The sequence below is a fragment of the Methanococcoides sp. AM1 genome, from assembly GCF_900774055.1.
Classification (GTDB): Archaea; Halobacteriota; Methanosarcinia; order Methanosarcinales; family Methanosarcinaceae; genus Methanococcoides.
The window spans coordinates 286,309-343,979 of record NZ_CAAGSW010000005.1 but is presented as its reverse complement, the minus strand read 5'-3'; the positions used below and the strand labels follow the sequence as shown (position 1 = coordinate 343,979).

Annotated in this window: 62 protein-coding genes (2 of these 62 only partly in view); 33 read left to right on the top strand and 29 right to left on the bottom strand. The window is 40.6% G+C overall.

Translation table 11 applies throughout. From position 1 onward, the window contains the following. The 9 genes from E7X57_RS10940 to E7X57_RS12985 form a co-directional block, all read right to left on the bottom strand. A protein-coding gene (locus E7X57_RS10940; RefSeq protein ID WP_135612996.1) for a V-type ATP synthase subunit C crosses the window boundary here: on the bottom strand, positions 1-1,071 show its 5' portion. The gene continues 3 nt to the left of window position 1, outside the view; the window shows 1,071 of its 1,074 coding nt (coding positions 1-1,071); the start codon lies at positions 1,069-1,071; its stop codon lies off the left edge, out of view. Between the two features lie 7 nt (positions 1,072-1,078). Then, the gene (locus E7X57_RS10935) at positions 1,079-1,630 is read right to left on the bottom strand and encodes a V-type ATP synthase subunit E (RefSeq protein WP_135612995.1); all 552 of its coding nucleotides are present in this window, start codon (positions 1,628-1,630) and stop codon (positions 1,079-1,081) included. Between the two features lie 52 nt (positions 1,631-1,682). Next, positions 1,683-1,922: a V-type ATP synthase subunit K gene (locus tag E7X57_RS10930; RefSeq protein WP_135612994.1), complete on the bottom strand. Its 240-nt coding sequence runs from the start codon at positions 1,920-1,922 to the stop codon at positions 1,683-1,685. A gap of 4 nt (positions 1,923-1,926) precedes the next feature. Beyond that, positions 1,927-3,867, bottom strand: coding sequence for a V-type ATP synthase subunit I (locus tag E7X57_RS10925; protein WP_135612993.1), 1,941 nt, complete (start codon positions 3,865-3,867; stop codon positions 1,927-1,929). After that, positions 3,860-4,186, bottom strand: coding sequence for an ATP synthase archaeal subunit H (gene ahaH / locus E7X57_RS10920; RefSeq protein WP_135612992.1), 327 nt, complete (start codon positions 4,184-4,186; stop codon positions 3,860-3,862). Before ahaH ends, E7X57_RS10925 begins: the two co-directional genes overlap by 8 nt. 228 nt (positions 4,187-4,414) lie before the next feature. Further along, a complete protein-coding gene (locus E7X57_RS10915) occupies positions 4,415-5,608 on the bottom strand; it encodes a radical SAM protein (RefSeq protein WP_135612991.1) in 1,194 nt (397 codons plus the stop codon). A gap of 28 nt (positions 5,609-5,636) precedes the next feature. Next, positions 5,637-6,494 carry a polyprenyl synthetase family protein gene (locus E7X57_RS10910; protein ID WP_135612990.1) on the bottom strand — a complete coding sequence of 286 codons (858 nt, stop codon included), beginning with the start codon at positions 6,492-6,494 and terminating at the stop codon, positions 5,637-5,639. Positions 6,495-6,541: 47 nt separating this feature from the next. After that, positions 6,542-6,922: a cytochrome c maturation protein CcmE gene (locus tag E7X57_RS10905; RefSeq protein WP_135612989.1), complete on the bottom strand. Its 381-nt coding sequence runs from the start codon at positions 6,920-6,922 to the stop codon at positions 6,542-6,544. Between the two features lie 12 nt (positions 6,923-6,934). Then, a complete protein-coding gene (locus E7X57_RS12985; RefSeq protein WP_135612988.1) occupies positions 6,935-7,063 on the bottom strand; it encodes a CcmD family protein in 129 nt (42 codons plus the stop codon). A 184-nt stretch (positions 7,064-7,247) separates the two neighbouring features. Here E7X57_RS12985 and ahbD point away from each other — a divergent pair, with 184 nt between their 5' ends. The 10 genes from ahbD to E7X57_RS10850 all read left to right on the top strand — a co-directional run bounded on the left by ahbD (position 7,248) and on the right by E7X57_RS10850 (position 18,439). After that, positions 7,248-8,288 (top strand): heme b synthase, encoded by a 1,041-nt coding sequence (gene ahbD, locus E7X57_RS10895; RefSeq protein ID WP_135612987.1) that lies wholly within the window; start codon positions 7,248-7,250, stop codon positions 8,286-8,288. A 517-nt stretch (positions 8,289-8,805) separates the two neighbouring features. Then, positions 8,806-10,761, top strand: coding sequence for a methyl-accepting chemotaxis protein (locus E7X57_RS10890; protein ID WP_135612986.1), 1,956 nt, complete (start codon positions 8,806-8,808; stop codon positions 10,759-10,761). A 61-nt stretch (positions 10,762-10,822) separates the two neighbouring features. After that, positions 10,823-11,284, top strand: a complete 462-nt coding sequence (locus E7X57_RS10885; protein ID WP_244603683.1) for a chemotaxis protein CheW — start codon at positions 10,823-10,825, stop codon at positions 11,282-11,284. After that, the gene (locus E7X57_RS10880) at positions 11,281-12,081 is read left to right on the top strand and encodes a CheF family chemotaxis protein (protein ID WP_135612984.1); all 801 of its coding nucleotides are present in this window, start codon (positions 11,281-11,283) and stop codon (positions 12,079-12,081) included. The genes E7X57_RS10885 and E7X57_RS10880 overlap by 4 nt, the downstream gene beginning before the upstream one ends. Before the next feature lie 17 nt (positions 12,082-12,098). Further along, the gene (locus E7X57_RS10875) at positions 12,099-12,461 is read left to right on the top strand and encodes a response regulator (protein ID WP_135612983.1); all 363 of its coding nucleotides are present in this window, start codon (positions 12,099-12,101) and stop codon (positions 12,459-12,461) included. A gap of 14 nt (positions 12,462-12,475) precedes the next feature. Next, a complete protein-coding gene (locus E7X57_RS10870; protein ID WP_135612982.1) occupies positions 12,476-13,534 on the top strand; it encodes a chemotaxis response regulator protein-glutamate methylesterase in 1,059 nt (352 codons plus the stop codon). Further along, positions 13,524-16,382 carry a chemotaxis protein CheW gene (locus E7X57_RS10865; RefSeq protein WP_135612981.1) on the top strand — a complete coding sequence of 953 codons (2,859 nt, stop codon included), beginning with the start codon at positions 13,524-13,526 and terminating at the stop codon, positions 16,380-16,382. The genes E7X57_RS10870 and E7X57_RS10865 overlap by 11 nt, the downstream gene beginning before the upstream one ends. Further along, positions 16,375-16,977 carry a chemotaxis protein CheC gene (locus E7X57_RS10860; RefSeq protein ID WP_135612980.1) on the top strand — a complete coding sequence of 201 codons (603 nt, stop codon included), beginning with the start codon at positions 16,375-16,377 and terminating at the stop codon, positions 16,975-16,977. The genes E7X57_RS10865 and E7X57_RS10860 overlap by 8 nt, the downstream gene beginning before the upstream one ends. Beyond that, positions 16,974-17,636 (top strand): chemotaxis protein CheD, encoded by a 663-nt coding sequence (locus E7X57_RS10855; RefSeq protein WP_135612979.1) that lies wholly within the window; start codon positions 16,974-16,976, stop codon positions 17,634-17,636. The genes E7X57_RS10860 and E7X57_RS10855 overlap by 4 nt, the downstream gene beginning before the upstream one ends. Continuing rightward, entirely contained in the window at positions 17,627-18,439 is an 813-nt protein-coding gene (locus E7X57_RS10850) for a protein-glutamate O-methyltransferase CheR (RefSeq protein WP_135612978.1), read from the top strand. The genes E7X57_RS10855 and E7X57_RS10850 overlap by 10 nt, the downstream gene beginning before the upstream one ends. Before the next feature lie 268 nt (positions 18,440-18,707). Here the strand turns inward: E7X57_RS10850 and E7X57_RS12580 are convergent, their stop codons facing one another. From E7X57_RS12580 to E7X57_RS10805, 10 genes are all read right to left on the bottom strand, one after another. Continuing rightward, positions 18,708-18,869 carry a hypothetical protein gene (locus E7X57_RS12580; RefSeq protein WP_167880987.1) on the bottom strand — a complete coding sequence of 54 codons (162 nt, stop codon included), beginning with the start codon at positions 18,867-18,869 and terminating at the stop codon, positions 18,708-18,710. A 45-nt stretch (positions 18,870-18,914) separates the two neighbouring features. Next, positions 18,915-19,817: a hypothetical protein gene (locus E7X57_RS10845; protein ID WP_135612977.1), complete on the bottom strand. Its 903-nt coding sequence runs from the start codon at positions 19,815-19,817 to the stop codon at positions 18,915-18,917. 1 nt (position 19,818) lies between these two features. Continuing rightward, the gene (gene flaJ, locus E7X57_RS10840) at positions 19,819-21,438 is read right to left on the bottom strand and encodes an archaellar assembly protein FlaJ (RefSeq protein WP_135612976.1); all 1,620 of its coding nucleotides are present in this window, start codon (positions 21,436-21,438) and stop codon (positions 19,819-19,821) included. 13 nt (positions 21,439-21,451) lie between these two features. Then, positions 21,452-23,284 carry a type II/IV secretion system ATPase subunit gene (locus tag E7X57_RS10835; RefSeq protein ID WP_135612975.1) on the bottom strand — a complete coding sequence of 611 codons (1,833 nt, stop codon included), beginning with the start codon at positions 23,282-23,284 and terminating at the stop codon, positions 21,452-21,454. A gap of 32 nt (positions 23,285-23,316) precedes the next feature. Further along, positions 23,317-24,033, bottom strand: coding sequence for an ATPase domain-containing protein (locus E7X57_RS10830; RefSeq protein ID WP_135612974.1), 717 nt, complete (start codon positions 24,031-24,033; stop codon positions 23,317-23,319). A gap of 1 nt (position 24,034) precedes the next feature. Continuing rightward, the gene (locus tag E7X57_RS10825) at positions 24,035-24,508 is read right to left on the bottom strand and encodes a flagellar protein FlaF (protein WP_135612973.1); all 474 of its coding nucleotides are present in this window, start codon (positions 24,506-24,508) and stop codon (positions 24,035-24,037) included. Between the two features lie 5 nt (positions 24,509-24,513). Beyond that, a complete protein-coding gene (locus E7X57_RS10820) occupies positions 24,514-24,987 on the bottom strand; it encodes a hypothetical protein (protein WP_135612972.1) in 474 nt (157 codons plus the stop codon). Continuing rightward, positions 24,972-25,676, bottom strand: a complete 705-nt coding sequence (locus tag E7X57_RS10815) for a hypothetical protein (protein WP_135612971.1) — start codon at positions 25,674-25,676, stop codon at positions 24,972-24,974. Before E7X57_RS10815 ends, E7X57_RS10820 begins: the two co-directional genes overlap by 16 nt. 123 nt (positions 25,677-25,799) lie before the next feature. Continuing rightward, a complete protein-coding gene (locus tag E7X57_RS10810; protein ID WP_135612970.1) occupies positions 25,800-26,360 on the bottom strand; it encodes an archaellin/type IV pilin N-terminal domain-containing protein in 561 nt (186 codons plus the stop codon). A 14-nt stretch (positions 26,361-26,374) separates the two neighbouring features. Then, the gene (locus E7X57_RS10805; protein ID WP_135612969.1) at positions 26,375-26,935 is read right to left on the bottom strand and encodes an archaellin/type IV pilin N-terminal domain-containing protein; all 561 of its coding nucleotides are present in this window, start codon (positions 26,933-26,935) and stop codon (positions 26,375-26,377) included. 266 nt (positions 26,936-27,201) lie between these two features. Between E7X57_RS10805 and ahbA the strand changes: the two genes are divergently transcribed. The 9 genes from ahbA (at position 27,202) to E7X57_RS10760 (ending at position 35,158) form a co-directional block, all read left to right on the top strand. Then, positions 27,202-27,657, top strand: coding sequence for a siroheme decarboxylase subunit alpha (gene ahbA, locus E7X57_RS10800; protein WP_135612968.1), 456 nt, complete (start codon positions 27,202-27,204; stop codon positions 27,655-27,657). Beyond that, the gene (gene ahbB / locus E7X57_RS10795) at positions 27,647-28,126 is read left to right on the top strand and encodes a siroheme decarboxylase subunit beta (protein WP_244603682.1); all 480 of its coding nucleotides are present in this window, start codon (positions 27,647-27,649) and stop codon (positions 28,124-28,126) included. The genes ahbA and ahbB overlap by 11 nt, the downstream gene beginning before the upstream one ends. Further along, positions 28,127-28,807, top strand: a complete 681-nt coding sequence (locus tag E7X57_RS10790; protein ID WP_135612967.1) for a bifunctional precorrin-2 dehydrogenase/sirohydrochlorin ferrochelatase — start codon at positions 28,127-28,129, stop codon at positions 28,805-28,807. It abuts the gene before it with no gap. Positions 28,808-28,899: 92 nt separating this feature from the next. After that, positions 28,900-30,168 carry a glutamyl-tRNA reductase gene (hemA, locus tag E7X57_RS10785; RefSeq protein WP_135612966.1) on the top strand — a complete coding sequence of 423 codons (1,269 nt, stop codon included), beginning with the start codon at positions 28,900-28,902 and terminating at the stop codon, positions 30,166-30,168. 11 nt (positions 30,169-30,179) lie between these two features. After that, the gene (gene hemB / locus E7X57_RS10780) at positions 30,180-31,154 is read left to right on the top strand and encodes a porphobilinogen synthase (RefSeq protein WP_135612965.1); all 975 of its coding nucleotides are present in this window, start codon (positions 30,180-30,182) and stop codon (positions 31,152-31,154) included. Positions 31,155-31,230: 76 nt separating this feature from the next. Next, the gene (gene hemL / locus E7X57_RS10775) at positions 31,231-32,499 is read left to right on the top strand and encodes a glutamate-1-semialdehyde 2,1-aminomutase (RefSeq protein WP_135612964.1); all 1,269 of its coding nucleotides are present in this window, start codon (positions 31,231-31,233) and stop codon (positions 32,497-32,499) included. 25 nt (positions 32,500-32,524) lie between these two features. Then, the gene (gene hemC / locus E7X57_RS10770; protein WP_135612963.1) at positions 32,525-33,454 is read left to right on the top strand and encodes a hydroxymethylbilane synthase; all 930 of its coding nucleotides are present in this window, start codon (positions 32,525-32,527) and stop codon (positions 33,452-33,454) included. 22 nt (positions 33,455-33,476) lie between these two features. Then, positions 33,477-34,379, top strand: a complete 903-nt coding sequence (locus E7X57_RS10765; RefSeq protein ID WP_135612962.1) for a dihydroorotate dehydrogenase — start codon at positions 33,477-33,479, stop codon at positions 34,377-34,379. Beyond that, entirely contained in the window at positions 34,379-35,158 is a 780-nt protein-coding gene (locus E7X57_RS10760; RefSeq protein ID WP_135612961.1) for a dihydroorotate dehydrogenase electron transfer subunit, read from the top strand. Before E7X57_RS10765 ends, E7X57_RS10760 begins: the two co-directional genes overlap by 1 nt. 36 nt (positions 35,159-35,194) lie before the next feature. Here E7X57_RS10760 and E7X57_RS10755 read toward each other — a convergent pair whose 3' ends face one another. Then, complete coding sequence (locus E7X57_RS10755; protein ID WP_135612960.1) at positions 35,195-35,557, bottom strand: hypothetical protein; 363 nt, start codon at positions 35,555-35,557, stop codon at positions 35,195-35,197. A gap of 209 nt (positions 35,558-35,766) precedes the next feature. Between E7X57_RS10755 and E7X57_RS10750 the strand changes: the two genes are divergently transcribed. From E7X57_RS10750 to E7X57_RS10725, 6 genes are all read left to right on the top strand, one after another. Then, positions 35,767-36,105: a hypothetical protein gene (locus E7X57_RS10750; RefSeq protein WP_135612959.1), complete on the top strand. Its 339-nt coding sequence runs from the start codon at positions 35,767-35,769 to the stop codon at positions 36,103-36,105. A 12-nt stretch (positions 36,106-36,117) separates the two neighbouring features. Continuing rightward, positions 36,118-36,216, top strand: coding sequence for a GyrI-like domain-containing protein (locus E7X57_RS12905; RefSeq protein WP_305791978.1), 99 nt, complete (start codon positions 36,118-36,120; stop codon positions 36,214-36,216). Positions 36,217-36,296: 80 nt separating this feature from the next. Continuing rightward, positions 36,297-37,523 carry a U32 family peptidase gene (locus E7X57_RS10740; protein ID WP_135612958.1) on the top strand — a complete coding sequence of 409 codons (1,227 nt, stop codon included), beginning with the start codon at positions 36,297-36,299 and terminating at the stop codon, positions 37,521-37,523. Positions 37,524-37,580: 57 nt separating this feature from the next. Beyond that, complete coding sequence (locus E7X57_RS10735; protein WP_135612957.1) at positions 37,581-38,012, top strand: nucleoside deaminase; 432 nt, start codon at positions 37,581-37,583, stop codon at positions 38,010-38,012. Between the two features lie 254 nt (positions 38,013-38,266). Continuing rightward, a complete protein-coding gene (locus E7X57_RS10730; protein ID WP_135612956.1) occupies positions 38,267-40,135 on the top strand; it encodes a DNA topoisomerase VI subunit B in 1,869 nt (622 codons plus the stop codon). Position 40,136: 1 nt separating this feature from the next. After that, complete coding sequence (locus tag E7X57_RS10725) at positions 40,137-41,258, top strand: DNA topoisomerase IV subunit A (protein WP_135612955.1); 1,122 nt, start codon at positions 40,137-40,139, stop codon at positions 41,256-41,258. A 118-nt stretch (positions 41,259-41,376) separates the two neighbouring features. Here E7X57_RS10725 and E7X57_RS10720 read toward each other — a convergent pair whose 3' ends face one another. The 4 genes from E7X57_RS10720 to E7X57_RS10705 form a co-directional block, all read right to left on the bottom strand. Further along, positions 41,377-43,311, bottom strand: coding sequence for a HEAT repeat domain-containing protein (locus tag E7X57_RS10720; protein ID WP_135612954.1), 1,935 nt, complete (start codon positions 43,309-43,311; stop codon positions 41,377-41,379). After that, the gene (locus tag E7X57_RS10715) at positions 43,308-44,174 is read right to left on the bottom strand and encodes a hypothetical protein (RefSeq protein ID WP_135612953.1); all 867 of its coding nucleotides are present in this window, start codon (positions 44,172-44,174) and stop codon (positions 43,308-43,310) included. The genes E7X57_RS10720 and E7X57_RS10715 overlap by 4 nt, the downstream gene beginning before the upstream one ends. Beyond that, positions 44,171-44,716, bottom strand: coding sequence for a hypothetical protein (locus E7X57_RS10710; protein WP_135612952.1), 546 nt, complete (start codon positions 44,714-44,716; stop codon positions 44,171-44,173). Before E7X57_RS10710 ends, E7X57_RS10715 begins: the two co-directional genes overlap by 4 nt. 578 nt (positions 44,717-45,294) lie before the next feature. Next, positions 45,295-45,570, bottom strand: coding sequence for a hypothetical protein (locus E7X57_RS10705; protein WP_135612951.1), 276 nt, complete (start codon positions 45,568-45,570; stop codon positions 45,295-45,297). Between the two features lie 114 nt (positions 45,571-45,684). On the opposite strand from E7X57_RS10705, the gene E7X57_RS10700 reads away from it, so the two are divergent. Genes E7X57_RS10700 through E7X57_RS10685 form a run of 4 tightly spaced genes read left to right on the top strand, consistent with a single transcriptional unit; the run spans position 45,685 to position 48,439 of the window. Further along, complete coding sequence (locus E7X57_RS10700) at positions 45,685-46,695, top strand: bifunctional N(6)-L-threonylcarbamoyladenine synthase/serine/threonine protein kinase (RefSeq protein ID WP_135612950.1); 1,011 nt, start codon at positions 45,685-45,687, stop codon at positions 46,693-46,695. Next, entirely contained in the window at positions 46,695-47,267 is a 573-nt protein-coding gene (locus tag E7X57_RS10695) for a Kae1-associated kinase Bud32 (protein ID WP_135612949.1), read from the top strand. The genes E7X57_RS10700 and E7X57_RS10695 overlap by 1 nt, the downstream gene beginning before the upstream one ends. After that, on the top strand, positions 47,260-47,805 hold the full coding sequence (locus E7X57_RS10690; RefSeq protein ID WP_135612948.1) for an XTP/dITP diphosphatase: 546 nt from the start codon (positions 47,260-47,262) through the stop codon (positions 47,803-47,805). Before E7X57_RS10695 ends, E7X57_RS10690 begins: the two co-directional genes overlap by 8 nt. A gap of 46 nt (positions 47,806-47,851) precedes the next feature. Beyond that, entirely contained in the window at positions 47,852-48,439 is a 588-nt protein-coding gene (locus tag E7X57_RS10685; RefSeq protein WP_244603681.1) for a hypothetical protein, read from the top strand. 162 nt (positions 48,440-48,601) lie between these two features. Here the strand turns inward: E7X57_RS10685 and E7X57_RS10680 are convergent, their stop codons facing one another. Next, complete coding sequence (locus E7X57_RS10680; protein WP_135612947.1) at positions 48,602-49,240, bottom strand: histidinol phosphate phosphatase domain-containing protein; 639 nt, start codon at positions 49,238-49,240, stop codon at positions 48,602-48,604. 388 nt (positions 49,241-49,628) lie between these two features. Between E7X57_RS10680 and E7X57_RS10675 the strand changes: the two genes are divergently transcribed. The 4 genes from E7X57_RS10675 (at position 49,629) to E7X57_RS10670 (ending at position 53,213) form a co-directional block, all read left to right on the top strand. Next, positions 49,629-50,567: a tyrosine-type recombinase/integrase gene (locus E7X57_RS10675; RefSeq protein WP_167880986.1), complete on the top strand. Its 939-nt coding sequence runs from the start codon at positions 49,629-49,631 to the stop codon at positions 50,565-50,567. A gap of 350 nt (positions 50,568-50,917) precedes the next feature. After that, on the top strand, positions 50,918-51,064 hold the full coding sequence (locus tag E7X57_RS12575) for a hypothetical protein (RefSeq protein WP_167880985.1): 147 nt from the start codon (positions 50,918-50,920) through the stop codon (positions 51,062-51,064). Beyond that, positions 51,061-51,228: a hypothetical protein gene (locus E7X57_RS12570; RefSeq protein WP_167880984.1), complete on the top strand. Its 168-nt coding sequence runs from the start codon at positions 51,061-51,063 to the stop codon at positions 51,226-51,228. The genes E7X57_RS12575 and E7X57_RS12570 overlap by 4 nt, the downstream gene beginning before the upstream one ends. A gap of 155 nt (positions 51,229-51,383) precedes the next feature. Beyond that, on the top strand, positions 51,384-53,213 hold the full coding sequence (locus E7X57_RS10670; RefSeq protein WP_135612945.1) for a DUF927 domain-containing protein: 1,830 nt from the start codon (positions 51,384-51,386) through the stop codon (positions 53,211-53,213). 739 nt (positions 53,214-53,952) lie between these two features. Here E7X57_RS10670 and E7X57_RS10665 read toward each other — a convergent pair. The 4 genes from E7X57_RS10665 to E7X57_RS10650 all read right to left on the bottom strand — a co-directional run. Further along, positions 53,953-55,026, bottom strand: a complete 1,074-nt coding sequence (locus E7X57_RS10665) for a hypothetical protein (protein ID WP_135612944.1) — start codon at positions 55,024-55,026, stop codon at positions 53,953-53,955. Between the two features lie 778 nt (positions 55,027-55,804). Further along, positions 55,805-56,761, bottom strand: coding sequence for a hypothetical protein (locus E7X57_RS10660; protein WP_135612943.1), 957 nt, complete (start codon positions 56,759-56,761; stop codon positions 55,805-55,807). Between the two features lie 48 nt (positions 56,762-56,809). Continuing rightward, on the bottom strand, positions 56,810-57,280 hold the full coding sequence (locus E7X57_RS10655; protein ID WP_135612942.1) for a hypothetical protein: 471 nt from the start codon (positions 57,278-57,280) through the stop codon (positions 56,810-56,812). 245 nt (positions 57,281-57,525) lie between these two features. Then, a protein-coding gene (locus E7X57_RS10650) for a hypothetical protein (RefSeq protein WP_135612941.1) crosses the window boundary here: on the bottom strand, positions 57,526-57,671 show its end. Its footprint extends 622 nt past the window's final position; 146 of the gene's 768 nt are visible here — the last part of the coding sequence; its start codon lies off the right edge, out of view; the stop codon is at positions 57,526-57,528.

Sequence of the window (57,671 nt, the reverse complement as noted above, 5' to 3'; positions counted from 1 at the left end):
GATCACCAACTGGTTCCTGATAATTTCCTCATCAAGATTCGCTGCTTTCCCACGCAGTATAATGCGCAGGTTGTTCACTTCATTCTTCTTATTCAGGACATAGTCCATGATCGGAACAATGGAAAGTGGGTACATATGTGAAAAGCTTGCAGCGGATTTGATGCTGTGTCTTGTGAGTTGAGTTTCCAGATCGACCAGTGAATCCATTTCCGGGCTCACTATGTCAGAGATGTCTTCCCAATATGGATATTTTTCAAGTGAATTGATAAATTCACTGAAAGGAAGAGGCAATAGTTTTTCGATCTCTTTCATGCTTAAATGAAGACCGCCCTCAATAATGAGGTCTGCAATTTCATCCTCGCTGACACCTGCATTCTTTAATCTAAAGAGTGTACTGAGATTCTTTATATCGATCTCAGTGCGAATGAACTTTGAGAACAGCTTGCGGTCATTAGACCCTGGGTTGCCGATCGCGTAGAACATTCCGGTATAGTACGCTTTGTCAAGCTGGTTTTCAATAGCAGAGAGGTTTGTCCCATCATATCCTTTTAATGTCGGGTAATAATCGGTCCCACTGAGAGCATCAATGACACTTTCGTAGGATTCTTTTTCTGCAAGGCTTGACAAAAATGTATAAGACAGTTGTCCGGCTGCTACGAGACTATCGTTGATCTCTTCTACTGATGCATTACAATACTTTCCACGTAGGATAGTTTTGATGCTCCATATATCGTATTTCTTTAAATATTCAGAGATCAGGTAGTTCAACTCGCCTTCTGATATATTGATGATCTTTGTAAAAGTGACACCCAGATTTCTGTTCAATGCATGCTCGAACAGATCCACGCCGTCATATACTCTTGCCAGTTCGTCGACATCCTGCTTATACTGTGATTCTTCGATGAAACGTGTAATCTCATCAATGCCCATGTTCATAAGTCGGGGATATGTCTCCCTTGGAAGAAGATTGCTCTTCATCGCTCGAACACGTGCTGTCGCATAAGCATAATTGGAGCCACTCCCGCTGTGAGTCGGACTACTTTTCCTTTTAAATTTTTGCAAAAGCCGCATTTGGATATCACCCGAACAAGATATCAGATGTTTGTTTCAATGATTGCTCATTAACATTCTTCAGGATTATGTCATATGTATAATCCAGACGAATTGTCCCATCATTGTTCTCAATGACCACGCCACCAATACAATCAACATTGCCAGCATATTCCAATGAAGAAAGTTTTCGGACAAGTTCTTCAGAGTCTTTGTTAGAATATATTTTGCTGCCGTTGGCTTCATTCTGTTCAACGATGGCCTTCAACAAATCTTCCTGCTTTTCGGCAGGTAGGGTTACAATAGACTCTACTGAATTGTCGTATACTTTATCAAGGACCTCTTTGCGGGCATTAAGCGTTGCACGCTTGACTTCCAGGTTTGCACTGGATGTTTCCTGTTGGCGTAATCTTTTGATATCATCTTCAGCTTTTGCAAGACGGTCTCCCATGATCTTTTTTGCAGACTGCTTTGCATCATCAAGTATCTGAGATACTTCTGCATCAGCTTCTGCGCTGACCATGGTAACATTTGCTTGCGCAGCGTCCATGATATCTTTAATAACTGTTTCGAGTCCCATGCTCTGACACCTTCAGAGAATTTAAGAGCAATATACTTGCTCTCAAATTAACTCAGCTGATAAGCAGTGCGACGACAAGTCCGAAAATGACGATTGTCTCTGGGATAACGGTAAGGATCAAACCTTTACCGAAGAGTGCCTCGTTCTCTGCCATTGCACCTACTGCTGCTGCACCGATGTCTTTCTCTGCGATACCGGATCCAAGTCCTGCGAGTCCGACTGCGAGTCCTGCTCCAATTGCTTTCAATCCTGCTGGGTCCATCATTGTTGCTGCTGTTGCTATGTCTGCCATTTGTTTATTCCTCCGTGTATTTTCTTATGTATCCGAATGGGTTGTATTTTCTTCCGCCACCTTCGTAGAATTTAGTGAAAAACTCTACATACTGCAATCTGAGTGCATGTAATCCGGGGGCTATTATACTCAGGACTGTGTTTAATGCATGTCCGAATATGAATACTATAATTGCACCGACCGCTGCCACGATCCCGCCCTGGGGCAGGATCATATCAAATGCTATGAGGTTGACAGTTGATGCAATATAAATTGACGATAATCCTACTGCGATCAAACGAGTGTATGAAAGAGGGTTACTCAAAAGACTTGGTAATTCAATAGGTCCTTTGATACCTTCTCCCTTGATCAGCATGACCACACCTATCAAGAGAAGGATTGCTCCGATCAGGGTTGTTGGTAAGTATCCGATGTATCCAAGCGCTGCAAGGACAATTCCGATCTCTACTACGAACCAGCTGCCTTTCTCGAACATTGCAGCTGAGAATCCATGTTTCCTGTTCTCATTGATAAATCCAAGGGCATATCCTATGTTTGTGTGAATTACACCGATAAAAGCAGTTACTGCAATAAGGGTCATCACGAGGTGTGTCCTGTGGATAGGATAGGTAATATCTTCTCCGGCGATCGGAGATGTGAATAAATGTATTGTTTCAAATCCAGGTATCAGTCCTGCAACAATGCCATGATCTCCATGGACACTTGCAAGCGGGAAACCAAGGAATTCGGCATAAAGGATACCAAATATAAGTGTCGATATCTGACAATAGATCAGCACGTTCATCAAAGGCTTGATTGCATCAGATTTGACCATTTTCTTGATTCCAACGGCAAGTGCCAGAAGGATCAATGCGTATCCGATATCACCAAGGATCATTCCATAGAAAAGCGGGAATGAAATGAATATCAATGTTGTTGGGTCGATCTCTTTGTATTTTGGACGTGCATAAAGATCCATTATTTCCTGGAACGGGCTTGCTACCTTTGGGTTGTCATATTCAATGGGTATCAGGTCCGTATCCTGTTTGGTGATCTCCTGTACTGATACAAAAGCTCGTCCGTTCGTTGCAGCATCAACAAGACTTTCCAGTCCTGCAACACCATCTTCTGGAACCCATCCATCGATTATGAATGTGTGTTCAGATGTTGCAACTCTGACCGGAGATTCTGCTTTTTCAGATTCGATCGAAAGTAATTCTTCACTGGCAAGTATAAATTCAGAATATTTCTCTTTGATGGATGATATATCTGTTTCCAGTGACTCGATCTTTTTCTGGACGTCTGCTTTTTCGTTTTCAATGTTTACAAGTAAGGTTTGTGGTGTGCCACTAACTTCAGGGATCCGGAGTTCTCTGAACTCAAAGTTTGAAAGGATCTCGGAAACAGTTGCTTCATCATCTTTCTTGACAAACAATGCTATTGTTCCGGTATTCTGGTCATACTCCATCTCGTAGGCTGATGTAACCTTTGAGATAGCAGGACCAACATTTTCCTTGACAGTACCTGCAAAGACTGCTATGTTCTCATAATTACGGTACAATTCTATTTCAATTGGAATTGCTGAGAATGGCGCAAGGTCTTTCGCCAGTGTTTCAAGTTCCTTTAATCGTGATTCCAGTTCTGATCTCTGTTCTGTTTTAGCAGTAACCTCTTCATCCAGTTTATCAAGTTTAGATTCAAGGTCATTTAAAACAGTGCTAACCTTCTGCTTAGGTGCATCTGATTTCTTGACACCAAGGAAGGATGAAATAGATCTTAACTGAATAAGCTTTTTAGAAACATCACCTGCGTTTTCGAAAGGTCTGCCAAGTTTGAATCCGGAACCATCTTCATTGTAATTCTCAAGGTGGAAAAGGTTGCTGCTATGGAGAGCCTCAATCGTTTCTTCCATAATGTCCTTGTGACCTACAATGACGGCACGACTCATCTGTTTTGGCTTAAGCATGAATTGCCCTCTCGAATTCTGTGATTAGATTCTCAACGGCTTTATGAACGTTAGCTTCAGCTTTTTCACTGATGCTTTCTGCTTCAACGTTGCCGTTAGTAATAATTTCTTCAGATTCTTGCTTAATTGTTTCTTCAGCAGACTTAAGTGCACTCTGTGCAGATTTCGCTGCATCAGCTTCTGCCTGTTTGATGATCTCTCTGGCTTCAGCACGAGCATCCATTATACGCTCGCTCTTATTTTTGAGCCCTTCCTCCACCATTTTGGCCGCACTTTGTTCTGCTTCCTTTATTTCGGATAATATTTTGTCTTTGGCCATATAAATCCTCAATATGTCTATAAACTGTTTACTTAGCGCGATTTACTCACCCCTATAGCAAGCATGCATATAAGTTATTCGGTTCAGTCTTTCTGGTTGCGGAAATGTTAATAATTTATCATGGAATATTTGCAAAAAATGCTTTAGTTCTGACTATCTGTAAACCTGATTTTTAGTTTGTCAGAACCTTTTTTGAGATTCCTGCCTTGATATGGGGTAAAATAAGATTCAGTTCTTTTCCTGGAGGTCGATCCTTAAAGGTATATTCGCATCCTTTGGGATCGTATGGATATATTCTTTCCTGAACTCCGGATTTCGCATCATGCAATACTCTGCGGAACCTTTGTATGCACTGTGTTTGCCCATACGCTTCCATATGTCTGCAAGACTATCTTCTCTGATATTTCCAAAGGCAAGTGGGGTGTAAGCACATGGCATTACATCGCCGCCGGATGTCACGTGGATCCATCTTCTGCCGGCAAAACAGCCAAACTGGTCAGGTCCCATGAAATATGGGAATGCTGTAACTCTTGGTCCATCCGGTGCCATATTCTTTTCTTTCTGGAACTTTTCCAGCCTTGAAACATCCTTCTGGCTAATTGTTTCATCTTCGCGTTCAAGCCATCTGCCAACAGCGATGATCTCATAAATGGACATCTCATGCATTCCAAGGCTCTCCGCCATGCCATAGAAATCTTCGAGGTCGTCAATATTGTCAGGGGAAACCACAACGAACATATCTGTCAGGATGCCTGCATCAAGACTATTTTGAATACCATCCATCGCATTTTGGTATGCTCCCTCTCTTCCACGAACGCGGTCATGCTCGCTTTCAAATGGACTGTCAATGCTAATATGTGTTGCAAAAAGACCTGCATTCTTAAGGTCCTGTGCTCTTTCAGGTGTTAACCTGAAGCCGGATGTGAAACACGTTGCAATGGCCTTTGTCTTATCGACATTGGCAACCATGTCTGCAATGTCTCCTCTGAGCATTGTTTCGCCACCATCGAATTGTACAGAATATGTGCCAAGTTCAATAGCCTCTCCTATTGCTCTGCTAATCTCCTCAATGCTAAGTTCAGGATCAGCAACGATGCCTGCAGCGCCACAATGAATGCAATTATAAGGACATTTATCAGTTATCCCGATCGAGAACTGGTCGGGAATTCTTTTTTTCATAACAGCCCCGATCTGTGCACTTATGAGCCTGTTGAATGCAGTGCTTGGTATCGGTGGGGACCATGTGGAAAAAATGATGTTCTCCTCATCTGCTCTGATGGGTTTCTCTTCCTGGAAGATCTTATTGATCCTTTTGATAACAGGGCTTGCGACCGTTGAAAGGGGTCCTTCTATGTCCAGAACGACCTTTCCGTTATCTGTACTTGCATTTACTTTGATTACTGATTTTTCATATACCCGCATATCTTCACCTGGGTTCTTATGATTTATTTTATTTTGGAAGCATTTCAATGGTTATGTAGTCGGTGATATCAAGAAGTTTATTCCTTGAATCCGATGATTCAAAATTAGAAAGTATTCCTTTTGCCATTTTTACATATTCCATTGCAATTTCGGTTGCTTTATTGACAGCCTGCTTTTGGCTCATGTTCTTTTGATATATCTGTAGCAGGGAAATAGATTCATGATCTGATCTTTTATCATCTGCACTCTCTGTATATTCCAGTATATCATCTACGATCTGGTATGCTATTCCCAGCTTCTCTCCGTAGTCTTTAAAGAGTTCTGCTGTAGCTTCATCCGCTCCTGCGATATAGGCACCCATGGTTGCACTTGCAGCAAAAAGGGATGCTGTTTTCTTATCAATGCAGTCAAAATAGTTCTCGTCTTCAAAGGTTCCGGTTGTACTTTTTATATCAATGGTCTCTCCTTCGGCCATTGCCATTCCTGCCCTTCCGAACGCTTTTACTACCGTAGCATCATATGATGAAATGAGTTCGATAGACTTTGAGATCATGTAGTCCCCTGCAAGCATTGCAGCTGCGGGTCCGAATTTCTTGTGTGCGGATTCAACACCTCTCCTGATCACTCCCTCGTCAAGGATATCATCGTGTATAAGGGATGCTGAGTGGATAAGTTCGATGGCGAGGGCAGCATTAATTCCTTCTTCGGAATCACTTCCGCACATTTTGGAACAAAGCATTAGTATAATTGGTCTTACCCTTTTGCCGCCGGATCTGCAAATATGACCTACCACTGATTTCATCTGGGATGAATCGTCCATACTGTTGATCATATCATTCATAGCATCGTTGATATGTTGGTATTCTTCCCATTCTTCGATGTTCATCACATGCCCTCATATATGGAATTTTAATTTTAATTCTGGAATTTTACTTATTCGGAGTACTTTGACGGACATCCCATGACTATCTGTTCTGCATCGATCATTGTTTCAGATACCATGGTTCCTGTCAGGCTGATACTTTTTCCTTCTGCCAGGTTTGCAGGAAGATCTGCAGAGTATTCTATATTTATCTCATAGTTCTCATCTTCTGCATCTACCAGTGTGAATATGGTCATTTCAGGCGAAATGCTAAGGCTATCATTCTTCACAATTCCCATGGTGTTGACCTTCTGACCTAAATGCTCCTGTGGGTCTGCTGTGATATCAGATACCATATAATATCCTTGCTCGACATCTACACCCCAGAGGCCGATCACCATGACTGCTACTATGGCAATTATAGTGAAGATCGTCTTTCGTTTTTTATCCATGTGTAAACACCTTTACCTTTTAAGCTTCCAAATTTTGGATACTAATTGTGAACGGTTGTATCTCAGATAAATAATGTAGGATAATAGCACTATCCATGTAATTACAAAAGCTGCTTGAAATGCCTGTATTCCCACTGCCATGCCCGTTCACCTTGCATCGATCTTAGTCGTTGGAATTATCTGGTTTCCTATGTGTTATACGTGTCTTGACGACACGGTTTAATATGGGTTCTGTTAGTATATTGCCATACTATTTAAGTAAATTGAACGAATGTTCTATTGTACTCTTACATTATATATAGGGCATAAAGGAGAACTGTCTGACATGGTAAAACCTCCACGACTTATTGCATGGGAATTGACATGGGGTTGCAATCTTTCTTGTGTCCACTGTAGGGGCGCATCAACCTCAGAGATACCTGAAGGTGAACTTTCTACAGATGAGGCAAAGCACTTTGTTGATGAGATTGCAGAAATTGGCGATCCGATCCTCATTATAACGGGTGGGGAACCACTTACCCGGAAGGACGTTTATGAGGTTGCTAAATATGCTACTGATAAGGGCCTACGTGTTGCTCTTGCAACCAACGGTACACTTCTTGATGAGAATGTTGTGAAAAAGCTCAAAGATGCCGGTGTCCAGCGAGTAAGCATCAGCATTGACGGATCCACAGCAAAGACACACGATGATTTCCGAGGGGTTCCCGGTGCATTCGAAGGTGCTATGCGTGGGATCGAATATCTCAAAAAAGGTGGTCTCGGGTTCCAGATAAACACCACTATCACAAAAAGGAATATTGACGAGATCCCTGCAATACTTGATCTGGCAACAGGGATCGGTGCAGAAGCTCTTCATATATTCCTTCTTGTTCCCACAGGCAGAGGTAAGAACCTTGAGAAGGAGGAGATCCCTCCGGTAGAATATGAGCGTGTTCTCAACTGGTTCTATGATCAGCAAAAGCACGTCAGTATCCAGCTAAAAGCAACCTGTGCCCCTCATTATTTTAGGATAATGCGCCAGCGTGCCAAAAAGGAAGGCATCGAAGTCTCTGTAAAGACCCATGGGTATGAAGCTATGACACGTGGATGTCTCGGGGGTACAAGTTTCTGTTTTGTTTCAAGTACGGGTGACGTTCAACCATGTGGTTACCTGCCTGTTGTTGCAGGAAACATAAAGGAGCAGAGTTTCAGAGAGGTCTGGGAAAATTCCAGATTGTTCAATGATCTCAGGGATTTTGACAGTCTGGGTGGTAAGTGTGGAAAATGCGGCTATAAAGGCGTATGTGGGGGATGTCGTGCCCGGGCTTATGCTGCTACAGGTGACTACATGGCCGAAGAGCCGTACTGTATATATGTGCCCCGATAAAGCTTTGTGTTTACTGAAAACATTGTAATTGAGGTTCTGGGTAATAAATGCCAAAATAAAATGAAGAATGAAGTTAATTTCGGATCGACAATATCTCTTTTACTATTTTTCAGATTGGGCATATTTATGTTAAATTGTGCTAAAAAAGATTAAATGGGTGTGTTTTTCAGGGTTAATTGATTTATTGATCTTGAATTTCTTTTTCTCGTTTTAGCACATTGTTTTTTCCTTCCAGTTAGCTGGCAGGAAACTTTCTTGATTGGTGTGTCTTGAAATTTTATATGTCTGAGACGAATCTTCATTTTTATATTATTATTAAATTCTACTGAATATAGCTAGTGGTTTTTTATGGGTAGTTCGTAACTTCCAAATTTATATTAAATATAAATGAGGATAATCTGCCAATCTTTTAACCTCTACATATATATATTTCCTCTGCTATACATATACTCAGATTTCAAATCATTATAATTATAATAATAATGAAAATGTCGAAAATATAACCGGAGGAGTACTTATGGGAAATAAAGAAGCAATTACAGAAAACATCACAATTGTAGGTCCCGACAATAAAGACGCAAAACAAAAGGAAGAAGAGATCAGTTGGCTGATAGACAACCTTCCAGTTACTATTTTCAGATGTGACATAAAAGCATCATGGGACATATACTACATCAGCAAAAATGTATATGAGCTTACAGGTTACCCAAAGACAGATTACCTTGATAAAAAACTGACATGGTCGGATATTGTTTTTCCCGAGGATGTGCCTAAAATTGACGAAGCTATTGACATAGCAATGAAGAACAACACATCATACAAAGTTAACTATAGAATAAAAAATATAACAGGAGAAGTTGTTTACATCCGGGAAGAAGGTAACCTGGTAAACGATGATGAAGGAAATGCAGCTTATTTGGATGGTGTATTCCTGAATATTACAGAAAATGTCCTGGCAAAAGCAGAGTCCCAGAAAACAATTGTAAAAAGCATACCAGAACCTGCACTTGCACTTTTCATAGATCCTGAAGGCAAGGTTAAGCACATTAACGATCATTTTGTAAAACTAAGTCAATTCCAATCAGATGAAGAAATTATAGGATTAGCTCATTCTGATATTATTGCAAAAACCACACTGATTGGAGAGGATGCAGAAAGGAAATTTGGAACCAACCAGTCGATTATTGAGATTGCACTGGATACTCGCAAAAGTGTGGATTCGATAGAAGCAATTGTAAGGTTAAATGGGTTGGACCGTGAGCTCTACACAATAAGTTCTGTTTCACCTATATATGACGAGGAAGGTAATTTTGAAGGAATACTGGAAGTGCTTACAGACCTGACTGATATCAAGCAGAAAGAACAAGAAGTAGAAGAATTGCTTGATTACACCAATAAATGCCTTGCAGACCTTGGAACTGGAATCAAAATGGTTGGCGAGGGTGATCTTGATTCTAAGCTTGAGAAGATCAAAGATGATGATTTCGGCAAGACCTTCGACGAATTCAATAACTTTGTAAAGAACCTAAGAGATATGGTTCAAGCTACGATAAGCGACATGAATGCTACGTTGGATGAGGTGAATCAGTCCCGTGAAGCTGTCAACCAGATGAATACAGGCATGGAGCAAATATCAACTGCTGCAGAACAGATCGCAACAGGATCTGAAAACCTTTCAAGACATGCTAATACTGCAGCATTGGATGCAAAAGCTTCTGAACAGATATTCAAGGAACTGAGTGAAGCAGCTACACAATCTGCCAGTTTCTCTGCTAAAGCAGTAGAAATGAGTGACGGAAGTCAAAAGCTCGCAAACAATGCACTCGAAGACCTCGAAGTAATCATGAATGAGATCGAGCAACTCGCAGGTATAGTTACGTCCCTTGATGGTGCTGTTGATAATATCGATAAGGTCACCGATAAAATAAAATCCATTGCAGACCAGACAAATCTCCTGGCATTGAATGCAGCAATAGAAGCGGCAAGAGCAGGAGAACACGGGAGAGGCTTTGCTGTTGTGGCAGATGAGGTAAGGAAACTTGCCGAAGAGTCAAGAAGCAGCACAGCCGAGATCAATGGAATTGTGGTTAATGTCCAGAAAGAGACCAAAAAGGTCACCGAGGCAATTGAAAGAGCCAAAGAACAAGTAATTAGTGGTAACAGAGATATTGGAGGGGCTCTGGGCAAGTCTGGCGAAATCACAGAGATGGTAGACAAGATCAATTCGATGCTTGGTGAACTGAATCAGAAGGCAGAAGAGGGCATGGAGAAGATCGAGAGTATTAATGAGAACATAGGGGAAGTGGCTTCGACGGCAGAAGAAAATGCTGCAAACAGCGAGGAAACTTCGGCAGCAATCGAAGAACAGACTGCAGCATCAGAACAGGTTAGTGGTTCTATAAAGAATGTTACTGACCTCGCTCAGAAGACAACGGATATGCTCTCGAAAAACTTCAAATTTTCAGAGAACTAAGGAGATGTAACCTCCTTATGCTATCTTTTTATAGGTGATTTAAATGAATCCTCATAACCAAATGATGGATGTTGACCAGACAGTACAGGTTATTGTATTTGCTCTGGGTGATGAAAGATATGGTGTTGATATTTCCCAGGTAAAAGAAATAATCAGGCCAACTAAGATTACAAGAATTCCGAATGCACCTGAGTTCATAGAGGGGGTTGTAAATCTCAGGGGCCAGATTACAACTATAATAAATTTAAGAACTCGTTTTGGCAAGGAAACAAAAGAGACGGACAGTGAAACAAGGATTATTGTAGTCGAATATGAAAATGCAGTCATAGGAATGATTGTGGATACCGTGAATGAAGTCAAGTACCTATCGTCAAAGAATATAGATGAGTTACCAAGCATTATAACTTCAAGAAACGATTCAAAATTCCTGACTGGGGTAGGGAAACTCGATGATGGTCTCTTGACTTTGATGGATCTGGACAAAGTGTTTAGTGAAGAGGAAATCGAAGGTATGCAAAGATGAACGATAAAGTTCACCTCCAGACACCTGCAAAATGGTATAATGGCAAATGGGTTGATGCGGAGCTAATTGTTACCGAACAAACCCTATGCATCGGGAATACCAAAATTCAGGTAAACGAAATTGAAGATATTGGTAATGTTGATGTAGATGGTGTAGAGGCAATTAGGATCAAGAATGACGGGGAGATTATCATCAAGCCACCGGAGAATCTCATGCCACAGGTTTTCCGGTTTCTTGCATTTAACTTGAAAGCCGACAGGTTTGCGGTTTATTACCTGGATTCAGCAACAGTTGGAGGTGTAGTTTCATCTGGAGCTCAGTGGGAGAAAGGTTATTTCAGTGTGACAGATGAAGGTTTCTGGTTCATTTCACCAAAAAAGCAGCAGAAGATGCTGTTTGATAGTCTGGGCACTGTGGTGAAAGATGTAAGAAATGTTGGAGGTAAACAGAGAAAAGTGCTTGTCCTGTCCAAAGTTGAGAGCGGACAGGTCGCTACAAGCTTGCTAATGTGCCCTGAAACTACATTGGAGATGCTTGAAAATTATCTTAACCGCCTTATTGAAACACATAAACCCGGGATAGAATTTTCAGATATGGAAAAACAGATTTTGACACTTGTATATTCTGGATTGGATTTTGTTTCAATAGAGAATATGGTCGGAATCTCGACAGACGAACTTAATGAGTACTATGATAAGTTAGTCGATTCCGGTTTGGCAAAAGTTGTGAAAATAAGAAAGGAAGTGGAATTAACTCCCCGTGGAGTAACCATGGTTGGAGACATACCGAATTTATAATTAAAAGGTGAAATTACATGCCAAAAGTATTAATTGTCGATGACACAGCGTTTATGAGAAAACTTTTGAAGAACATCCTCTTTGGAGCAGGATTCGATATAGCCGGGGAAGCTGAAAATGGGAATCAGGCTGTAGAAATGTACAGGGAACTAAATCCGGATGTAGTAACAATGGATATTGTTATGCCGGATATGAATGGAATTGATGCTTTAAAACAGATAAAAAGTTTGGACAATGGTGCAAAAGTTGTAATGTGTACCGCTATTGGCCAGGAAAAAATCGTAAAGACGGCCATCAAGCTTGGTGCAAAAGGATACATAATAAAGCCTTTCCAGGCGCCAAAAGTTCTTGAAGAAATTAAGAAAGTTACTGGCGCATAAAGGCCGGATAAAATATGATCAAAACCCTTGTTGTTGATGATTCTGCCTTAATGAGAAGGGCAGCAAGAGACATGCTTGAGAGTGCTAGCGATATAGAAGTTATCGGGATTGCAAAAAATGGCAAAGAAGCTGTAGAAAAAGCGAATAAGCTAAAGCCGGAAGTTATAGTAATGGATGTTAATATGCCCATCATGGATGGGCTGGCAGCCGTTGAAGCTATAATGGATACAACTCCGATACCGATTATAATGTTTAGCTCTCTCACTAAAAAGGGTTCTAGAGAAGCTCTGGAAGCTTTGAGACTTGGTGCGATCGATTTTATAACAAAGCCCAGTGGCTTACAAGAAGTAGCTGAGATCGAAAGCGAGCTAATATCAAAAGTTCGTAGCATCCACAATTCAAATCCAAATATTATAAGACTACTTAACCTGAAAAAATTCAAAGGTGAGGTAATAAATGGAAACTGGAATTGCCCGGAGATGCAAAATATAGGAGTACTTATTGGTTCTTCAACAGGCGGTCCTTCTTCTCTTGAGCAAATAATTCCAAGATTGCCAGGTAATCTCCCTGCATCGGTTTTTGTAGTCCAGCATATGCCAGAAGGAAATTTTTGCAGTCAGCTAGCTGCGAGATTGAATACCTTATCAGAACTTGAAGTAAAAGAAGCTGAAAATAATGAGAAAGTGGAAAATGGAGTTGCTTACATCGCCCCTGGCGGCTATCACATGCAAATTCGAAAAGCTTTGAATGTAACCAGAATAAAGATCATAAAAGGTGAACCGATGCATGCTGTAATGCCTTCTGTCGATGTAACGATTGAAAGCTTTGTAAATGTGTATGGGAAAAATTCAATCGCCACAATACTTACGGGAATGGGGATCGATGGAGCATCCGGATTCAAAAAAATAAAAGAATCAAATGGATCTACCATAGCATGCAGCGAAGACACCTGCGTTATTTTTGGGATGCCAAAAGCTGCAATCGAAGCCGGAGCAATTGACGTTGTAAAACCTATTTTTGAAATACCTGAAGAAATTGTTAGGATGTTAGAGGTGAAATGCAATGGAAACTGATATGGACGCTTACAAGGATGATTTCCTTCAGGAAGTTAATGAGTATCTTGAGATATTCAATCAGGCTTTTGTAGATCTGGAAAATGGTGATAATAACGCTTTGGATGAAATATTCAGGGTAGCACACACAATTAAAGGGATGGCAGGATTTCTTGGGTATGCATCGCTCGAAAAACTCTGTCACAGCATGGAAGAAGTTTTAAGTGGCATAAAATGTGGCGATATCGTAATTGATAGCGATCTTATAGACATAATGCTTTCAACTGTAGACCGAATCAATGAAATGGTGGAGAAAATAGAAAGCGAAGGCAATGATGAGATTAAAATTGACAACTTGCTGAATGCTTTTGAGCTGTATAAAAATCAAAAACATGAGGATGCTGAAAATTGCATTCCAGAAGAAAGCACCTCCGCAATAATAGATACACAGGAAGCTGAAGATGCGGGATTAAATCTTCTGGAAGAAGCCGTCTTCGAAATAACAGGATCTCTGGAAAAAGCTGATCTGAATTGCGAAAAGGAGATTGCAGGCCATAATCTCATAGTCAATGTGAAAATAGCTCCTGATTCTGATGTAAAGGAATTGAAAGCTATACTGGTTATTGAATCTCTGAAAGAAGCGGGATCGGTTATAAGAACAGAACCCACAGAAGAAGAGATAGATAGCACTTTTAAGGGTTCACTTAAAGCATTCCTCAGGGGAGATGCAGGTAAAGTGGAAGAGATAATGAACAAAATTTCTGAAATTGATTATTTTGAAATTATCTCCTGTGATCAAAAAGAAAATGGGGAAAATATGGATTCATTTCCTCTGGAAGAAGCCGTCTCCGAAATAACAGGATCTCTGGAAACAGAAGATGTGAATCGCGAAAAGGAGATCGCAGACCATAATCTCATAGTCAATGTGAAAATAGCTCCTGATTCTGATATAAAGGAATTGAAGGCTATACTGGTTATTGAATCTCTGAAAGAAGCGGGATCGGTTATAAGAACAGAACCCACAGAAGAAGATATCGATAGCACTTTTAAGGGCTCACTTAAAGCATTCATCAGGGGGGATGCAGGTAAAGTGGAAGAGGTAATGGACAAAATTTCTGAAATTGATAATTTTGAAGTTATCTCCTGTGAACAAGAAGAAGTCACTGAGGAAATACAATCCCCAATTCAGGATGAAATGGAAAATATTGCTCCAGAAGATACTCCCAATAATGAAGGAAGTAAAGGGGAGCAGGAAATAACCGAATCTACTATTCAAACAAATGAAAGTCTGATGTTTACATTTAAGGAAATAACCAGGAATGAAGAATATTCTCTTCAGGAAAAGTTAAGGAAATTGATATACGCACTTTTCGGGAATAATTATTCCAGTGTAATAACGGCAGGTGAAGGTATTCAGGAAGATGAACCTCCATTAATGGTTGAAGATGGCATTCCGGAAGATGAAGCCTCGTTAATGTCTGAAGAACACATTCAGGAAGATACATCTTTATTAATGTCTGAAGAATGCATTCCGGAAGATGAAACCCCGTTAATGGTAGATGAAGGTGTCCAGAAAGAAGGAGCACCTTTAATGGTAGAAGAAAATATTCGGAAAGAAGCAGTTAGCATCAGAAAAATAGAATCAAATCAAGATAATTGCACTGCCACACAGGATAATACTAAAAAAGGATCTGTTGGAAATAAAAGGCAGGATACAATACGGGTTCGAGTTTCCAATATTGATAGCATAATGAACCTTGTTGGAGAACTTGTAATTAACAAAGGCTGTCTTCTTCAAATTTCCCAGGAACATAGGATACCCGAACTGGAAGAAGCTACTGCAATTTTGGATAAATCTATCACAAGTTTACAAGATGAAGTTATGATGATGAGGATGGTCAAAATCGAAAAGGTATTCAAAAAATTCCCAAGAATGGTGAGGGACCTAAGTAGAAAGTTTGAAAAAGAAATCGATTTTGAAATTGAGGGTCAGGAAACTGAGCTCGATAGGACTATCCTTGACGAAATTAGTGATCCTTTGGTTCATCTTGTAAGGAACTGTGTCGATCATGGGATCGAAACTCCGGAAGAAAGAGCAAAAGCTGGAAAAAGTCAAACTGGACACATAAAACTCTCGGCAAAAAGGGAGAAGAGCAACGTCATAATTGAAATTGAAGACGACGGGAATGGCCTGGATTTGGAAAAGATCAAAAATAAGGCTTTAGAAAAGGGAATAATTTCATCAACTGATTTGGATAAACTTGGTGAAGACGAAATTAGGATGCTCATTTTTACTTCAGGACTATCTACAAAAGACAGTGCTACTGAGATTTCAGGGCGGGGAGTCGGAATGGATGCCGTGAAGACGACTGTCGAGAAACTGGGGGGTAAAATAAAAATATACTCCAAAAAGGGAAAAGGTACCAAGATGAGGATCAATCTCCCTCCCACAGTTGCAATTATAAAGTCACTTGTTGTTGAATCCGGGAATGAGACTTATGCTATTCCAATTTCCAATGTTGTTGAAGCGCTCGATGTTAACAAAGATAATTTCAAACTTATACGTGATCAGCCATTGCTTTATGTAAGAGAAAAGCTGCTACCCGCAATAAGATTGAAAGAATTTTTTGATATTGGAGAGTATGGCAAACAATTGGAAAAAGAAGTTGGTATTATTGTAGAGAGGGAAAGTGAAGAAGTTGCATTACTTGTTGATTCAATAATCGATCAACAGGAAATAGTGATAAAACCACTGGGAAGTGTTTTGTCAAAAGTTAAAGGATTTATCGGGGTTACAATTCTAGGGGATGGGAGGGTCATACCGATCCTGGATGTATCAGCGCTAGTAGGAGGAGATATAGATGCCTGAATTAGAATGTCTTAGTGAAATGGAAGTAGAAGTTTTAAAAGAACTTGGTAATATAGGTACTGGACATGCAGCCACTTCACTTTCAAAATTGTTAGACAAATATATTGAAATAACTGTTCCGGAAGTAAAGATAGTAAGTATTGCAGATTTACATGGTGAATTATATAACGAAGTTGTAGCAGGTGTCCTTATAGCATTACAGGATCTGGAGGGGAACAACTCTGGTTACCTATACGTCATGGTACCCATGAAATCTGCAGACAAACTTGTAGCAGAAATGTATGGGACAGAAGATGTTGATGATGAGATGTATGCTTCTGCAGTAATGGAGGCCGGAAACATACTTTCTTCATCATTTTGTGATGCGTCAGCTGATTTCCTGGACATAATACTGTTACCTTCCCCGCCAAATTATGCAGTTGATATGGCTACTGCAGTTATGGATGGAGTAGTTTCCCAGATGGCACAAAAAAGTGACAATCTAATTATATTTGAAACTAAGCTTAACTCTGAGTCAAATATCGAAATAAATCTGGCATTGCTACCCGAAGATGATCTATTCAGTAACATTATGAATATCTTGGAAGGAATATGAGCAACGATATTGTATTTGTCTCAAAAGCAAACGCGAAAGCGATTGTTTTGAGCAGAAATAATACGGTGGTGGGTTCATACTGTTCTATGGATGGTATGTGTGCATCTGGTTCTTGCCATCCTGATTGTGAATTGATCATAGACGCAAAGAACCACTTAAATGGCAGTTCCCTCGGTTCTAATGTGAAATTATTAGAAGGAGAATTAATTGCCGGCATTGGTGAATACAAAGTGGGATCAGATATCCTATTGAAAGCAATGGGACTTGGTTCCTGTGTAGGGGTGGTACTTTACGACCACAAAAGTCGTATGGCTGGTATTGCACATGTATTGCTCCCTGGATCATCAAACGATGGAAAAACCAAGCATGCTGAAACTGCCATAAAAACAATGCTTGAAGAAATGATCAGCAATGGAGCAAGGCGAAAACATATTTCTGCAAAGGTTGCAGGTGGTGCCCAGATATTTAAGCACATGAATCTGGACATACTTAAGATCGGTGATCGAAATATAAAATCTGTTGAAGAAACCCTGAAAAAAGAGAAAATAGAAATATTGGCCACAGATGTAGGGGGAAGTATGGGGAGAAATGTTATTTTCAATGCAGTTGACGGAAGTCTGATTGTTAAATATAGCAATGGGAAGTTACTATGGATGTAAGTGATATAGATTACTTTAATCTTCTTACAAACAAAATTTCGAAATTATCGGGTATAGTTCTTGATGGTTATAGGGACAAATACCTCAGAAGAAGAATTGATCTGAGAATGAGGGTTGTAGGGATCAGTGACTATAAGGAGTATATGCGATTTCTTGAAAAGAATGAAGGTGAATTGGCTGCACTAATAGATACTCTCACTATAAATGTGACTGAGTTTATGCGAGACAAAACACCGTTCATATTTTTCAAGGATAAATTGATCGCAGATATAATCGGAAGAAAGCAAAAATCACAAAGCAAACTTGTTAGATTTTGGAGTGCTGGATGTTCTAATGGAGAAGAACCTTATTCGATTGGGATCTGTGCAAAAGAGGTATTTCCTGAAGATTGGAACATATCGATATATGCTACTGATATAGATGAAAAGTGCCTGAAAAATGCTTCAGAAGGGGTATACTGTAAGGATAAAATTCAAAACCTTGACCATATACTCAGGCACAAGTATTTTGAAAAATCAGAGGATACTTTTAAAGTAAAAAAGATCCAAAATCTATCATATAGGTTCAAAAGATATGATCTAACAAATGATAGCCCAATTTCAAAGCATTTTGACACTGTTTTCTGTAGGAATGTGATGATATACTTCAATGAAACTCAAAAAATAAAAATGATAAGTAACTTCTATGATTCACTCACAAAAGGTGGCTATCTCATAATTGGTAAATCCGAAACATTACCTACTGAAATGAGAAGTTTATTTGAACCTATAAGTATAAAAGACAAAATCTACATGAAAATTTAAGGCGGATTCAGTACCTGTTCTTCTAAAAACGTCTCTTCATCTTTTTTGTTAATAATATCGGTTTATTGGTCTTATTATAAATTATTGATTTGTAATGATTCAGATAACTCTAAATTCTGATAAGATCTGTTTTTCATTGTAATTTCTTAATAGAATTTCTTGAAAAATATCAGAGGGGCAAATATTAAAATCAATAAAAATGATTGGGCACATTGGTAAAAAAATTAAATGTATGTGTTAAGTTAGTTTATTCTAAACTTCCAAACATTCATTTCTTCAAAAGCATTAAAGAAAACGAAAATATCAAAAGTGCAGCATAAAAAACAACACTGTAGTCAAGTCTATTGTAGAGTGAAAGCCATTGATACACAAGCATTGAACCTGAAAACAATGCTAAGACTATAAGACCTATGTATTTTGCTTCTAACATATTTTGATCACCTTTTTCCTGGTTTAACTGATCTATCAATGTAAATTAGCGGGTGTTGTACCTTTTAATAGTTTCTAAAACTTCTCCAAGTTCAGTTTTAATTTCTTCGATGTCTAAACTTTCTCCTTTCAATTCTGACATGAAATCGATTTTCTCTTTCTCATCAATAATTATGTCATTTTTCAATGACTCTATGAAATTATCGTCGTCATCATCAAAGGAAAAATCATCGACAGCTACAACATTGGTAAAATCGTCATCGTAAGTTTCATCTCCAGACATCTCGAAAGCAAATTCATTGTCTGGCCCATCTCCGCCCTCTCCAAAACCAAATTCAAATTCATCTATATCAATAGATAAATCATTATTATGTGACAAATCCGAATCCGGCTCTTCAACTCCAGTTTGACTGCCCAGACCACCTGCTGTAGCCATCTCATTAATCAGATTGTCATCAAAATCCAATTCACTTTTTTTATTTCTTAGAATTTCATCGACATCAAAATTTAGATTTGATCTTTCTGTGGAAGCAGCATTTTCAGAACTATCCATATCTGCAAATATAGATTCGTTTTTCTGGTCACCTTTTCCGGATAGACTTAACTTAATATATGATATATTTGATCTTAAATTGTTTTTGATAGCAGAATAATTTGACTCTGTATCAACTTCTAACTCTGATGTTTCAGTATCTTTTGAACTAGAATCACTGGTAATCAGTCTCTTGATTTTTTGACCTGATCCAGCAAAAGGATTCGATACTTTAAATCTGGAAAAATCAATGAGTTGACCTAGCATTTCAAATGAATTTGATATGGAGGTATTAGAATCAGTACTATTATTCTCTCTATATTTATCATAAAAAACTGCTAAACTCATTACTATTGTGCTAACAATAATTCCCAGGATAATAGAAGAATCTATTTCTGCTAAAATTGATAAATCCATTTCATATGCCTCCTTCAATAAATGAGTCAAACGAAAAGAACATGTCTACTACAGGAGGAACACTGATCATCATGATTCCCGAAAGAATAAAAAATATTGAAGCATAAAATATAATCAGATATAAGGGCCCTCCCTTCACAACATTTACTACAAGAACATTAGCCAGAGTAAATACGATTATTACTACTACAACGTATTGACCTAAAAGCTCAACCGGAACTCCTCCAAAGATACCCAAATTCATTCCAACACCACCGGAACCACCTGCAATCTCAGATTCAGAGATGTCATATTGTACAAATAGATCTGAAATGATGTTTGTGAATATCGTAAGTATTTGTCCAATGAAAAGAAGAAGGGCCACCATTGCCATATGGAGGGGGACGATCAGGTATGTGAAAGAAGTGGAAATACGATCCCTTTTCATTCTCAAAAGGACAAGCTCAAGGTTTGATGAACTTACAAGTTCTCCAACCTCTTCGGCATCACCTCCCAAATTAATGGAATCAACAAAAACACTTGTAAATTTGTGAATCAAATAACTACCGGATTCCTCTACAAACTGATCCCAGCTTAACTTCGAATCCATACCAATTGTAAGTTTTTTATAGAGTTCACGAGTCACTCCCTTCAATTCACCAAGATTTTTTGGATCGATTTTCATTAGAGCCTTTGGAATTGTCAATCCCGATCCACTCACTATTGACCCAAGACTCCTGATAAATGTAGTATAACTTTCATCTCTTTTGTTAACTTTGACAATATCTCTATGAGCTGTGATCCCAACCGGAAGCATGACCAGGCCCGCTACAATCATTCCGATACCTTTGATATCTACATAGAAATCAATGGGATGCAAAAATGAAGGTATCAATGTCAGTGTTACAACTGAGAGGATAGCCAAAAGTATTGTAATTGGCATCCATTTGTAAATGTAGGTCTGTTCCTTTGATTTCTTATCCAAACAATGGACCATCGAATCTCTGGGGACCCCTTTGTAGAGTAATGCTACACCCCCAAAAGACATACAGGATACAACAAAAGCTGTACCGTAAAGCGTCTTCGCAGGATCTCCTAAATTATACAGAATTACAGAAAGTAATATTATAATGGATACAAGAGATGTCGAGACAAGTAACGCAGTGTAAGCGTTTGACCATTCTTTTGTGGTATCAAGATTTCTCTCGAATTCATCTTTCCTTATTGTTTTAAATAATGTCCACTCTTTCTTGAGAAAATCAATGTCTGGTTCACCTGAAGCAATAGCATTGGAGAACCTATTAAAAAGTTCCTGCAGCCTAGCATGATTTACCTTACTAGATACAAGCTCACATGCATTAGCATAATCATAATGCCAGTCCTGTGATAGATCTTTGACCTTTTCAAAATAAATATATGGACAATATTCTGTTTTCTTCGATATATTCTCGAATATCTTGTCCCTGCTTACATTTGCAGTAGATATGGATGCCATGTAAGTTAAGGAGAAAAGCATATCGTTGCTAATGTAGAGCTCTTTTTTAAAGCGATCTACCCTGCGGGATATTATTCCTGACAAAGATTTTGAAGGATTACCTTCACTTTTTCTCTTGAAAACATTTTTTATCCTGGAGATGTCCATATCAACGCCTCATTTAGAATTTAATCCTCAGCATTCCATGTTTTGTAATTTTAGAGGTGGTATCAAAGAAATCATAGAAATTATTGATACCCTCTTTTTGGAATCGTTCTAATATTTTTGCTCTTTTCTCGATTTCATCATAGACAACATGTTTTCTCTTCGAAGGAATGCCTAGTCTTGTTGCAATTTTCTGTTCAAGAAGATAAGAACTACCATGAGCACTGAAAACATAAGAATCAGTAACCGGATCCCAGGAAAAGGCTTCTACGAAAGAGACACCTTTTTGAGGATCATATCCAAGAACTTCGTTCACACTGATCACTCTTCTCACCATTTTTCCATCAGGTCTTCTGACAGCAGACTGAATGATAACAAAATTCAGATTATCAACATATGTTTTTGGAATGTTTATGGGGTCTGCAGTAATTCTCTGTATTAGTTTTTCAACACTTGCAGCGTGGAATGTTGACATGACCGGGTGCCCGGTCTGCATAGCCTGAAATGCAACATTTCCCTCTACTCCTCTGATTTCACCCACAAGAATATAATTTGGTCTCTGCCTCAAGCCAGCTTTCAGAAGGTCGAACATTGTAACATCCGAACCACTTCCTTCACCAATACCCCCGCCTCTTGTACTACCTCTGGTCATTTCACGTGTCCAGTTTTTGTGAGGGATCTGCAATTCAGGAGTATCTTCTATAGAAACCAGTTTTGCATCAGGGCTAATGAAAGTTGAAAGGGCATTTAATGAAGTCGTTTTACCACTCGCAGTTTCACCGCAGATAAAGCCACTCATTCCTTCAGAAAGAAGAATCCAGAGATAACCTGCAACTCTGTAGTCCATCGTTCCTTTATCGATTACCTGAAGTATGCTGAATGGAATTTCATTAAATTTCCTTATTGTGAAGTTGCTACCATTTTTACTTACATCAGTACCATAAACAATGTTTATCCTCGAACCATCCGGAAGTGAGGCGTCCACAATGGGATCTTTAAAAGTAATGGGTTTTCCTATCCTTTCTGCAAGCTTGATTATAAAGTGGTTGAGGATGTCATGGTCAGTGAACTCCAGGACACTTCTCAGTCCATCAAAGACTTTGTGCTCTAGATATATCGACCCCAATCCGTTGCAGGTAATATCTTCAATATTGCTGTCACATATATACGGATCGAGAAAACCTAATCCTATTTTATCTCTGAGAAGAGAATATTTTAATGCCTTATATTGATCTTGAGATAAATAGATGTGATCGTCTTCGTTTTCCCCTTTATTCGGAAAGAACTTTGAACCAAGGACCTTTTTCAAATTTGCAAAAGAATCCTGATTTACTTCCTTTTGCCCAATCACACAAATATCATCCATAGCTTCGATCAATATCTGTGTCTTTTCCTCAATATTTTCCGGATCGAAGTCAATACCTGTGAGGTAATCCAGCATCTTCATCTCTAAATCTTTTAGTATATTGCCAACACCGACAAGCAGGTTTGGCTCTATCGGAATATAATAATCCCTTACTCCATTTTTGTTTGGATAAATATGTACGTAAACATTGTCACTTGCTTTGTATATTAAATTGGGATGTTCGAGGTCACCATGTTTAGATTCAAGTTTGGACACATATCTTGGAATTCCCATCGTATCAATCGGTAATATGTGCAAGTATTCCAGAAGATGGTGATTTCTCTCTACTTCTTTTTTCATTTCAGGAGGAAGTATCTTATATAAACTACAATTTTTTATGTCAGAATGATCATGTCCCTCATATTTTTTTGGTTTAAATGGAAAGCAAGCTTCTAACCCCTTTTCGAAACCTTCTTTCATAAGTATATCTTCAGATTCAACCATATAACCCTCCTAAAACTAAAAAAATAAAAATTTCACGTTTTGGCGTGAGATATAGGTATAATTTTCAGTCCATATCCAGGTTGAACTTCAAAACTCACAATATTACCTGTGGTTTTCTTTGCACCCCTGAGCTTTGAAACTTCCATAACGCTGATATAGCGATCTGAAAGCTGCTCTTTCCTAAGAAATAGGTGGCAATCACATGCAGATCTGATCCTTACAAGAGTATCTTCCTTGAAAGCATGCTGATGTAGAGTGATGAAAATAGTAAGTCCTCTATCACAAAAATTTTTAAGGCTTGTGAGGAAACCAAGAATATTATCTTCATCAGAATATGTCGTAAACATTGTGAGGGAGTCTATGATTATGACTTTTTCCTTTATGCTCTTGATGTGCTCTGCCATCAGATTAAGAGTTCCTTTCATTTGTTCAGAGGTCCATTCAACACCGGAAAGGTGGACTGGAAATATTCTTAGATACCCCCAACTGTAAAAATCGGATACATCCAGACTTAGACTTTCCATTTGCATAAGTAGACTTTTGATAGTGTTTTCAGTTGAATAATATGCCATCCTGTGCAACTGATTTAATCCTCCAAATACTAGCTGTTGGCATAAAACACTTTTTCCGGTATCGTTTTCGCCTTCTATAAGTACAAGGGAACCCAGAGGTATGCCTTCTCCAAGTTTTTTATCAATTTCATTATTTCCGCTTGAAACAATGTTTTTATTATTGTCATCGTCTTCCATTTCAACCACCAATTGTATACCCTTTGGAGGAAATGATGCCATTTGGAGTTACAACTTTCAAAATAATATCATCTCCATTATTATATTCTTGCAGTATCTCAACTTCCATTTCCTCGAGTGGGTCCAGAATATTAGGATTGAGCTGGTCATCATAAACATCCTGTGTCCATTTGTTGCCATCCATATAATCGGCAGTACCGTTTTTGATAACAATAATATCCCATAGATTGAAATTGTTCAACTTGGTTTCACCGGTATTTTCCACGATGAAATGAAGATGACTTTCGGTTGAATTAAACCAGATTGTCTTTATCTCAATATCCGTTTGCATTTTATCCATTGTAGTTGTATGTATTACACTATAGCCATCATAAGCCGAATCAATAAGCTCATTCATCCCTATCACAAAGGTGTTTGCCACTACCAGCATGGTCGTGATCACAAAAAATGCAACAATTACTGTATCAAGGCCCATGTCTATCACTTGGAGAATATATCTGATCCAGAGACTCCATTATAAAGTACGAAATTTAACTTATAGGTATCACTGGGTAGATTATCTAATTCGATGATTGTTTTAATAGTTTCACCTGAGTCCCATGTATTTCCATCACCATTTTCAAGTGTGTAATTCCAGGTGGGATTGGATGTGCTTTCAAAATCAGGATGCCAGTAATTAGAAGAGGACGCGATAAATATGTCACTCATCCCAAAATAAGATAAAGGGATCCTGGAGGAACCAACATTTTTGATCCAGATCGAAACGTTGTTTCCCTGACTGGAAACAAAAATGATATCTATATCAGTTCTGACCTCTGTTCCCATTTCATTTGCAACAGAAGTGTAAGATCGTGACAACTCATTCACCGAAGGAACAACAGCACTAATAAAAGCTACAACTGCTACAACACTTGCTATTACAAGTATCGATGTCGTTATCACTTCGTTTGACATGGGTTCTCCGCATCGTTTTCATTCAGAACGAAATCCAGGACCTTGGAGTCAAGGCTTGAATCCTCTGGATTGAGTATATGATAAAGCCTGTAAAGGTCCATTACCGAGTCGTCGAGATTATTATTTTCATAAAGGATATTTGTAATTTTAAGTATGATCTCTTTTATGTTATCAGGGATGTAGCCCAGTAGTGAGAATATCTCAACTAGTTCCTGCATAGTTTCAGAATCATATTTTTCCACCATCTCCCGTCCCCAGATTATTGTCTTATGAAATGAAAGAGGGTCGACAAGCTTAAAGTCGGGAGGAAAGCTTACTTCTTTAGCATGATCGTTGCTGTTTGTAACATTATCTCCTATATTCTGGGAAGTATTAGCTGATGTATCCTGTGGTACTGTTTCAACTTCAACTACATCAGGTACTTCATCGATTGGTGGTTTATTCAAAGGAGTAGAAGGTGCTTGATTATTTGCTGGAGCAGTAAGATTGGATATTGCCTGAATGTTCTGAAATGGATTCTCAAGAACGCTCATTGTTTCTCTGATATCCAGAAGGAGGTTTTTAACAGAACCTTTAATTTCAGCTACCTCGTTTTCCAAGTCAGCAACTTTGGATTCAATGGTGTCTCCTTCAGCACTCGTCATCAGATCATCAATCATTGACTGGTCGAAACCTTCTGCATCACCCATTTTTTCTCACCTGGAATCTGTTCATACATATAATTATTTCAATAACGATCTCAATAATTGTAACAGTTATCAAAAGGCAATAATTTTTATCTCATCTAAAAATAAAAAAAGATGAGACACTCATTAATAGAGTGTCATTATTGCATCGATCTGAGCAGGTGCCTGCCTTTCCAGAGTGTAGGTAGCTCCCTCAGGTGGCTTAATCTCAATCTGGAACTCTTCGTTTGGTCCTATATCATAAGCACTAATATCAACAAGCACTTCAAATTTCTCGAATTTCTCCAGAAGAGTGTCATTGTCTGCACCACCGTGCTTTGCAGTTATATTCATCTGTGAATCAGTTAACTTAAAAGACGCATGGTTGCTCATATCAGTGTATGTGACTATGGTTTTGTTGATGTCAACTGGGGATCCTCCTGCAGTAAGCTGCAGAAAAACGGTCACATTTGAAATTTCATTGTTAGTTGTATCTCCGGTTGCAATAACGTCGCCACTTATCTCAACGCTGCTGCTTGCCTGTGCTACACCTGTATGTACTACTTCCTGGCTTTTCTGGGTTGTATAGAACCCAGCTCCAAGCATGACATAACTGAAAACAGCTGCCACGACTACAAATGCTACCAGAACGATTGCTGCTTCCAATCCAGTAAACGCTTTATCATCATTAAAGAATCTTTTGAACATTTTTGATCACCTCATCAATAAACGGTGTAGTAACTACCTGCAGTGATTTCTGGAGGCATGGTTCTCTGTATTACAAGTACGGCTCCATCTGGTGGTTTGAGCTCGAACTTTATTTGTTCATTCACAGGAGGGAGGCTGGTTAATGATGAATTTCCCAGATTGGCAGTGACCTTATATTTTTCACCTCTTTCAACCAGAGAGTCAGAATCTCCAATTATACTTGTTGAAGTCCATGTACAGTTAGCTTTAAAATCATCTGAGTCCGTGTAAGTCAGCATTGATTTGCTGAGATCTACGGCTGATCCTCCAGCTGTATTTGTAACATAGAAAATAAGCTCGGTTGCACTTCCGTCTGATGTGTGTCCTTTAATAATAACATCTCCAGCTACTGCAACACTGCTACTTGCCTGCGCTACACCTGTATGTACTACTTCCTGGCTCTTCTGGGTTGTATAGAAACCCGCCCCTAGCATGACATAACTGAAAACAGCTGCCACGACTACAAAGGCAATCAGGACAATTGCTGCTTCAAGTCCTGTAAATGCTTTGTCATCTTTTGAAATTTTGTTCCACATATTTATTCACCTCATAGGCGCAATTTCATTGTTTTTTATAGCTTATATATTTTTCTAATAATTAGTATAATTATAATGAGATATTTTATTTCCTTCTGACATGAAAGGAAACAAATATAAACACATACATCAAGAAGAGAGAAAGATTACAGCGGTCGGAGATCGGTAGTGTATTTCTCATTCATCTATATTGATGCATTTCTTACGTTGTATAATGTGGAACAGGCTTGCTGCCTAAACAAAATAGAAGATTTGGTGTTCATTTAATGATACAACTTGACGATATTGATAAGAATATCCTTAATCTGATCCAGCTGGACTTTCCACTTGATGTTCATCCATTCGAAAAAATGAGCTTTCAACTGGGTATATCTGAAGAGGAACTGCTGGAGCGCATGTGCCGTCTGAAAGAAGAAGGTGCAGTGCGCCGAATTGGTCCTGTTATTAACACAAAAAGAGTAGGTGGGATAAGTACTCTTGTTGCATTAAAAGCTCCGGAATCAAAGATAGATGAGATCGCAGAGCTTATCAATCAACATCAGGAAGTTTCCCATAATTATTTGCGCCAGGCGGATTATAATATATGGTTCACAGTGTCTGCTGCTAACAAGGAACGTCTGGAGCAGATCATAAATGATCTTCAGGAAGAGACCGGCTGTCCGTTGATCAACCTGCCTACAAAACGACTTTTTAAGATAGGAGTGAAATTCGATGTCAAATGATAATATTGTCATGGATGAGGTCGACATTCGTCTTCTCAAGCTGATCCAGGATGGCATACCATTTGTACATTCGCCGTTTGCCATGATCTCAGAAGAACTTGGGATCACTGAGGTGGAGGTTGTCCACAGGATAGAACAACTTCAGAAAAATGGCTTTATTCGCAGATTTGGTGCATCCATCGGTCATCGTGCTATCGGGATCACTGCAAATGCAATGTGTACCTGGAATGTTCCTGACGAGCGTGTTGAAGAAGTAGGTGCTGTTATGGCAGGCTTTACTGAGGTAACTCACTGTTATGAAAGGCCACGTTATCCGGATTGGCCTTACAATCTTTTCACCATGGTACATTCCTATACAAAAGAAGATTGTGAATACGTTGCACAGGAGATATCCAGGGCCACAGGCATAACTGATTACAATCTCTTATACAGTATCCGCGAGTTTAAAAAGACCGGTGTGAGGTTGTGAATGGCAGAACAGATCGATAGTCACAGGTATCTGCCTCTTTTCATTGATCTGAGTGACAGGAAAGTGGTCATCTTTGGCGGAGGCTCTGTTGGACTTCGCAAAGCATCCCTGTTTTCGGACTATGCGCATACAATTGTTATTAGTGCGGACTTCGTTCCTGAGCTTAGGGACCTTTCATCCTCATCTTCTGTGGAGCTGGTTTCCATGGACCTTTTATCCGTGTCAGACGAAAAGATTGAAGAGCTTGTCATGGATGCATTCCTCGTTATTCCTGCAACCAATATGGTTGGATTGAACGATAGAATAAATGAATTTGCCCGAAGGTCAGGTGCATTGGTCAATCGTGTTGATATGGCAGATGATGTGGTAATTCCTTCTGTGATCAATAGGGGCGGTCTGACCATTGGGATATCCACACTTGGCTCGAGTCCGGCAGTATCCAAATACACTCGCAAGAAAATAGAAACTTTTATCACTCCTCAGTATGGGGATATGATCAAACTGCAGGATGAGATCCGAAATCTGCTAAAAGGCAAAGTTGCAGAGCAAAAGACAAGAAAGGCTATTCTCTGGGAGATCCTTGAAGATAGGTCCGTATGGGAAGCTCTTGAAGTTTCATATGAAAAAGGGTATAATATAGCATCTGATATAGTTCAGGAGCACATAAGCAAGAAAGGTTGATATTATATGGGACATTACATTAAATTTAAGTCCGATGTTCGTGTTCATGAAGGTATGCTACATCTAATGCGCGTTCATTGTGGAGGTTCACTGTGACAGAGATATCCAGTATGGTCATTACACATGCCAAGGCTACTGTTGAGGAAATGGAGGATTCCTGGCATGGGGACCTTGATCTCGTTCTGAATCAGCTATACTCAAATGAACTTGTCTATGAATGTGCGGTCCTCAAGACATGTAACCGCGTAGAAATATATGTTGTTTCTTCAAAGGGTAGCAGTGTTCTGTTCCATTATGCCAAGGAGATGGGCGTGTCAGCAAATATCGTGGAGTTCTATGACCACGATGAATCTTTAAGGCACCTTCTCAGACTTGCTTCCGGGCTTGAGTCCATGATAATCGGTGAAGCTCAGATCCTGGGTCAGATGAAAGATCTGTTCCTGTTAGCAAAAGATGCCGGTACTGTAGGAAAGGTACTGGATACGGCTTTCAGCAAGGCTATCCAGGTCGGAAAAAGAGTTCGTACCGAGACCTTCATTAACAGGGGGGCAGTTTCCATTGCTTCTGCAGCTGTTGATCTTGCTGATGATATCCTGCATGGTCTCAATGACAAGAATATCCTTGTCGTTGGTACCGGGGAGATGGGTACTCTGGTCACAAGAGCTCTTGCACACAGGGATATGAATGTGATCTATATTGCAAATCGTACCTACGAGAAAGCAAAGGATCTTGCAGGAGAACTTGGTGGGGAAGCTGTCATGTTCGACCAGCTTGAAAAATATGTTTCCGCAGCTGATGTGGTAATAAGTGCTACTTCTGCTCCACATTATGTCCTGAAGAAGGATATTGTGGAAAAGGTAATGGATGGTCGTACGAACGAACTTCTGCTTATTGATATTGCAAGTCCGAGGGATATTGATCCTTCAGTAGAAGGGATCCCGCATGTAATTCTTCGCAATATTGACGGTCTGCGTGTTATCAATGAGAAGAATCTTCAGATGAGGATGGTAGAGGCCAAGAAGGCAGAGCTCATAGTTGGGCAGGAGCTCGAACTTCTTCAGGCCCAGTATAAGCGTCAGAAAGCAGATGTTATCATTTCAGAGCTTTACAGTAATTCCTATGGTTTAAGAGAAACCGAGATGGAACACGCTATTAACAAGTTGAGTGCCTATCATACGATGGGTGACTTTGAGCGCAAGGTGCTTGTGGACCTTACACGTGCTATTACAAACAAGATCCTGGCAGAGCCGACCAAGAAATTACGTAATGCTGCCGAATATGACGATGAGGAATTCTTAGATTCCGTATCCCGTTTATTTGATATCAGTCCGATCAAGAAGAGCAATGAAGCTACAGAATAAGAGTTGATACTATGTTCCCACACGTTAGAATGCGAAGGTTAAGAAGTGGTAAGATACGTGATCTGGTTCGGGAGACCGACCTTAGCGCGAACGACTTGATATATCCTATGTTCGTGGATGAGACCACTGATTCTATTGTGGATATATCATCTATGCCCGGTGTCCAGCGCTTGCCTCTGGATAAGGTTGTTGATGATGCAAAGGATGCAGCAGATCTTGGAATTCCTGCACTGGTCCTTTTCGGCATCCCGGAACACAAGGATGAGACTGGGACCTCTTCTTATGGTGAAGAGGATATTGTCCAGCAGGCTGTCCGTGCTATCAAGGAAGACCTTGGAAAGGACATGGTTGTCATCACTGATGTCTGCATGTGTGAATACACAAGCCATGGTCATTGTGGTATTGTGGATTTTGATACTGAGGATGTTCTCAATGACCCGACCCTTGACATTCTGGGTAAGATCGCTGTAAGTCATGCAAAGGCAGGTGCTGATATTGTGGCACCTTCAGGTATGATGGATGGAATGATCGGTGCTATCCGTACAGCACTGGATGAGGAAAACTTCAAGAACACTCCTATAATGTCCTACGCAGCAAAATATTCTTCAGCATTCTATGGTCCTTTCAGGGATGCAGCAGACTCCGGTTTCCAGTTTGGTGATCGCTCAACTTACCAGATGGACCCTGCTAATTCCGATGAGGCTATCCGTGAAGTTGAACTGGACATACTCGAAGGCGCTGATATAGTAATGGTCAAGCCGGCACTGCCTTATCTTGATATTATCTATCGTATCAAGCACGAGTTCAAAATGCCTACGGCGGCATACAATGTCAGTGGTGAGTACTCAATGCTCAAGGCAGCATCGGAAAAAGGCTGGCTGGACGAGAAGAAAGTGATGTATGAATCATTAATGTCCATCAAGCGTGCAGGTGCTGATATGATACTGACATATTTTGCAAAGGACCTTGCAAGAATGTTGAAGTAAGGCAAAAGAAAACGATCACTAATTCAGTTATTCAGCTTAGCATTAATCTACATATCAAATTTCAAATGGTGTTATCATGGTTACTTTAGACAAATCCAAGGAACTATTCGACAAGGCAAAAATGATTCTCCCCGGTGGCGTTAGCAGTCCGGTACGTGCTATCAAGCCTTACCCCTTCTACACAGAGTCAGCTAATGGCTCCCATATCACTGATGTTGATGGTAATGAGTACATTGATTACTGTCTTGCATACGGTCCCAAGATCCTGGGACATGCAAATCCTGTTATCAGGCAGGCGATCATTGACCAGCTCGACAAAGGCTGGCTCTATGGGACCCCAACTCAGCTTGAGGTGACCCTTGCAGAGAAGATCGCTTCTCTTTATCCAAGTATCGATATGTTGAGATTTATCTCAACAGGTACTGAAGCTACCATGAGTGCTCTCAGGGCTGCCCGTGGATTTACAGGAAAGAACAAGTTCATCAAGATCGAGGGTGGCTTCCACGGTGCTCATGATGCTGTGCTTGTAAAGGCAGGTTCTGGAGCTACCACACATGGAGAGCCGGATTCCCTTGGAATTCCTGCCGATTTTACAAAGAACACTCTTCAGGTCGCTTACAATGATATCGAGGCAATGACCGAGGTAATCGAGTCCAACCAGGACGATATGGCTGCGGTAATTATGGAGCCAGTACTGGGTAACATAGGTCCGATACTTCCGCAGGGCGATTACCTGAAGGAGGTCCGAAAGGTCACAGAAGAGAACGATGTTGTTCTTATCTTTGATGAGGTCATCACAGGTTTCAGGCTTGCTATGGGTGGTGCACAGGAGTACTTTGGTGTTACACCTGATATGACAACCCTTGGAAAGATCGTAGGTGGCGGACTTCCGATTGGTGTTTTCGGTGGTAAGCGCGAGATAATAGACATGATATCTCCATCAGGTCCTGTTTACCAGGCAGGTACCTTCAGTGGCAGTCCTGCATCAGTTGCAGCTGGTATTGCAGCCCTTGATGTACTGGAGAAGGAAAAGGTACAAGAAAAGCTTGCAGCAACCGGTGACATGATGCGCTCCAACCTTTCAGATATCATTGCTGATAAGGGTCTTGATTATAATGTCGGTGGTATTGGTTCAATGTTCAAGGTATTCTTCGGTGATATGCCTCTGAACTATCAGGATGTTCTCAAATGTGACAAGGAAGGTTACTTGCAGTTCTTCCACAACATGCTTGACAGCGGAGTGTTCCTGCCACCATCCCAGTTCGAGACGAACTTCCTTTCAATGGCACACACAGATGCTGACATTGAGAAGACCCTCGATGCATATGCAGCTAACCTGAAATAATTCCAGTAATTGAGGAGCAATAATTATGATACTAGGAACCCGTGGAAGTGCTCTTGCTCTTGCCCAGGCAAACCTTGTGACCAAAATGCTTGAAGAACGTGGGCATGAACTGGAAAGAGAGATCATTAAGACATCAGGGGATGTTTTCACAGATCGCCCGCTCCATGAGGTTGCTGGTGTGGGTGCTTTTGTCCGTGAACTTGACGACAGGATGATCGAGGGTGAAGTGGACATCGCAGTTCATTCCATGAAAGACCTTCCAACAATAAGACCTCCTGAGCTTGCTATTGCAGCAGTTCTGAAGCGCGATTCTCCTTATGATGTACTTCTTACTCAGGATGGTTCAACACTGGATGAACTTCCGGATGGGGCTATAATCGGCACAAGCTCAATGCGCAGGCGTGCACAGCTTTTGCGTTTTCGTCCTGATCTCAATGTACAGGACCTTCGAGGCAATATCAATACACGCATAAAGAAACTTGAAGATGGCTTATATGACGGAATATTGCTTGCCGAGGCAGGCTTGCAGCGCATGGGATGGGAAATGGATGTCTATCGCCTTCCTCCGGAGGCATTTTGCCCTTCTGCAAACCAAGGGACTATCGTTGTTGTCACAAGGACCGGGGGAGAAGCTGAAAATGCATGTTCTGTCCTGAACCATGAGATCTCAAGAATCGAAACCGAAGTTGAACGTATATTGATAACTGATGTAGAAGGCGGTTGTGTTGTTCCTATCGGTTCGTTCGCACGTGTGAGTGAAGATGGCGATGAGATCCATGTGCTTGTGGAAGTGTTATCACTCGATGGCACAAATGAAGTGCGTATCGACGAGATGATCCCTATGAAGAACTACCGTGAACATGCTGCCAGTATCGGAAGATTGCTGGTGGAAATGGGCGGTAAGGAACTCGTCCGTGATGCTGTGTGTCAGCTGTCCGGCTGTGACGATGAGTGATTCTGATCGGAAGTGAAATGTTATGGTAAAGATCACAGGAATTGAATTCAGGAATCCCACAATACTTGCATCAGGCATCATGGGAACCACAGGTGCTTCCCTTGTACGTATGGCTAATTCCGGTGCAGGTGCGGTGGTGACAAAATCCATCGGTCCGGAACCCAAGATCGGACATCCAAATCCCAGTATGGTCAAGCTGGACTGTGGCTTTTTGAACGCAATGGGTCTTCCAAATCCTTCCTATGCAGATTTCGATAATGAGATTAAGATCGCAAAAGAAGGTGCTGATGTTTCTGTGATCGCAAGCATCTTTGGTGGCAACGCTGAGGAATTTGTAAAGGTTGCAGAAGGTCTGGCAGATTCCAAACCTGATGCTTTTGAACTTAACGTCAGCTGTCCCCATGCGGAAGGTTACGGTGCAACCATCGGGACCGATTCCTGCATGGTGGAAGCGATAACTGCTGCGGTATGTGATGCAGTGGATGTCCCTGTTTGGGTAAAGCTGACCCCTAATGTAACTGATATTAAGTCAATAGGTAAGGCTGCCGAGAACGGCGGTGCTGCTGCTGTTGTTGCTATCAATACCCTGCGTGGAATGGCAATTGACATCAATTCCGGCTATCCTATACTCGGCAACAGGTTCGGCGGACTTTCCGGTTCCGCGGTCAAGCCGGTTGCTATCAAATGCGTTTATGATCTTTATGAAGCACTGGAGATACCCGTCATAGGCGTGGGTGGAGTATCCACATGGGAAGATGCAGTGGAAATGATAATGGCAGGCGCAAGTGCTGTCCAGATCGGTTCTGCTGTCCATGAAGGTGTAGAGGTCTTTGCAGACATTGCGACAGGAATCGATCATTTCCTGCAGGACAAAGGATATGCCGGTGTCGAAGATATTACAGGTCTTGCCCATGAGGTGATCTGATGCGTCCAATCAATTCAAAGATAACAAAGATCGTAGAGGAAACTCCTTCCATCAGGACATTCCGTTTTGACACGTCTCTCGATGATGCCCAGCCGGGCCAGTTCGTAATGGTGTGGGTACGCGGCGTGGACGAGGTCCCTATGGGCTGCTCTTTCAAGAACGGTATCACTGTACAGAAAGTAGGCGATGCCACCTCCCGCCTTTTTGAGATGAAAGAAGGGGATTCGGTAGGTCTTCGTGGTCCTTTCGGAAAAGGCTTCACATTACCTGCAAAGGATGAGAATATCCTGATAATCGCCGGTGGCGTGGGCGTTGCCCCACTTGGCCCGCTTGCCGATGAGGCTGCTTCTGTAGGTGCAAAGGTAACAACGATACTCGGTGCAAGGACTGCATCAGAGCTTGTTTTTGATAAGAGGTTCTCTGAGGCCGGGGATCTAAATGTGACAACAGATGACGGCTCTGCCGGAACATGCGGCTTTGTCACAACTGTCCTGGCCGACATGGATGTGTCTGCCTATGATCGCATATGTGTCTGCGGACCCGAGATCATGATGTTCAATGTCCTCAAGATGTTAGAGGAAAAAGGTGCACATGATCGTGCAGAGTTCAGTCTCCACAGGTATTTCAAATGCGCAATTGGTGTGTGTGGTGCCTGCTGTATGGATCATGAAGGTTTGAGGGTATGCAAGGACGGCCCTGTGCTGAACGGTTCCCTATTGCTGGATTCTGAGTTCGGGAACTACAAAAGGAGTTCCAGCAGCCAGAGGGTCAAGGTCTGACCTAGATCGTCTGACCACAAACCCCTTTTATCATTTTTAGTGTGCTACGACCTTCTTTTCAAGATGTTCTTTTGCTTTCGAAAGCACTTCATTGAAAAGTATCAGCAGGTTTCCTTCAAAGACCATCAGGTCGATGTTATACTGTTCTCCTCTGGAAGCGTATAGTGTTGTCAGCTCAAGGTCCTTTTCAGCCTCTGACCTGATCGATTCAAAAGGGTGGTCCCAGTGTGCGGATTTCTTGTATGCAATAATGTTCTCCAGTGTACTCTCATCAAGATAGGTTCCCACCCACTGGAAAAGCTGTGCTCTATACTGTTCAGTAATTTCAACATTCTGCAGGTAAGTTTCCGCATGGGCCTTTGCACTGTCACTAAGTTCGATATCCTCAATATAGGTCATGTTCCCCACCATTCCGAACATATCTGGATATACGTATTTTGAAACTTGAAATCCTGTGTTGCAGTATTTCAATATTTATATATTACCTCGAACAGAGATAAATCCTTTTCTCAGTATAAATATTTGATACTGTTGAATGGGGTATTTATTCTGCTTTTTGATCCCGTTCTCGTATATTACTTATATAAAGATTGACTTTAGAGCAGAACATGAACAATCTCGGAAATAAAAACATATTGAGGGAATTGGCGATCTTTGCAATTGCATTGGTGCTCGCAGTGATGTTCTGGCAAAACAACATTCTCCTTACATCCCTGCTGATCTTTCTTTATGTGGCAAGGCAGTACCAGTGGTCTGCAAAAGGTGACAACATCATCTATATCTCAGGTATAATCCTTGGCTGCACCGCCGAGTTCATAGGTACCCATCTTGGTGTCTGGACCTACTCAGCTCCTCTGTTCCTGAACATCCCTCTCTGGCTCCCATTTGCCTGGGGTCTTGTATCAGTGATCATCATCAGGGTATCCCTTCCGTTCATTGAATCCTGATCCGGGAATGGCTTGACCATCACAGGACCCACAAGGGAAGTTTACTTGAACGACCCTGCAGAGGTTTCGCCTGAGGAGATCCTTACTGAAATTTATGCACCGGTGGATTGATTCTATCGTTTCTTTTTTCATCCTATATTCTTTGTTTTCTAACGACAACTAATTTAAATCATCACTTACGATGCTAAGCCATGGACCAGCCTGAAAAACCCGGCAAGATCCCGGAACTTATGATGGGTGTAAAGAACCGTGCAGCCCTTTCTGCATGTAAGGATTATGCCGATGGCGTTTATTTTTCTGTTGACAGGTTCAGCCTCAGGGCAAGGGCCTGTGATATTACTCTTGATGACCTGAACTCATTTGTCACCGATGTTAAAGAGCAGGGCATGAATGCTTACCTTGCACTGAACACTGTGATCTATCCCGATGATCTTCCTGAGCTTGATGAAGTGATTGATGCAGTGGCATCATCTGATGTTGATGCTGTCATTGCATGGGACCCTGCTGTGATAACAAAAGCTGTGGATGCGGGTCTGCGGGTTCATATTTCCACACAGGCGAACGTGTCCAACTGGCAGACGGTCAATTTCTACGCATCCCTCGGGGCTTCCCGTGTGGTGCTTGCAAGGGAGCTCAGTCTTGAGCAGGTAAAGGATATCCGACAGAATACCGATACTGAACTGGAAGTTTTCGTACATGGTGCCATGTGTCAGGCAATATCAGGCAGATGTTATCTCTCAGCCTATATCCTTGGCAAGTCCGGCAATTGCGGAGAATGTTCCCAGCCGTGTCGCTGGGGCTGGAAGCTGGTCGGTGAGGATGGAAGTGAAGTTGATATTGATGGTAAGTACCTGCTTAGTGCAAGGGATCTTTGCATGATAGAACATATTCCTGAACTCATCAATGCAGGTGTGGATGCTTTCAAGGTTGAAGGCAGGTTAAGGGATACAAGATATACTTCAACAGTTTCCCGATGTTATCGTGAAGCACTTGATGCATACAGGGATGGAACGTATAGTCGGGAGAAAGCCGCTGGCTGGAAGGAAGAGATGTCATCCGTTTTTAACCGGGGCTTTTCCACAGGGTTCTATTTCGGTATTCCCGGTCCTGACGGTATGGCTATAGAGCGGGATATGAATATCTCTGTTATTAAAAGACAGGCTGTAGGAGTTGTGACCAACTACTACAGGAAACAGGGTGCTGCAGAAGTAAAGCTTTTGGAGACCAGTCTTGAGGTAGGTGATGATATCATCATTGAAGGCAAGAATACCTATCTTGAGCAGAAGGTCAAAGAGATAAGGAATGATGATGGTCCTGTCCAAAAGGCGGAATCAGGGGATGTGGTAGGTCTTGCTATTGAGGGCAAGGTACGTGAGAATGACCGGGTTTACAAACTGGAAGTCCCTGATCGATCCTGAGCAGTAATTTATTTCTAGCATTAATATATTTTACTTTAATTATTAGGGTGTGAAGCTATGGATAAATTTATGCAAGTAGCAATAGATGAAGCAAGATCGGGACTTAATGATGGCGGAATTCCTATTGGTTCAGTTCTTGTCAGGGATGATAGTATTATTGGTCAGGGTCACAACTTACGTGTTCAACAGGATGATCCAATGGCACATGCTGAAATTTCATGTCTCAGGGATGCAGGAAGGATCGGGAATTATCGCGATTCAACTCTTTATTCCACTTTGATGCCATGCTATCTTTGTGCTGGTGCTGTCGTGCAATTTGGAATAAAGAAGGTCATCGTTGGCGAATCCAGGACCTTTCCGGGTGCAAAGGAATTCATGGAATCTCACGGGGTTGAAGTGATTGACCTTGATCTCGATGAATGTGTGGACATGATGGAAGATTTCATTAATAAGAATCCGGAACTCTGGAACGAAGATATTGGTGAATGATCCTATCATATTATGATATGATCAAATGAGGTGATCGATGCAATCGTTATCGATCTGTCCTTCTCTTTTATTTTTGGTGGAAAATTTTCCAGAAATACTGTTGTAGTACTCACACCAAAAGTCGTGATGGCTGCAAACTAATAAATATCTTGTATTCCATTTTTTAATGATTACAGTCAGTAGGTCCTGAAATATCTCAGGATATGTACAGTTGTTATTCCTATCAGTTTTTACCAGCTAAGGATGAATATTTTATGGCAGCCCCAATTGCAGAAGAACTTGCAAAAAAGCAACAAGCGATAAGTGTTGCAGAATTTTTTGAAAAGAACAGGCAGATCCTTGGTTTTGATTCAGCCCCTCGCAGTCTGATCACGACCGTAAAAGAAGCAGTAGATAACTCCCTTGATGCATGTGAGGAAGCGGAGATCCTACCGGATATCCTGCTTCACATTGAACGTGTGGGAAAAGATAATGTTTCTGTGATCGTGGAGGATAATGGTCCCGGTATTGTTAAAGAGCAGATTCCGAAGGTATTCGCAAAACTGCTTTATGGTTCTCGATTCCATGCACTGAAACAGAGCCGTGGACAGCAGGGTATCGGAATATCTGCTTCTGTTCTTTATGCCCAGCTGACAGCAGGTCATCCTACCAAGATCATATCCAAGATCGGCAGTGGTTCCCCTGCTCACTATTATGAGCTCATGATCAATACCAGTACCAACGATCCTGAGATCCTTCGTGATGAGGTCATCGACTGGGATCGTCCCCATGGTACACGTGTGGAACTGGAAATGGAAGCATCTTATGTCAAAGGACGCAGGCAGTCGATCTATGAGTACCTGAAGGCTACTGCCATTGTTAATCCTCATGCCAGGCTCACATTGATAGAGCCGGATGGCAATGAGGTTGTCTTTGAAAGGGCAACAGACAAACTTCCTGTACCTGCAAAGGAGATCCTGCCACATCCTCATGGCATCGAACTTGGTACGCTTATGAAGATGCTTCGCTACACCGAGCGCCAGAAGCTTGCACCATTTTTGCGATATTCTTTTTCCAAGATCGGTTTACTTACCGCTGAGGAGATCTGCAAAGCAGCCGGACTTGATCCCGAGCTTCCTCCTTCGGAAATATCAAGGGATATGTCTAAGAAACTGCTGGACGCATTCAAGAATGTAAAGATAATGGCTCCTCCTACCGATTGCCTGTCTCCTATCGGTGAAGACCTTATCTACAAAGGTCTTGAAAAAGAGTTTAGTGTTGACTTTATCGCAACAACCACCCGTTCAGCTTCCGTGTTCTCAGGAAATCCTTTCGTTGTGGAAGTTGGCATTGCGTATGGTGGAGATCTCCAGAAGGATGATCGTATCGATATAATGAGGTTTGCTAATCGTGTTCCCCTTCTCTACCAGCAGGGTGGTTGCGTAACAACCCATGCAGTAGAGGGTATTAAGTGGAAACAGTATGGTCTGAACCAGCCCGGTGGCGGAATGCCAACCGGACCTGTGGTACTTCTTGTTCACGTTGCATCAACCAATGTTCCTTTCACTTCCGAATCCAAGGATGCCATTGCTGAGATCCCTGAGATAAGGGATGAGGTGGAGCTTGCTATCAAAGAAGTGTCAAGGAAGCTGAATCGCTACCTGAACCGCCAGGGTACATTGAAGAAGAGGCGTGAGAAAGAGGTCATAATCACCAAAGTGCTGCCAAAGATGGCACAGAAACTTGCCGAGACCCTTGATCGGGAAATTCCTGACATCAATCCTGTGGTTGCAAAGGTCATGGGTAATCTTCTTGTGATGCGAAAGGTTAACCTGAATGGCAATGGCGGAGCGAATGTTTCCGTAACTGTGAAGAACTATGGCAGCAAGCTTGCTGAGTTCAAGTTGCATGACATGCTTCCGTACGAGATCAAAGGGGTAGTGCCTGAACCTAAGATCATCTCAATGGGAAGTGATTTTGATTATGTGTGGACCCTGAAACTTTCTCCTGAGGCTTCCAAAGCAGTGACCTACGATCTGGAAACCATTACCGAAGCTGAGGTAGCAAGGCTTCCGCAATTGATCGTCGAGGGTCTGGAGGAAGAACTGGTTACAGGTGCAAAAGCGATCAAAGGGGTGATCTGAAATGGCAGACGATGTAGAGTCAAAATATTCACAACAGAAAAAACAGCATGATCTGCTGGCAAAGAACCGCTTGCTCGGGCTGACCGAGAATTTATATGACCAGTTCGTGGATGAGATCGTCCCGAATGTCAGTATCTCAAGCCGTACCAAGAACAACATCGAGTATAGTGAGGAAAGCGATGTCTGGGTCTATGGTGATCGTGAGACCCAGAGGACCGCCAAGACCGTCAAAGGTGCTTTCCAGCTTCTCAAGACCGTGCACTCGATCGATTTCCTCGTAAAGAACCACCTGTCGCAGGATCGTGGTTCGACCTTAAGGGAGTTGTATTATATCTCAGAGAACTGGGATATCGCCAAGTTCCGTGAACAGGCGGAGAGTAACAGGCTGATCGAAGACCTTGAGATCATAACAGCACTTCAGAGGGAATATTTCCACATGCGTCCTGAGGAGGATGGTGCTACCATGTTCGGTCCTATCAGGATCAGGGAAGAAACAAAACGTGGTGCACGTGTCATACACTGCCAGGAAGATATTGGTGAAAGTGGCTACCAGATCCCGTTCAATGTTGAGAATATCGAGTTCCTTGACCACGATGCTAAATTCATCATTGCGATCGAGACTGGTGGTATGTACGCGAGGCTCATCGAGAATGGCTTTGATGAGAAGTACAATGCCATCCTTGTGCACCTTAAAGGACAGCCTGCAAGGTCAACACGCCGTCTTATCAAGAGGATGAACGAAGAGCTGGGCATTCCTGTGGTGGTCTTTACTGATGGTGACCCATGGTCCTACAGGATATTCGCATCGGTTGCATACGGTGCTATTAAGAGTGCTCACCTTTCAGAGTTCATGGCAACACCTGCAGCCAAGTTCATCGGTGTACAGCCATCCGATATCGTGGAATACGAACTTTCCACTGACAAGCTGACGGACAAGGATATTGATGCATTGAGAAGTGAACTGACCGATCCGAGGTTTGCGAATGACTACTGGAAAGAACAGATAAGCCTGCAACTTAGCATTAAGAAAAAGGCCGAACAACAAGCCTTTGCAGGAAAAGGTCTTGATTTCGTGACGGATACTTATCTTCCGAACAGGTTGAGTGAGATGGATATTATCTGATCCATTCTCTTTTGGTGTATTGTTGAAAAAAAAGTGCTTGTTCTTAGTTGTTTTTGAATTTTGGCCGATTCAAACACGACTAAGAACGGTTCTATTTACTTTAACTGTTCAGGGCTGCTTACGGAATACTTCCTATTTTTTCAATGGCTTCGTCCGCAGCTGCTCTTAAGGTGGGATGCTCATTCGGATCCTGGGACATCCGGGAAAGTGCATCGATCGCATCATGATCTCCGATCCTCCCAAGCGAATTTGCAGCTTCTATCCTTAGATCAACTGCTTCCGTTTTGTCCAGCATTACCTGAATTAATGGATCCACTGCTTGTTCATTCCCGGCTTTTCTAAGAGATGTTGCTGCGGTTTCCCGAACACCCAGGAATTCGGACTTGTCCTGCAATAGCTGGATTAAGATCTCAACGGCTGATTCATTACCAATGTCTCCCAGAGCTCCTACCATAGCAGTCTTAACATCCTGTTCTTTTTCCACCCCAATCGCCTCAACGAGTGGAGGTACTGCCTGCTGGTTTCCAACGCTGCCAAGTGAACGTGCTGCTGTTTTTCTTACAGCCCAATATTCATCGCTCAGCAGATTGCTAATCGGAATCACGATTTTATCGTCATCAAAATTCTGAAGATACCCAACTGCGGATATTCTCACCCTCCAGTTCTCATCCTCCAGCGACAAGATAAGTGCATCTACTGCGTTTTCATCTCCCATTTCCCCAAGTGCAACCACTGCAGATTTACGGATTTCTGGATCTTCATCAGCCAATCTCTCAATTAGTGGTTGCGTTGCTCTTTCGTCCCCTATCATCCATAGTGCATATATTACGTTCTTCTTCACTGTGGCAGACTCATTTGCATCCTCAAGTACTCTAATAAGGGGTGTAACAGCACCTTCATCTCTAATTTGTCCTAATGAACTTGCAGCAGCTCCCCTGACATTTTCATCTTCATTTTCGCCTTCGAGTAGATCTATCAGAGGGTCTATAGCCCTTTCGTCTCCGATACTGCCTAGGGCAGATGCTGCATTTTTCTGTACCGTTTTGTCCTTATCATCCAACAGATCAATTAATTGGTCAACCCCACTGACATTCAGTTTTTCCAGAGACATGGCAGATTTTACTACAACGTTAACGTCATCATCTCTTAATGCATCATTAAGATAAGGTATCGCTTCACTATTACCCATTTCTCCAAGAGCTACTGCGGCGCTCCTTGGCACCAACCAATCTTCGTCTTTTAACATTTTGGTCAAAGGCTCCAATGAATCGGAATCCCCAATTTGTCCAAGAGCAATTGCAGCATTACTTCGAATCTGCGTAGGTTCACTTGTATTAGTCATAATTTGAATCAGGGGAGGCACAGCTTTCTTGTTACCAATATTTCCGAGACCTTGAACAGCAGAACTTCTGACATTCGCATTATCATCATCAAGTGCATCAATGAGAGCATTTAATGTCCTCTCATCCCCCATCTCAGCAAGAACTATGGCAGTATATCTTCGGACAGATTCATCATCATTGTCTAGGTTTTCAATAAAATATTCAATATCATCAACTGCTATCGATTTAAGTACATATTTCAGGTTAGAACTTAACACGGAATTATCACTAGCAGCAAGTCTATTAATGAGCATTTCTGTCGCAGGATCACCAAATTGTACCAGACTTTCAGATACTTCAGTCACAAGAACAGTATTATTCTCTTCCAAAACTGAAATAAGTGGTGCTATAGATTTTTCATTTCCTGTTTCCCCAATGGCGTTTGCAGCACCTACTCGGATATTTATAGCTTCATTCTTGTCCACTAGTATTCCAATTAGAATATCTATCGATTCTTCATCGCCAATTCTTGCTATATCCTCTGTGGCATTCAGGCGAATTGATTCATTTTCACTTTTAATGTCCTCTAATACATGTTCTTTGTCAGGAGTCTTGTCTGTATCAACACAACCAAGAGAAAATCCGATTACCAGTGTGATTAGTAGACATATTTTGATGAAACCTTTGCAGTTCAACGAACGACCGAATGTAAATTCTAATGCTCTCTTCATAATGAATCCCCCTTTTGTTCATAGCTATTCGGTATGATCAATTCTGATGAAACATTTTGATCATTCCATCTAGCTTCTACAGTTACAAGGTATGCTTCTCCCCTTTTCCCCTTAACAACACTTTCCAGGGGCATGTATGATTTCTCAGAATCGCCTGTGTCCGATAGTTCAATAATTGCTGCAGGCAGGTCCCTCCATTCGCTCAATGAAGTTTTCGTATTTCCACCAACATAATACTGATATTTTTCCGAGGATAGGACTTCTCCGGATTCAAGGTTAGATATTATGATAGTTGCATCGACATCTTCTGCTCTGCCAGGACCTTCATTTAGAATGTAGCCATCTATCATATAGATCAGCATATCATCGGATCGCTTTTCCGTGTACTCCAGTTCCACCGATAATTTAGGTGGCAGAACCTCAATTGATGTCACCTTTTCATCAATGACCTGCTCATTTTGGTAAAGTTTAACTTCCACGTCATAAGTTCCGGTTGCTTCATAGCCAACAAGTACCAGTATTCTGTTCTCTCCCGGAGACAAAGTTACTTTGCCGGATATGGCATCATAGTCATATTTATCCTGGTTTTCACCAGATATACCTGATATCATCATTCTCGAAGTCGACAGGCCTCTTCCGTTCTCATCAACAAAAGCATTTTTCACATCGAGACTTATATCGACCATGTGACTTTCATTGTTCTTGATAACAACCTCTAACTGACCGATCACATCCAAACCCATTGTAGGGGGAGTGTTTAAAGCAACAATACTAACATCATCGCTTTCCCCTTTATGCAGAAAGATTCCTGCAAATATCAGTATGAATATGACCAATGCAATGATTAGAAATTCTTTTCTCATTTCGTTTCACCCCTTATGTCATCAGCCAGTGAGATGCAATTTGTAAGTCCATACTTACTTTTCCTGACAATTCCACGCTTTTCAAGATTGATGAGGATCCTTGATACCTTGGCCTTTGAAAAATCAAGGGAATTTACAAGTTCATTCTGAAGGATACGACCATCGTTATTCAGGATAATTTCAACGGTCTTCCTTTCATCCCCTGTAAGGGCTTTCAATATGATTCCTGAAAAATCCCGTTTCTCTGGTTCTTGAGAGCTCTCCAATGAATTATCCTCCCTGAATTCCGGCTCATGGGAAACGGTTTGAAAGATACTATTGTCTAGGAGTATCAATGCGAGGCAAAATCCACAGAGGAAGGCAGAGAATAGTAGCATGTATGCTTCATTGATCGTATATTTGTAGGGAATATCTACTATTTTGAAAGCATCGCCTTCCACTTGTATGACAACAGGATTGTTTACCAGAAGTACATTGATCACAACTATACTTGATAATATGAAGATTCCTGCTGTAACGATTGTTCTTATTCTGGACATCATCAATTACACCATCTCACTTTCTACAAAATTAGGTATGTGTGAAACAAATGATATAATTTAACTTTGACCGGAAGCTTTGACGTCTCATGCTTGTAAGACCACTGCTTCTTGATGTTGAAAATTAAATTTATTACAATAACTAACTTATCAATGTTATTTTAATATGGTGCTATTTTTTGTGTAATTTTTCATTAATAAATTGGTGATCAGATAAAATCAGAAATGGTTTGAACGTAAAGAAAAGTTCAAAATAATCGGTTTTTGGCTTAAATATCTGGCTTTAAAAGGTCTGATATTTTAAGAGAATATCTTCTCTTTAGTCCAACTTTTGATAATTATTGTCAGAAAATCGATTTGAAAGATCCAAAAAGAGCCATTCAATTTTCCATGCTCTTGTCATTCAGAGGAAGAAAATCTCTATGAATCATTTTTTTCAGTAAAATAGGAGAGCTTGTTTTAATGCCAAACTCTCACTTGACTTCAGGAAGAAAAATAGTTATCTTCCGGTTGTGAAACTGCAAAAGCAGGTTTAATAATGATCACTTTGTTTTGATCATCTTAGTTTAAAGTGTCTGAATTTAGAGTGTTTTACCCTTCAGGATCTTCTCCACAACAGTTTTTTTGTGAATGTTATCGCTGATCCTTGCTTTGTCGATCCACATATCTGCTGGTGACTGTAATCCGGCTGTCTTGTGTGGCATGAACTCAATTCCATCAAGGGCAGGAAGCTCATCACTTAGTGATGGTGGTATGTGTGTTCCAAGATGTGGTTGACCGATGTTTCGCAGGAGCTCCTCGGTAGTGATCTCTGGTTTGCTGTTTGCTTTTATGGTTGTTCTGCTCTTCTCTTCCATGATGGTGGATTGTCTTGCTAACTACTAAAACGTTTCTCAACTGGTAAGTTATATGTAAGGACGCAAGGTTAATACACACAAAAAACGACATTACTTTTCAAGGAGACTTATTTATTGACCACAGTTCTTGGTATAGAAGGCACAGCATGGAACCTGAGTGCAGCAATTGTTGACGAAGACGATGTTATCGCAGAGGTCACGGAAACATATCGTCCGGCGATCGGCGGTATCCATCCCAGGGAAGCTGCCCAGCATCATGCATTGTATGCATCTGCTGTTATCGAAAGGCTCCTGAAGGAATTTAAGGAGAAAGGCCACCATCCAAATGATATTGATGCAATTGCATTCTCACAGGGCCCGGGGCTTGGTGCATGTCTCAGGACCGTTGCCACATCTGCAAGAGCACTTGCAATGTCACTTGATGTTCCTCTGGTGGGTGTGAATCACTGTATTGCACACATCGAGATCGGAAGGTGGAAGACACCGGCAAATGATCCGGTTGTACTGTATGTAAGTGGAGGTAATTCGCAGGTCCTTGCCCACAGGGCTGGAAAATACCGGATATTCGGTGAGACCCTTGATATTGGCATCGGGAATGCACTTGATAAGTTTGCAAGGAGCGCAGGCTTAAGCCACCCTGGGGGTCCAAAGGTAGAGGAATATGCAAAGGGAGCTACAGGCTATGTCAAAATGCCTTATGTTGTCAAAGGCATGGATTTCTCATTTTCCGGACTTTCCACGGCTGCCAAAGATGCGCTGAGTTCTTCTTCACTTGAAGATGTGTGTTACTCTTTCCAGGAGAATGCTTTTGCAATGCTTGTGGAGGTAACAGAGCGTGCACTTGCACATACCGGCAAGAGCGAGGTGCTTCTTGCAGGTGGTGTGGGTGCGAACATGAGGCTCAGGGAGATGCTGGATGTGATGTGTGATGATCGCGAAGCACGTTTCTATGTTCCGGAAAGGAAGTTCATGGGTGACAACGGTGCAATGATCGCATACACCGGCCTGCTGATGTTCAAGTCAGGAACCACCACCCCTATTGAAAACTCACACGTTGATCCAAGCTTCAGGCCCGATACCGTGGATGTCACATGGATCGCTGATAAGCATCAGGAGGTGCTTTGATGTACCTGAGAAGTGGTGCGGAGGCCAATGTAAGCCTTAAAGATGGTTTCGTGGTCAAGGAACGCATACCTAAACGGTACAGGGTTCAGGAGCTGGATGAGAGGATCCGTAAGGAAAGGACGCGAGCAGAAGCACGCCTGATGTCAGAGGCCAGACGGTGTGGTGTTGCAACTCCGATTATTCATGATATCTATGATTATACAATTGAGATGGAGTTCATTGATGGAAAGCCATTGAAATATCTGGTGGATGCTGAGCTGTGTGAAATGGTGGGCGAGGTTATCGGCCGGCTTCACAGCGGTGGGATAATCCATGGAGATCTTACAACTTCCAATATGATCGTAAAGGATGGTCGTATTTACCTGATAGATTTTGGGCTGTCATTCGTCGACGGTTCGGTGGAGTCCAGAGGTGTGGATGTCCATGTGCTTTTCCAGACATTTGAAAGTACACATGCAAATTATGAAGAGCTGATTGAAGCATTCTGTCGTGGTTACAGAAGGAAACTTGACAAAGCAGATGATGTTCTGCTTCGGATAAAAGAGATCGAAAAGAGGGGTCGTTATGCGTAAAATGGTATTTGTTACTGGAAATAAGGGAAAGTTCGGAGAAGCAAAGGAGATACTGGCTGCAAAGGACATTGAGCTGATGCAGAATGCGGATGGCTATCCCGAACTTCAGGAAGATGATCTTGAGCCTATTGCTTCATACGGTGCAAAATGGGCTGCTGAAAAACTAAAACATCCTGTTATGGTAGATGATTCCGGTCTGTTCATCAATGCACTGAATGGGTTTCCCGGCCCGTATTCAGCATTTGTGGAGGATAATCTCGGAAACCAGAAGGTCCTGAAGCTCATGGAAGATGAGGAAGACAGGACCGCCGTATTCAAGTCGGTGATCGGCTATTGCGAACCCGGGGGTGAACCTTCCGTTTTCACAGGTACTGTGGAAGGAAAGATCGCCTTTGAGGAGCGCGGTACCGGCGGGTTTGGATATGATCCGATATTCGAGTACGAGGGAAAGACCTTCGGTGAACTTGGGACTGAGATTAAGAACACATTTTCCCACAGGCGCAGGGCACTTGACAAGTTCTTCGAGTGGCTGGACTGATGCTGTCCAGCCGATTTGTTTTATTCTATCTTTCAGGTGAGTGATCGTGGGCTACCTTCAACGTTTTCTTGAAGATACTCGTGGTGTGGACACCATCCCGCTGAAAATGGTGGTCTATCTTACGATCACTGCTCTTGTAGTGGTGCTTGCAGCAGTTTCATGGAACAACATTTCTCCTGTAATGGATGATGCTGATGTTGACAGGCAGCTGGAAGATGCTGCCCTGAAGATCTCCTCCATACAGCATGGCTATGCCAGGGATATTTCTTCAAAGGGTACGGATGGTTCGATGTGCACTGTGGAACTTTCCATGCCGGACCATGTGAATTATGTCGCTTTCGGAGTTGATCCAGATCCCGATGCTGATGGGAACCTTACGAACACGGCATGGTCTGTGGAAGACAACACTATTCTCTGCAGCTATGCCAGCGGAGTTAAAACACGTGTTCTTATCAGCGGTGAACCAGTATTATTTAGAAAAGGCATTTTTGATGATAACAAATGGGTATTCGATGAGGATGCCTATTCGTATGGGAACATTAGTGAGGGCGTAGTGATAGAAGGTCCGATCAACGGGGAGTTTACCTTCGAGCTTGTTTTTGATGGTAAAAAGCAAACTCTAAGCCATTTCTGATCTTAAAGACTTTAAAAAAGTATTGAATACTATGCTTTTTGAACTTGCATATTTGCAGAGGCTCAATTTAAGGATTAAATGTGGATAAAAAAAGATCATGTGCCGGAATGCCCGGCATGAATGAATGTTGCTCTTATGGCTGGTAATTAAAGAGGACCGCCATCATTCGATGAATCGAACAGAATTCTCGAGGACCTTCTTTGCCTGGTCTTCTGTGAGTCCGGCTCCCATGGCAACTTTCAGGGCTGTCTCTTTTGTGATGAGATTATCTGGACTGTGAGTGTCGGTATCAACTACCATGGTAGCGCCTACCTCAGTACATATCCTTGCAACATGTCCGTTAGTTCTGTTATGCCCGTTCCTTGCGGTGATCTCAATGCAGACATCGTTGTCAATTGCCAGCTGTGCTTCCTCGGTGGTAAGGAATCCCGGGTGTGCGAGGATGTCTACATCTTCACATATCACAGATGCAGCATTGGTTCCAGGTGCAACAGGTTCGACTGGTGATTCTCCATGAACGACCACGATCTCTGCTCCCAGTTCCTTTGCCATTCTTGCAAGGGGTGCGATCTTTGCAGGGTGGACGTGTGTGAGCTCAACTCCCGGCAGTATCCGGATATCCATAACCTCTTCCATGTATTTTGCTTTCTTTACGCATGAGAGTACATGTTCTATGTTAGTATAATCAACATGATCCGTTATTCCAATACCGCGATATCCGAAGGTTACAGCCCTGCGGACAAGTTCGCTTGGGATAAGTTCTCCGTCACTGAAAACGGTATGTGTGTGTAGGTCTATCATTTGCTCACCTGCAAAAATGTATAAAATGAATGGTCTCTAAATGTCATTCCAATATAAATCGTTTTTGTACGAACAATTACCCAACTTATATATCCCATCAGGGTAATATATGTTATGTGGTTATATGATGACAGAAGAAAAATTAACGAATATTATTGAACGATTGAAGGCACTAGATAAGGAAAATGTATTGGAAACTGGCGAGACAATATCTCCCATAACTTCAAGTTCAAATGTCGAAATTTCAATCAAATATGTGAATCATTTGATAAGAAGGAATCGAGTTACAAAAAGTACAATTCATAATATAATTGCAGACTTGATTTTATTATTTAGTCATAATGACATTGAACTGGATTCAATATCGGAGGGGGATATAGACAATTTCTTGACATTCCTCCAAACCCACACTTACAAACGTGGTGGGGTAACAAGACCTCTTTCAGAAGCAACTAAGATGACACGAAAGGCACATTTGCGAGACCTGTTGAAGTTTCTCGATAAGCCTGAACTTGTGGACATGGTTGAGATCAAACCACTAAAGAATGGTCGGAGATTACCTGAGGATTTATTGACTGGCGAGGAAGTGCAGAAGCTTATAGAACATGCAAACTCAATGCGCGACAAAGCACTACTTGCTGCATTGTATGAATCAGGTGCAAGGATAGGAGAACAAGTATCTTGTAAGATTAAAAATGTCCAGTTTGATAACAATGGATGCACTGTCGTGTTTCCTGAGGGCAAGACTGGTGCAAGAAGGATCAGATTAGTTTATGCGGCATCATACCTAAGGCAGTGGATTGATTGTCATCCGCAGAAGGACAATCCCGATGCACCATTATGGATATCACTTGACAAAAAGCAGAAGGGTATAACCACTGATACAGTCCGTAAGAGCTTTAATAAAATTGCTGAAAAGGCTGGCGTCAAGAAAAGAGTAAATCCACATTCATTCAGACATGCAAGGGCAACACATCTCGCATCTCACATGACCGAGCAACAGATGAAGAGTTATCTTGGCTGGACTCCTGACTCCAATATGGCAGGTGTTTATGTTCACCTATCAGGGAAGGACACTGACGATGCAGTATTAGCCATGTACGGTATCAAAAAAGTCGAGACACAGGACGATGCTATGATGCCTGAAAGATGTCCACGCTGCAAAGAGATCAATCCTAAGGCAAGTAGATGGTGCAGAAAGTGCGGTTATGGACTAAATGCTGAAGTTAGGGCAGAGAAGGATGAGGTTTCGATGATGTTAATGGAGAAATTGGTTGAAGATCCAAAATTCAAAGAATTGTTTATGCAACTAAAAGCGAGTGCGTAATTTTTTTTCTCAGAGCCGCACGTAGATTGCGTGTGACAGGATTTATTGCCTCTGCCTATACCATGATATACTCTCTACAAATATCATGCAAAATTAAAAATACCTTTCTAAGATTCTAATCCCTCTAAAACCTTAGTTTCACTGCCGAAACAGGCACATAATAACTATAAATCAAGGATTTTGGAAAACAAGCCGTAACATATCGAAAATGGATCATATCATTTATATACATAGTGATACATTTATACTAAATGTGGAAACACAAATCGAGTCAGAGGAGTCTTGTTCTCCGGCAGCAATCTTGCTGATGTAAAATTACATTCTTTTTTTGGCTCATGTGAGGTTAAAACATGAGTAAAATAAAACCTGAAAACTGGGTCTTAGATGTGGTCTTGAACCATCAGGATAGTTTGGAAAACATGGCTAAGTTTGACGATGGCAGTAATCAGCTATTGGCTAAAACTGCTTTTGAATACGCCAAGGAGGTTCAGGAATGAATCTCAAGAGAAATAGTCTCCCAAAGCATTTAAAGAAGACGTATTCAGTCAATTTTTATGATGAGACAATCGAGCTGGTAGACAAAGCAAGAGGGAGCATATCCCGAAGTTCATTCCTCGATAATTTCGTCTATCAGCACTTGAAGCAGGAGCTGGATAACTAAATCCAAGAAGCAGTAGAAATAAACGACAGGAAGAACCCGTAAAGGATTCATCCCCACTTATTGTTCTTACATAATAATTATGGGATAAGTCCTATTGTACTTTGTGGTTCCTAATTGTGATTTCTGCTGTAAATTATGGATTAGGAGTGCTTATAATGTCAGTGGATGAGATTAAAGTTGATGAGATGGAAGGTAATGTCCTTACAGAAGGTAAGGTGAACTTAACCACCCAATTTTTTGATACACCTTGCTCAATGCCAGATGGATACAGTGTAGGAAGCAGGTACATAAGAGAAATTCGATATGACAAGGAAGGAAGTCCAATCCTTGATGAAAATAGTAATCCAGTCGGATATGAAATATGCGAAACACCTTGCATGCTAACAGGATATAGTTCTGGTATCGATGATAATGAACCATGGTTAGAAGTAACATTTTATGACATATTTGGCAAGGAACATAATGAATGGATTAAGCAAAAAGAAGTATTTACAAGAAAAGGAATTTTTGAAAATCTTATAAGTAAAGGTTTTGTGACTGATGAGAAAGATGCAGGAAAAGTTACAAAATACTTTAGAAAATGTTTGCAAAGCAATTCATCAAAAGGCACATTAAGGCAAGGTATTGTTGCAGTATCCAATGGCTGGAAAGAAGATAATGATTGCTTCGTATATGGTCATAAACTGTATTGTACAACTGGAACAAAGGAAGTAATTCTTAAAGACAGCGATGTAGAAGATTTGCTTGCTAAAAAAGGCACAATTCAAGATTGGGTAAATGGTAACAGAGGATTGTTGGTTTATCCAAAAGTTAGGTTTGTGTGTTATGCAGTAATGACATCATTACTACTGGAATTGCTTAGTGTTCAATCCTTTATAGTAGATTTACCTGGATCAACAAGTACTGGCAAAACAGCAATGTCATTCGTTGCTATGAGCCATATAGGAAATCCACAAAAACTTCAGAATAAAGGTGAAAGTACAGTAGCTTCAGTTGAAGAAAACGCAAAGAAGTTTTCAGACCTTCCATTGTATTATGATGAAACAACCAATTCATCAGATAGCACCTTACAAGCAATAGTTTACACAATTGCAAATGAAACTGAAAAAGGAAGAGCCAAAAAAGATGGTGGATTAAGAGAAAAGGGCTCATGGAAGAATGTAGCCATAACAAATGGTGAGAAGCCAATCATTAATTATGATGGTAATACAGGACAATTTGCACGAGTTATAGAGCTTTATGGTGGAATAGGTCAAAGCGGAATTAAAGAAGCTGTTGATGAATCTAAGCACACAAACAAGAACAATTATGGACATATTGCTGAATTGTTTATTGCAAAGATATTCCAGTACAGGAAAGAGCTTAATAAATGGTTTAGGAAGTACAAAGCTCAATTCCCAATGATGGATAATGACATCAATAATCGATTGATTGATTATTTTGCAGCAATAACAGTTGCAGGTCGGTTGTTGGAAGAAGTGTATAATGATATTGGTATTGAGCGTGTAAATCCGTCAGATGTTACAAATGAGATTTATGAAGAGGCAGTATTAAAGAATCCAGTCAAAGATCAAGCAATTGTAGCATTAGAGAAAGTTCATAATTGGATGGGATCACATACAAATCATTTCATAAATGAGATCAACAAATCAAATGAGCAACTGACAATAGTGGCAATGCAAACAAGAACACCTGTTTATGGATGGTACTGTAAATCCAACGGAATTACATATATTGATTTTAACCAAGCCGAGGTTAGTAAGTTCCTAAAAAGTGAAGGTGTAGATCCAAATTATGCATACCATTATTGGAAAGAGCATGAGATCACAGAAGTAAGCAAGGCCAAGCATGGTAAAGATATAGTGAAGGTTGCACAGCATTTCGATTGCTCAAGACAAAAAAAAGTGTCACAAAGAACAATAAGAATTGAAATAACCAAACTTATGGCGACACTTGAAATCGAATTACCAAAGTATACTTGGTAATTCCCTATTTTTTTCTAAGTTCAGAAATTATGATTTATAATTTTGAAATCACCATCAATAATAAATGTTCATAGTTTTCAACATTAATTTACATCAATGTCATAAAAAATATATTTTATATTTATTCTTATTTTTAATTGTTAATGGTATCAATTTCATAATTTAATAGATGATTTCATAATTTTCAGAGAAAATCATAATTTTAAAAAACACTATTAACATCCATCGAAATACCCAGTAATTATGAAATTATGAAATTATGAATTAATATGTATATACGTAAATGGTATTATCCGACTCCTCTAAAGAGAGAACTAAAGAAAGTTTAAGAAGTCCTATGAATTTGTTATACGTATATAGTTACAATTTGAAAAAAGCATAATTTCATAATTCGTGGCACCCAATACTGATTTCGTTCATAATGCCATTCATAATTTCATAATAGCAGGCTCCTAATACTGATTTTAATTTTTGAAACGCTTCAAATTTCAAGCTAGAATTTAAAAAACCGGTATTAAGAGCCATATTATGAATTCATAATTTGTATTATCAAAATAATACTCATAAAAGATAGCACAAATACATTACAAATATCATTTAACCTTTTACTCCCCACACTTATCAGGTTCTACCACTCAATTGATCTAGGAAATTTATTTTTAATTTCGTAGAGCTTGAGGAAATATTGGTGTAAAGTTGACTGGAATTTCTCGGCTTTTCACTTTGTAGCCTGAAATAGTTACTTCGATAAGAGCGTGATCGATAAGGGAATTAAGACACTTACACGGAGGTAATAAGAGGAATCACCTGACATTTGTCGGGCTATTCTAAATATCGTCCAGTAATTTTCGTAATGATTAGAAGATATAAGGTCAAGAGTATCGGTTGCAATTTTTTGAATTTGGTTTTGATAAGTTGATTTTAAAGTAACGGTAGCATTGATAAGAGTTTTTGGAGGAGTTTGGGAGAAATATAGAGGTTTCGTAGAAGTATGTGAAGGAATAAGGGGCTGAGGATATTGTTCTTTATACTGGGATTCCAGTGCTTCCATTTCTAATTTCTTTTGGTGTTGTTTCTTTTCTTCATCCCATGTTTTTTGTTGTTCTATTCTTTTTTGGTGCTTTTCAAGCATATTTCTAGTAATAACAATAGGGATACCACAGCCGTTTTTATAAAGCCTGGACAATTGTGTTAGTGTGGGTGAGATGAGAGTTGTGGTTGTTTTAAGAAGCTCGTAATCCTCTGTGGTCTTGACATCTATTTTTATGACGTTTATTTTATTGTCTTGATAATGTGCGGTTTTCCTTTCGGTGTCTTCACTAGAATAAAAGATTTCAATAGCAGTCTGAAGTTCTTCGTCCTGCATGAGGGAGATATCAGGTCTAAAGGTAGCTGTTGTTTGTTTTTCTACTTGGACATCATCAACTTCATTGAGAAGAGAGTATTCTATTGTTGCAAAGTTAGGCTTTATGCGACGCTCAGGATAATAATTTGGATAGCTTATTTGAGTGTAGGGGCGGTACAGTTCTTTTTCTTTAGGACAGGTATATTCAATGCATATGTCCTGATTGTTTTCTTTGGCTTCCATTAACATATTCAAGAGAAAGAGCTTGGAATTGTTGTGGATGGCAGATTCGGCACTATGTTCATTGTGATTATAATGAAGAAAATGAGGAGTCATTTTTCCAGGTTTGGGTCTGGCATACATATCTTCTTTGCATTCAGGACATGTATATTTCACTCCGGTTGGTGCTTCGCTTATGTGAATTGGAGTTGTTGTTTTGTGAACGTAAGCGTATTCATACAATACCATGGAAAAAGATTGGGACTGTAGTATATATATTTTGCCTACACCCCAATGTTTTTACGATAATGTCCTATTAATTTTAGTTCTAACAAATCAAGCATTTTGAGTAGTTTGCTTAATACTGATTTTAAATGAGAATGCCGTTTAGATGATGTTTATGTGTGGTTTAAGTGGTGTTTTAGTTGATTTTTTGAGCAGGAAAGGTTTGTGATAATAGTGCATACACTGACACTCAAAATGAGCCACTACGATTATCGAACGTCTACGCCTGATACATTGTATCACTGACAACCCGTTCGATTAGTGTGGAGGATGTATGGGAGGTTCAAACCTTACCCCTCGCATAGTAAGAGGGGGATATAGGTAACTAAGAAAAATGCCACTCTTCTAAATAATAGTTCCATAAGATCGATTATCTTCAATAAGACACCCACAGTAGGACAAAAATAAATAAGGAATCATCTTCGATGAATCTCTTTCTTGATATTTTCCAAAAACATATCATACTCTTGGGATGAAAGGAATCTCATGCTTCTGGAAACACAATTTTTTAAATGCGGGGATATTTACAGCTTTTGGCAGAAAAGAATTGTTGTATTTAGTCCCAAATTTTGTCTAGCTTAGATATTAATTCTGATGCTAATTCGACATCAAAATCCTGCCAAGAGCAGTTGTGGGATTTACAGAAATCTTGAATGATTCTTCGACGGGAAGGAGATCTCAGGGATATTAGGATGTAGTTCTTTTGCCGAAATGTGATGTCTACCATAGTATTTGCCCCCCTTTATCCTTGATCCGAGTCTTCCTCTTTGGATTCAGGAAACCGGTCGCAATCGTTTGAAAAATAAATTTCGTTTGGACAGAGATTGTAGCAAATCCAGTAGTTATCCCGATATTGGCTTCGATTGAATTCATCTTTCGGGATATCTGCAATGTCTCCGCAAGGGAATTTCAGAGGAACCGCTATTGCTATCAATTTTTCTATCAGTCGGGAGGCTTCTTCTTTATACAAGTCATCGATGCTTTCTTTTCCGACTTTCTTGAGGAAGAGATTGGTAAATTCTTTATCTCTTTCGATGGTTGGATAATCCTTCTGCAAGTTAATGATGTAGTCTCTTTGTCGTTCGGTAAGTGAAACTCTTTGTTTTTCGCTGTCCGGTCTGCAAAACCAACAAGTTTTTTCGTCAGTCCGTTTGAATTCGTTCTCGCAAATGGGACATAGATCTAATGGATACCAACTTTTGTGTATTTCATTGTGACAACCTTTGCAGAGAACTAAAACATTATCAAGCGCATTATATTTTTTATTTTCTTTTTCGATTTCCACTTCGATTTTTTCTTTTATGTGATGTTCCTCTTGCCACTCATGGTATTTTTTTGTGAACTGTGCTTTTTCTTCATCGGAAAGCGATTCGATTATCTTCTGCCATTCCATATTTGATTCGTCAATTTCGCCTTTGTGCTGAACTTCTGGAAAATGCCAGTAATGATGAGATTTGTGTCGACATTTGCCTGTTTCTATCAGTTTTCGAGGCGGTTGATTAGCTTCGTACTCCCGTTTGAATTGTATGTAAGCCTCACGGTAGAGACTATGACGAATTTCTTCAGCGGAACTAAAATCGCCTTTGGGGTGATGCAAGCATAGATTTTCTTGACAACCACATTTCTGACACCGATCTCTTTCTTTCAATATCGTAGTGCGCTTTTCCTTCCATTCTTCAGTTTTCCACGGTTTAACCATTTGTATCACTCCCCACATATCTTGCTATAATCGATCAAAAAATGTATATTATCTAGACCTCTTGAGAATCTCTTCAGCTGCAGAACACATGCCGTAGAGGAACTGCGTATTTATAGGATCCACTGAAGAAGGATTTATATCGCTAGCAATTTCTCTTAAATGAGTGAGAAGATTATCTTGTTCATATGGATCTGTGGGTTCAAAATTCGCAACATATTCAAGTTTGTCTAAATTGACTTTTTTAATATTAGCAAGGAGAAAATCAAAGCCCTGCTTAAATTCAATATCCTTCTTGGATTGCACCTCTGCTATTGCTTTTTCAAATTGATCTGAAGATCTCTGATTTATATATCGTTCTATGCAAAGTCGAGTGATTGCCGACCAATTGACTTCTTTAAAATCTTCCATTTTATTCGAGAGTTCATCCGAAATACCAACGGTTATATTCTTGACCATGTTATCACAGTTTACTTTATAATCTGTATATGCTATAAAGTTTTCTGTGAAAACTGTGGGCACTTTATGCTTATGAAAACAAGAGTACAAATAATGTTTATGTGTGGTTTAAGTGGTGTTTTAGTTGGTTTTTTGAGCATGAAAGGTTTGTGATATTAGTGCATATAACTGGCACTCAAAATGAGCCACCACAATTATCGAAGGGCTGCGCCCGACACAATATATCATTAGACTTCCGTTCGATTAGTGTGGGGGATGTATGGGAGGTTCAAACATTATTCTCCACATGAACATTCTTAAAAAAAGAGTTATGCGGCTTTTGTCCGCATCAGATTTAAATTATCATTGCAAAGTTCAAGATGCTTATTCATCCTTTTTTTGAACTTGTTTTTATCATGATTAAATTCTTTGTATGCTAAAAATATTCTTGCACTATCGCCTAAGGCTTTATGTG

Bases quoted from the DNA above. Each gene is read 5' to 3' on its own strand.
- E7X57_RS10935 (WP_135612995.1), bottom strand. From the start codon at position 1,630: ATGGGACTCGAAACAGTTATTAAAGATATCATGGACGCTGCGCAAGCA.
- E7X57_RS10930 (WP_135612994.1), bottom strand. From the start codon at position 1,922: ATGGCAGACATAGCAACAGCAGCAACAATGATGGACCCAGCAGGATTG.
- E7X57_RS10925 (WP_135612993.1), bottom strand. From the start codon at position 3,867: ATGCTTAAGCCAAAACAGATGAGTCGTGCCGTCATTGTAGGTCACAAG.
- ahaH (WP_135612992.1), bottom strand. From the start codon at position 4,186: ATGGCCAAAGACAAAATATTATCCGAAATAAAGGAAGCAGAACAAAGT.
- E7X57_RS10915 (WP_135612991.1), bottom strand. From the start codon at position 5,608: ATGCGGGTATATGAAAAATCAGTAATCAAAGTAAATGCAAGTACAGAT.
- E7X57_RS10910 (WP_135612990.1), bottom strand. From the start codon at position 6,494: ATGAACATCGAAGAATGGGAAGAATACCAACATATCAACGATGCTATG.
- E7X57_RS10905 (WP_135612989.1), bottom strand. From the start codon at position 6,922: ATGGATAAAAAACGAAAGACGATCTTCACTATAATTGCCATAGTAGCA.
- E7X57_RS12985 (WP_135612988.1), bottom strand. From the start codon at position 7,063: ATGGCAGTGGGAATACAGGCATTTCAAGCAGCTTTTGTAATTACATGG.
- ahbD (WP_135612987.1), top strand. From the start codon at position 7,248: ATGGTAAAACCTCCACGACTTATTGCATGGGAATTGACATGGGGTTGC.
- E7X57_RS10890 (WP_135612986.1), top strand. From the start codon at position 8,806: ATGGGAAATAAAGAAGCAATTACAGAAAACATCACAATTGTAGGTCCC.
- E7X57_RS10885 (WP_244603683.1), top strand. From the start codon at position 10,823: ATGATGGATGTTGACCAGACAGTACAGGTTATTGTATTTGCTCTGGGT.
- E7X57_RS10880 (WP_135612984.1), top strand. From the start codon at position 11,281: ATGAACGATAAAGTTCACCTCCAGACACCTGCAAAATGGTATAATGGC.
- E7X57_RS10875 (WP_135612983.1), top strand. From the start codon at position 12,099: ATGCCAAAAGTATTAATTGTCGATGACACAGCGTTTATGAGAAAACTT.
- E7X57_RS10870 (WP_135612982.1), top strand. From the start codon at position 12,476: ATGATCAAAACCCTTGTTGTTGATGATTCTGCCTTAATGAGAAGGGCA.
- E7X57_RS10865 (WP_135612981.1), top strand. From the start codon at position 13,524: ATGGAAACTGATATGGACGCTTACAAGGATGATTTCCTTCAGGAAGTT.
- E7X57_RS10860 (WP_135612980.1), top strand. From the start codon at position 16,375: ATGCCTGAATTAGAATGTCTTAGTGAAATGGAAGTAGAAGTTTTAAAA.
- E7X57_RS10855 (WP_135612979.1), top strand. From the start codon at position 16,974: ATGAGCAACGATATTGTATTTGTCTCAAAAGCAAACGCGAAAGCGATT.
- E7X57_RS10850 (WP_135612978.1), top strand. From the start codon at position 17,627: ATGGATGTAAGTGATATAGATTACTTTAATCTTCTTACAAACAAAATT.
- E7X57_RS12580 (WP_167880987.1), bottom strand. From the start codon at position 18,869: ATGTTAGAAGCAAAATACATAGGTCTTATAGTCTTAGCATTGTTTTCA.
- E7X57_RS10845 (WP_135612977.1), bottom strand. From the start codon at position 19,817: ATGGATTTATCAATTTTAGCAGAAATAGATTCTTCTATTATCCTGGGA.
- flaJ (WP_135612976.1), bottom strand. From the start codon at position 21,438: ATGGACATCTCCAGGATAAAAAATGTTTTCAAGAGAAAAAGTGAAGGT.
- E7X57_RS10835 (WP_135612975.1), bottom strand. From the start codon at position 23,284: ATGGTTGAATCTGAAGATATACTTATGAAAGAAGGTTTCGAAAAGGGG.
- E7X57_RS10830 (WP_135612974.1), bottom strand. From the start codon at position 24,033: ATGGAAGACGATGACAATAATAAAAACATTGTTTCAAGCGGAAATAAT.
- E7X57_RS10825 (WP_135612973.1), bottom strand. From the start codon at position 24,508: ATGGGCCTTGATACAGTAATTGTTGCATTTTTTGTGATCACGACCATG.
- E7X57_RS10820 (WP_135612972.1), bottom strand. From the start codon at position 24,987: ATGTCAAACGAAGTGATAACGACATCGATACTTGTAATAGCAAGTGTT.
- E7X57_RS10815 (WP_135612971.1), bottom strand. From the start codon at position 25,676: ATGGGTGATGCAGAAGGTTTCGACCAGTCAATGATTGATGATCTGATG.
- E7X57_RS10810 (WP_135612970.1), bottom strand. From the start codon at position 26,360: ATGTTCAAAAGATTCTTTAATGATGATAAAGCGTTTACTGGATTGGAA.
- E7X57_RS10805 (WP_135612969.1), bottom strand. From the start codon at position 26,935: ATGTGGAACAAAATTTCAAAAGATGACAAAGCATTTACAGGACTTGAA.
- ahbA (WP_135612968.1), top strand. From the start codon at position 27,202: ATGATACAACTTGACGATATTGATAAGAATATCCTTAATCTGATCCAG.
- ahbB (WP_244603682.1), top strand. From the start codon at position 27,647: ATGTCAAATGATAATATTGTCATGGATGAGGTCGACATTCGTCTTCTC.
- E7X57_RS10790 (WP_135612967.1), top strand. From the start codon at position 28,127: ATGGCAGAACAGATCGATAGTCACAGGTATCTGCCTCTTTTCATTGAT.
- hemB (WP_135612965.1), top strand. From the start codon at position 30,180: ATGTTCCCACACGTTAGAATGCGAAGGTTAAGAAGTGGTAAGATACGT.
- hemL (WP_135612964.1), top strand. From the start codon at position 31,231: ATGGTTACTTTAGACAAATCCAAGGAACTATTCGACAAGGCAAAAATG.
- hemC (WP_135612963.1), top strand. From the start codon at position 32,525: ATGATACTAGGAACCCGTGGAAGTGCTCTTGCTCTTGCCCAGGCAAAC.
- E7X57_RS10765 (WP_135612962.1), top strand. From the start codon at position 33,477: ATGGTAAAGATCACAGGAATTGAATTCAGGAATCCCACAATACTTGCA.
- E7X57_RS10760 (WP_135612961.1), top strand. From the start codon at position 34,379: ATGCGTCCAATCAATTCAAAGATAACAAAGATCGTAGAGGAAACTCCT.
- E7X57_RS10755 (WP_135612960.1), bottom strand. From the start codon at position 35,557: ATGACCTATATTGAGGATATCGAACTTAGTGACAGTGCAAAGGCCCAT.
- E7X57_RS10750 (WP_135612959.1), top strand. From the start codon at position 35,767: ATGAACAATCTCGGAAATAAAAACATATTGAGGGAATTGGCGATCTTT.
- E7X57_RS10740 (WP_135612958.1), top strand. From the start codon at position 36,297: ATGGACCAGCCTGAAAAACCCGGCAAGATCCCGGAACTTATGATGGGT.
- E7X57_RS10735 (WP_135612957.1), top strand. From the start codon at position 37,581: ATGGATAAATTTATGCAAGTAGCAATAGATGAAGCAAGATCGGGACTT.
- E7X57_RS10730 (WP_135612956.1), top strand. From the start codon at position 38,267: ATGGCAGCCCCAATTGCAGAAGAACTTGCAAAAAAGCAACAAGCGATA.
- E7X57_RS10725 (WP_135612955.1), top strand. From the start codon at position 40,137: ATGGCAGACGATGTAGAGTCAAAATATTCACAACAGAAAAAACAGCAT.
- E7X57_RS10720 (WP_135612954.1), bottom strand. From the start codon at position 43,311: ATGAAGAGAGCATTAGAATTTACATTCGGTCGTTCGTTGAACTGCAAA.
- E7X57_RS10715 (WP_135612953.1), bottom strand. From the start codon at position 44,174: ATGAGAAAAGAATTTCTAATCATTGCATTGGTCATATTCATACTGATA.
- E7X57_RS10710 (WP_135612952.1), bottom strand. From the start codon at position 44,716: ATGATGTCCAGAATAAGAACAATCGTTACAGCAGGAATCTTCATATTA.
- E7X57_RS10705 (WP_135612951.1), bottom strand. From the start codon at position 45,570: ATGGAAGAGAAGAGCAGAACAACCATAAAAGCAAACAGCAAACCAGAG.
- E7X57_RS10695 (WP_135612949.1), top strand. From the start codon at position 46,695: ATGTACCTGAGAAGTGGTGCGGAGGCCAATGTAAGCCTTAAAGATGGT.
- E7X57_RS10690 (WP_135612948.1), top strand. From the start codon at position 47,260: ATGCGTAAAATGGTATTTGTTACTGGAAATAAGGGAAAGTTCGGAGAA.
- E7X57_RS10680 (WP_135612947.1), bottom strand. From the start codon at position 49,240: ATGATAGACCTACACACACATACCGTTTTCAGTGACGGAGAACTTATC.
- E7X57_RS12575 (WP_167880985.1), top strand. From the start codon at position 50,918: ATGAGTAAAATAAAACCTGAAAACTGGGTCTTAGATGTGGTCTTGAAC.
- E7X57_RS12570 (WP_167880984.1), top strand. From the start codon at position 51,061: ATGAATCTCAAGAGAAATAGTCTCCCAAAGCATTTAAAGAAGACGTAT.
- E7X57_RS10670 (WP_135612945.1), top strand. From the start codon at position 51,384: ATGTCAGTGGATGAGATTAAAGTTGATGAGATGGAAGGTAATGTCCTT.
- E7X57_RS10665 (WP_135612944.1), bottom strand. From the start codon at position 55,026: ATGGTATTGTATGAATACGCTTACGTTCACAAAACAACAACTCCAATT.
- E7X57_RS10660 (WP_135612943.1), bottom strand. From the start codon at position 56,761: ATGGTTAAACCGTGGAAAACTGAAGAATGGAAGGAAAAGCGCACTACG.